We start from the raw sequence: 47,548 nt of genomic DNA on the forward strand, positions 1-47,548 counted from the left end.
TGCCCGTGGCGACCGGCGCCGAGCCCGGCGCCGTCGACGCCCGCCCGCGGCCGCTGCCCGCCCTGGCGGAGGTCGTGCGCACGGTCGCCGTGCTCCGCGGGCCGGGCGGCTGCCCGTGGGACGGCGAGCAGACCCACGCCTCGCTCGTGCGCTACCTCGTCGAGGAGTGCTTCGAGCTCGTCGAGGCGATCGAGTCGGGCGACCCCGAGGCGATGCTCGAGGAGCTCGGCGACGTGCTCTACCAGGTGCTCTTCCACGCCGACCTCGCCTCGGCGACGCCGGGCGCGGGCTTCGACGTCGACGACGTCGCCCGGCGCCTGAACGCCAAGCTCGTCTCGCGGCATCCGCACGTGTTCGGCGACCGCGAGGCGTCCAGTGCCGAGGAGGTCGTCGCGTTCTGGGACGACCTGAAGGCGGCAGAGAAGCCGCACCGCACGAGCATCCTCGACGGCGTGCCGATGGGGATGCCCGCGCTCGCGCTCGCCGACAAAGTGCTCGGCAAGGCGGCGAAGGCCGACGTGCACGTCGAGCCCGCCGCCGTGCCGGCGACCGAGGAGGCGCTCGGCGCCGAGCTCCTCGCGCTCGTCTCGGGCGCCCGCGAGGCCGGGCTCGACCCCGAGCGCGCGCTCCGCGCCGCGATCCGCGGCGTGACGGAGGCCGTGCGCGCCGCCGAGGGGGCGACACCGCCGGTCGAGTGACCGCTCCGTCGGTCGAGTAGCGCCGAAGGAGGTTGGTCGAGTAGCGACGAAGGAGCGTCTCGAGACCCGCCGCGCAGACCCTCCCGGGATCCGCGGCGGAGATCGCCCGGTCTCGAGACGCTCCGCTCCTCGACCGACGGACGCGGAGCAGCGCCCGCGGCCTGGAAGAATGGGGCGCATGCCCACCGTGACGCCCCCGCGCGGCATGCGCGACTTCCTCCCGGCCGAGAAGGCCCGCCGCGAGCACGCCCTCGGCCTCATCCGGGGCGTCTACCGCGCCCACGGGTTCGACGAGATCGAGACACCCGTGATGGAGGATGCGTCCCGGCTGCACGCCGGCCTCGGCGGCGACAACGAGAAGCTCGCGTTCGCGGTCATGAAGCGCGGGCTCGGCGAGGCCGACCTCGCCGCCGCCGCGGCCTCCGGCGACGCCCTCTCGCTCGCCGACCTCGGGCTGCGCTACGACCTCACGGTGCCGCTCGCCCGGTTCTACGCGAGCCACCAGGCCGCGCTCCCGCCGGTGTTCCGATCGATCCAGATCGCGCCGGTCTGGCGTGCCGAGCGCCCCCAGAAGGGCCGCTACCGCCAGTTCGTGCAGTGCGACATCGACATCATCGGCGAGGCCGGCCCCGTCGCCGAGCTCGAGCTCATGACGGCGACCCTCGACGTGCTCGCGGCCCTCGGCCTCGAGCGCACGGTCATCCGCCTGAACGACCGCCGCATCCTCGCGGGCATCCTCGGCTCGTGGGGCGTGCCCGAGGAGCTGCGCGAGCGCGCCCTCATCACGATCGACAAGCTCGACAAGATCGGGCCCGACGGCGTCGCGGCCGAGCTCGCCGAGCTCGGCGTGACGAAGGAGGGCGTGGCCGACGAGATCGTCGAGCTGCAGCGCGCCCACTGGGAGCTCGACCGCGGCATCGTGCCGCCCCCCGCCTGGCTCGACGGCGAGGCGTTCGCCGACCTCAAGGCCCTGCGCGACGCCCTGCCCGGCGGCACCGTCGAGTTCGACCCGACGCTCGTGCGCGGCATGGGCTACTACACGGGCACGATCTTCGAGATCGCCCACCCCGACTTCGGCTACTCGCTCGGCGGCGGCGGCCGCTACGACGGCATGATCGGCCGGTTCCTCGGCCGGGAGGTGCCCGCGTGCGGCTTCTCGATCGGCTTCGAGCGCATCGTCGACCTCATCGCCGCCGACGACGCGAGCGCCGGGCGCTCCGTCGTGCTCGTGCACGAGAAGGATGCCTCGCCCGAGCACGTCCTCGGGCTCAAGCGCGAACTCGTCGCCCAGGGCGTCCGCGTGCGCCTCGAGCACCGGGTCAAGAACTTCAAGGCGCTCCTCGAGCGCATCGAGGCCGACGGCTTCGACGAGTTCGCCAACGTGCGCGCCGATTCGACGCTCGAGACCCTCGAGTTCCGCCCGCTCGGCGGCGCCTGAGCCCCGCAGCCGGAGGCGATCCGGCCGAGGTTCGGAAGGATCCGGACGCATCCCGCCCGACGGCGGACGTTCACCGGCTCGCACCCGCATCGGCCCGGGCGGCGTCACTAGACTGACGAAAGGGCCCTTGGGGGGCGCCCGATCAATCGCCATCGCAGAGGAGATCACTGTGGCATCCATCGAAGCTGTCGGCGCACGCGAGATTCTGGACTCTCGCGGCAATCCCACGGTCGAGGTCGAGGTGCTCCTCGATGACGGCTCGCTCGCCCGTGCGGCCGTGCCCTCGGGAGCCTCCACCGGCGCCTTCGAGGCGTACGAGCTCCGTGACGGCGACGCGAAGCGCTACGGCGGCAAGGGCGTGCTCAAGGCCGTCGAGTCCGTCATCGACGACCTCGGCCCCGCGGTCGAAGACCTCGAGGCGAGCGACCAGCGCGTCGTCGACGCCGCCCTCATCGAGGCCGACGGCACCGAGAACAAGTCGCGCCTCGGCGCGAACGCCATCCTCGGCGTCTCGCTCGCGACGGCGAAGGCCGCGGCCGACTCGGCCGACCTGCCGCTGTTCCGCTACCTCGGCGGCCCGAACGCCCACACGCTGCCCGTGCCGATGATGAACATCATCAACGGCGGCGCGCACGCCGACACCGGCGTCGACATCCAGGAGTTCATGATCCTCCCGGTCGGCGCCGAGTCGTTCTCGGAGGCCCTCCAGTGGGGTGCCGAGACCTACCACGCGCTCAAGTCGCTGCTCAAGAAGAAGGGCCTCGCGACCGGCCTCGGCGACGAGGGCGGCTTCGCCCCCGAGTTCGCGCACAACCGCGCCGCGCTCGACTTCATCTCGGAGGCCGTCGAGTCCGCCGGCTTCAAGCTCGGCGTCGACTTCGGCCTCGGCCTCGACGTCGCCTCGACCGAGTTCTTCGCCGACGACGTCTACACGTTCGAGGGCAAGGCCCGCTCGGCGGCCGACATGATCGCCTACTACGAGGAGCTCGTCGCCGCGTACCCCCTCATCACCATCGAGGACCCGCTGGCCGAGGACGACTGGGAGAACTGGTCCGCCCTCACCGCCGCCATCGGCGACAAGGTGCAGCTCGTCGGCGACGACCTCTTCGTCACCAACCCGAAGCGCCTCGCCAAGGGTATCGAGACCAAGGCCGCGAACTCGATCCTCGTGAAGGTCAACCAGATCGGCACGCTCACCGAGACGCTCGACGCCGTGCGCGACGCGCACCGCGCCGGCTTCACCGCCGTGCTCTCGCACCGTTCGGGCGAGACCGAGGACACGACGATCGCCGACCTCGCCGTCGCGACCGACTGCGGTCAGATCAAGACGGGCGCGCCCGCCCGGAGCGACCGCGTCGCCAAGTACAATCAGCTGCTGAGGATCGAAGAGGAGCTCGGCGAGGCCGCGGTGTACGCGGGCCGCTCGGCGTTCCCCCGTTTCGGAGCCTGATTCCAGGACTCGGATGATGGGGGCGTGCCGGATGGCACGCCCCCATCGCCGTCTCGGGGGGACGAGACCGAACGGAGGAGGGTCCGATGGCAGCGCGCACGCGACCCGAACGACCGAACGGGCGAGGACCGGCGATGCTCGCGGGGTGGCTCGGCGGCATCCGCTTCTCGGGGTTCTCGCTCATCATGCTGCTGATCGCCGTGCTCGCGGTGACGGTCATCGCGCCGTCGGTGACCTCCCTCGTCTCGCAGCGCAGCCAGATCTCCGAGCTCCGCAGCGAGGTCGCCGACCAGCGCGCCGACGTCGCGGAGGTCGAGGCGCAGCAGGAGCGCTGGAGCGACGAGACCTTCGTGCGTGCCCAGGCCCGCGAACGCCTCTTCTACGTCATGCCCGGCGAGACGAGCTTCCTCGTCATCGACGACCGGCCCGGCGCCGGCGCCGCGGACACGACCGCACCGGTCTCGACCGAGATCCAGCGCGACCAGACCGATTGGATGGGCTCCCTCCTCGCCTCGCTCGTCGCGGCCGGCAACGAGCCCGCCCCTGCTTCCGACCCCGCACCCGCACCCTGAGGAACGACACCGTGACCCGACCGCCCTTCCCGCCCGTCGCCGAGCGCGATCTCGAGATCGTCGCCAAGCAGCTCGGTCGCCCGGTTCGCGACGTCGTCGGCATCGCCGCACGCTGCGTCTGCGGCAACCCGACCGTCATCTCCACGAAGCCGCGGCTGGCGGACGGCACGCCGTTCCCGACCTTCTACTACCTGACGCATCCGGCTGCGACGGCCGCGATGTCGTTCCTCGAGGCCTCCCAGCTCATGGTCGAGTGCAACGAGCGGCTCGCGATCGACCCGGAGGTCGCCGCGCAGTACCTCGCGGCACACGAGCAGTTCCTCGCCGACCGGGAGCAGTTCGGGCACGTCGACGAGATCGACGGCATCTCGGCCGGCGGGATGCCGACGCGCGTGAAGTGCCTGCACGCCGTCTCGGCGCACGCGCTGGCGGCCGGACCGGGCGTGAACCCCTTCGGCGACCTCGCGCTGGAGCGCTCCACGTGGAGCCCGGACGTGTGCCAGTGCGCCGACTACGGCATCGACGGGGAGCCGGGCGGCGCATGACCCGCGGGCGCTCGGATGCTCCGCGCGGCGCGCGTGCGCGCTCGCGGGGATCGGAGCGCCGACTGCGACGCGGTGCCGGCTTCGTCGCGGCGCTCGCCGCGGTCGCCGGCGTGCTCACCGGCGCCGCGCCAGCGCATGCCGACACGGTGCGCGACGCGCAGTACTGGTTGGACGGCTACGGCTACACGACCGCGTGGAACACCTCGCGCGGCAAGGGCGTGACGGTCGCGGTGATCGACACGGGCGTCGACGGGTCGGTCGCCGAGCTCGAGGGCGTCGTCGTCGGCGGCTCGGACCCCTCGGGCGTCGGAGCGCCCGACGGCCAGACGCCTGTCGGCTCCGCGGACGACAAGGGCCACGGCACCATGGTGGCCTCGCTCCTCGCAGGTCGCGGGACGGGCCCGGATTCCGGAGTGCTCGGCGTCGCGCCCGAGGCGGAGCTGCTCTCGATCTCGGTCGCCTTCGGCGCCGACACCGGATCGACGGTCTCCAACGACGACCAGATCGCCGAGGCCGTGCGCTGGGCGGTCGACCAGGGCGCCGACGTCATCAACATGTCGCTCACCCGCAACACCCTGAGCTGGCCGGAGAGCTGGGACGACGCGTTCATGTACGCGTTCGAGCACGACGTCGTCGTGGTGGCGGCGGCCGGCAACCGCGCCGGCGGCACGACCGAGGTCGGCGCACCCGCGACGATCCCCGGCGTCCTCACGGTCGGCGGCGTCGACCGCGACCAGAACGCGAGCTTCGACGCGAGCTCGCAGGGCATCACGATCTCCGTCGCGGCGCCCTCCGAAGACCTGGTGGGCGTCGCCCCCGGCGGCGGGTACTACATCTGGGACGGCACGAGCGCGGCGACGCCGCTGGTCTCCGGGCTCGTGGCCCTCGTGCGCGCCGCGCACCCCGAACTCGACGCGGGCAACGTCATCAACCGCATCACCGAGACGGCCGACCCCAAGGGCGAGCAGGTGCCGAGCCCGCTCTACGGGTACGGACTCATCGACCCGGCCGAGGCGGTGAACGCCGTCGTCCCGCTCGTCGACACCGATCCCGCGGCGCAGCTCGCGGAGTGGATCCGCATCAACCGCCGTGCGGACTCGCCGGACTCGGGCACCCCGGAGTCGGAGGAGGCGATCGTGCCGGCCCCCGATCCGCCGCTCCCGCAGGCCGACGCGGGGCCCAGCATCCTGCCGACGCCGTGGACGCTCGCCTACATCACCCTGCCGCTCGCGCTCGTCGCGGTCTTCGGGTCGCTCGCGGTCCTCATCGGCGTCGGGGCGACGCGCGATCTCCGCCGCCGATCGCAGCCGCCCCCGCCCTGACGGGTGCGCTGCCGGGCGCCCGGGCCGGGGACTCCCAGGGGTTTGGTAGACTGAGGGTTGCTGTTGGGCATAGGCGCCATGCGGCAGCTGGCACGGGCGGTCTTCCCATCCGCCCGTCTTCGCTTCGAACCCTCGAAGGAGTTATCTCAACGTGCCCAAGATCCTGATCGTCGGCGGCGGCTATGCGGGCTTTTACACCGCGTGGAAGCTCGAGAAGTGGCTGCGCTCCGGCGAAGCCGAGGTGACGGTCGTCGACCCGCTGCCGTACCTGACCTACCAGCCCTTCCTCCCCGAGGTCGCGGCAGGCTCCATCGAGGCGCGCCACACCGTCGTGTCCCAGCGACGCCACCTCAAGAAGTCCACCGTGCTGCAGGCGAAGGTCACCGGCATCGACCACGCGTCGAAGACCGCGACCATCACGCCGCCCGTGGGCGAGCCGTACCAGTTCGAGTACGACCAGATCGTCGTCACCGGCGGCGCCGTCTCGCGCACGTTCCCGATCCCGGGCATCGCCGAGAACGCCTACGGACTGAAGACCGTCGAAGAGGCCGTGGCGATCCGCGACCGCCTCCTCACGAACTTCGACAAGGCGTCGCAGCTCCCGGCCGGTCCCGAGCGCGACCGCCTCCTCACCGTCACGGTCGTCGGCGGCGGCTTCGCCGGCATCGAGGTCTTCGCCGAGCTGCGCTCCTACGCGAGCTCGCTGCTGAAGTACTACCCGACGCTGACGTTCGACGACACGCACTTCCACCTCATCGAGGCGATGGGCCGCATCATGCCCGAGGTGTCGCTCGAGACGAGCCACTGGGTCATCAAGCACCTCGCCCAGCGCGGCGGCGAGATCCACCTCGACACGCAGCTCAAGAGCGCGCTCGACGGCAAGATCGAGCTCTCGACGGGCGAGACCTTCGAGTCCGACCTCATCGTCTGGACCGCGGGCGTCATGGCCAACCCGGCCGTCGTGCGCGGCAGCGACCTGCCGGTCGAGGAGCGCGGCCGCATCAAGACCCGCGCCGACCTCCGCGTCGGCGACGAGGACGAGATCGTCGAGGGCGCTTGGGCGGCCGGCGACATCTCGGCCGTCCCCGACCTCTCGGGCGGCGGCGTCGGCGGCTACTGCGTGCCGAACGCGCAGCACGCCGTGCGCCAGGGCAAGCTCCTCGCGAAGAACATCGTCGCGGTCCTCCGCGGCGAGGAGCCGAAGCAGTACCTGCACAAGAACATGGGTGCGGTCGCCGGCCTCGGCGTCGGTTCCGGCGTGTTCCAGTCGGGCAAGCTCTCGCTCAAGGGCTTCGTCGCCTGGGTCGCCCACCGCGGCTACCACGGCCTCGCGATCCCCACGTGGGAGCGCAAGTGGCGCGTGTTCTGGGGCTGGTGGAACAACTTCGCTCTCGACCGCGACATCGTCTCGGTGCAGGCCGTCCAGCACCCGCGCGCGGCGTTCGAGGAGTTCGCCTCGCGTCCGAAGCCCCCGGCCCCCGCGGCCGAGCCGGCTGCGGCTCCGGCCGTGTCGGCCGCCGCGCCCGCCGAGGCTGCGGCCAAGTAAGACCGGCACTAGCCTTTCCCGCGGCGCCGTCCTCCTCGGAGGGCGGCGCCGCGCTCCCGTAGCCCAATCGGCAGAGGCAGGCGGCTTAAACCCGCCAGAGTCTGGGTTCGAATCCCAGCGGGAGCACCGACGCACGGGGCCCGGGGTTCATCAGGTAGCGCGTCAGGAAGAACGTCACGCCGAGCAGGGCGAAGCGTTCGCGGATGCGGTGCTCGCGCTCGCGCAGCAGCTCGAGCGCCGCGGTCGAGCGGCCCGCGAGGTCGCGGAGCTGACGGGCAACGAGATCACCGTCATCCGCGAGGGGCACCGCCGACCCGGTTCGACCGCGACGCAACTGGCCGAGGCCGGGCGGGTCGAGGCTGGTCGAACATCGGAGGGCACGTGCCCGCGTGAAGCCCCGGTCGCGGCCGAATGGGCGCTCGGACTAGGGTGACCGCATGGGGGACGTGCGGGGGACACGGCCGGTCAGCACGCTGTTCGTCATCGGGACGCGGCCGGAAGCGATCAAGGTGCTGCCCGTGATCCTGGAGCTCGTGCGGCGGCGACGCTACGACGTGCGCATCGTCTCCACCGGCCAGCATCCGGAACTCGTCGCCGAGGTGCTCGCGCTCGGCGGGCTGAAACCCGACTTCACGCTGCCGAGCTCCGGACCGAACCGCACGCTCAGCCGGCTCTTCGCCGACGTGATGCTCGGCCTCACCGATGTCCTGGGCTCGTTCGGCCCGCCGACGCCGACGGTGCACGGCACCCCGCCGCCGGGGACGCCCGCCTCGGTGTTCGTGCACGGCGACACGACGAGCGCGGCGGCGGCCGCACTGGCCGCGTTCCACTACGCCGTGCCCGTCGTGCACATCGAGGCGGGCCTGCGCACGTCCAACACCCTCTCGCCCTTCCCGGAGGAGCTGAATCGGCAGCTGATCTCCCGGATCGCCGCGCTGCACTTCGCGCCGACGTTCCGGAACAAGGAGAACCTGACCCGCGAGGGCATCGAGGGCGGCCGCGTGTTCGTCTCGGGCAACACGGCGATCGACGCCCTCCTCTTCGCGAGCTCGCTCGACGTGCCGTACGAGGATCCGCAACTCGCGGACCTCGACGACGATCCTCGCCGCGTCGTGGTCGTGACCGCGCATCGTCGGGAGAACTGGGGGGAGCCGATCGAGCGCATCGCCGAGAGCATCGCCGAGCTGGCCAAGGCACGTCCGCTGGTGCGATTCGTCGTGGCGATGCATCCCAATCCGGCGGTGCAGCAGGTGATCCGGGGGAAGCTCGACCACCTCGACAACGTCTCGGTCGTCGGGCCGATGGGCTACGTGAGCTTCGCGCGCCTGCTGCGCCGGTCGTGGTTGGTGATGACCGACTCCGGGGGCATCCAGGAGGAGGCGCCGGCGCTCGGCAAGCCGGTGATCCTCCTCCGTGAGACCACCGAACGCCAGGAGGGCGTCGACGCCGGCACCGTGCTGCTCGTCGGCAGCGACTCGGCGAAGATCCTCCAGACGACGCGGGAGCTGCTCGACGATCCGCGGGAGTACGCCCGCCGTGCCGCGCTCGTCGACCCGTACGGCGACGGGCAGGCGGCGCGGCGCATCATCGACGCCTGCGAGCACGTGCTCTTCGACACCCCGGAGCCGGCGCAGTTCGGCGGCGCGCTCGACCGACTCGCGGTGCTGCGCGCGGGCGGGTACACCGAGGACCCGAAGGACTTCCGCGATCCGGACACCTCGTGGGACGTCGCGACCGGCACGGTCGAGGTCCAGGATCCCTTCATCCATTCGTCGAATGGGTGAGCCTGCCGGCGACTGGGGCGATCTCTACGCCGGCGTCCCGCTCGGGTTCCAGATCCTCTTCTGGATCCTGCTCGTCGTCGCGGTGAGCTCCTTCGTCTCGATCATCACGCTCGCCGTCGCGGGGCGGCGATACCGGCGACCCGTCTCGGGACGGCACGCCGCGCCCCCCGATCCCGAGCAGCCCGGGGAGGACGACTACCTCTGGGTCTTCCTCGTGCCCGCGTTGAACGAGGAGGTCACGATCGCCGACAGCGTCTCGCGTCTGGCGGCGACGCGGGCGACGCACCGGCGGATCCTCGTGATCGACGACGGCTCGGAAGACCGGACTCCGGAGATCCTCGCGGGGCTCGACGAACCGGGGCTGCGCGTGCTCACGCGGCGCGCGCCCGAGGCTCGGGTCGGCAAGGGCGCGGCGTTGAACGACGCCTACCGTCAGGTCGAACGGATGCTGGCGGAGCCCGAGTACGCGGGCTGGTCGTCGGAACGGGTCGTCGTCGGGATCGTCGACGCCGACGGCCGGCTCGACCCCGACGCGCCCGCGGCGGTCGCCCGGCGCCTCGCCGATCCCTCGGTCGGCGGAGTGCAACTCCTCGTGCGCATCTACAACCGGCACGGCTTCCTCACTTGGGCGCAGGACGTCGAGTTCGGCTCGTTCGGGCTCGTCTACCAGGCGGGTCGAGCGGCGTGGGGAACGGCCAACATGGGCGGAAACGGCCAGTTCAACCGCCTCAGCGCCCTCGAGGCGATCGACGTCGACGGGGGACCGTGGCGCGACCGGCTGACCGAGGACCAGGACCTCGGCGTTCGCATGGTGCAGTCGGGCTGGCGCGGCTCGCACTCCAACGAAGCGTCGATCCACCAGCAGGGCGTGCCGGGCCTGCGCCGGCTCTACCGGCAGCGCACCCGCTGGGCGCAGGGCGGCTGGCAGTCGATCGCGCTCCTCGCCGGAGTCGGCCGCACCGGCGGTCCGCTCGTCGGCCGCATCGACGCCGTGTACTACCTCCTGACGCCCGTGCTGCAGCTCGCCGCGGGGCTCGGATTCGCCGCGGCGATCGTGCTCGCGGTGTGGGGCGAGGTGCCGATCGTTCCGGCGAGCACGCTCCTCGTGCTCTGCTTCCTCGTGCTCGGGTTCGGCCCGGGGCTCATCACGCTGGTGCTGCGCGGCCGCGGTCCGGGCGGCAAGCTGTCGGCCGTCGTCGCGGTCGTGCCGTACACCGTCTACAGCTGGCTCGTCTTCCCGGTGGTCCTGATCTCGCTGGGCCGGCAGGTCGTGGGTCGCACGAGCTGGCGCAAGACCGATCGCGTGGCGATCGAGACCCATCAGGATGCCGACCCGCCGTCGGGCGGGCCGGGTTCGCAGGAACCGGGCCGAGCCGGCCCCGGGGGTTCCGCCGGGTCGTGACGCTCGCGACGTCCCTGCCCGACCTGCCGGTCTGCATCGCGTCGCCGGCGACCGTGCGCGGGCGGCCGGACCTCCGGTCGAGGAGCATGGAACGTCGACGTGTTCCGCCCAGGCGACAGTTCGGCCGGGGGTCTTCCGTTCGCGGGCGCGGACGTGCATACTGTCCGAACTGGGACGACCGTCCCAGTCTCGCCTCACCCGTCCCCAGAGGTTCCCGTGTCACGAATGCCCGTCGCCGAGCGCCGAGCGGCGCTCATCGCGGCGGCCGAACGCGTCATCGTGCAGAGCGGCGTCGGCGAGGCCTCCGTGCGACGCATCGTCGCCGAGGCCGGCATGTCGCTCGCGAGCTTCCACTACGCGTTCGAGTCGCGCGAGGCCCTCTTCGAGGAGCTCATCGGCGGCGTCGTCGCCGGGGAGCAGGAGGCCCTGCTGGCCGAGTTCGTCGTCGGCGACGGCGACCTGCGGGCGACCGTCGACGCGGGCTTCGCGCGCTACCTCGAACACCTCCGGGGCAAGCCCGAGCGCGAGCTCGCGATGCTCGAGCTCACCTGGTACGCACTGCGCACCCCCGAGCACGCCGACCTCGCCCGACGTCAGTACGCCCGGTACACGGCGCTCGCCGCCGCCCTGCTGGAGCGCACCGCGGCCGGCCTCGGCGTGCGCTGGGCCGAACCCGCCGAGCAGATCGCGAAGCTGCTCGTCGTCTTCACCGACGGGATCACCGTCGGCTGGCTCGTGCACCGCGACGACGAGGCGGCGGCCTTCGCCGCACGCGCCGCGGCCGACACCATCTCGAGAATGGCGGAACCCCGATGAGCGCACCCGACGCCCCGACCGCGCTGCCGAGCACCGCGTCCGTCCACGCCTTCGCCGAACCGACCGAGCGAGTCCGGGCCAGCTGGGTCGGCGCGTTCGCGACGGCCTGGCTCGGCATCTGGATGGCCCAGCTCACGCCCGTTCAGCTCCTGCTGCCCGCGCAGATCGACGCGACGCTCCACCCGACCGACTGGGTCGACTCGGTCGTCTCGTTCGGCATCATCTCGGGCATCTCCGCGGTGTTCGTGATCATCGTCTACCCGCTCACGGGGGCGCTCAGCGATCGCACCGACTCGCGCTTCGGCCGCCGTCGCCCCTGGATCGCCGGCGGCTCCCTGCTGTTCGCCGCCTCGCTCATCGCCCTCGGCAACGCGAGCGACATCATCGCGATCGGCGCGTTCTGGTCGCTCGCGATGATCGGCTTCTGCGTCATGACCGCGGCGCTCACCGCGACGATCTCCGACCGCGTGCCCGTCGGCCAGCGCGGGTTCGTCTCCGGGTGGATGTCCGCGCCGCAGGCCGTGGGCATCATCGTCGGGCTCCTGCTCGTGACCGAGGTCTTCACCGACCGCGCGGTCGGCTACCTCGTCGTCGCGATCGGCGTCGTGGTGCTCGCCGTGCCCTTCCTGCTGCAGCCCGAGGAGCGGCTCGGCGCCGCCGGGCACGCGAAGCTCAGTGCACGGGGCATCCTCGGCACGCTCTGGATCTCGCCGCGCCGGCATCCCGATTTCGCGTGGACCCTGACCGGTCGCATCCTCGTCTCGGTCGGCAACGCACTCGGCACGAGCCTGCTGCTCTACTTCCTGATGTTCGGGCTGAACGACCCGAATGCCGAGGACGACCTCGTGCTGCTCTCGCTCGTCTACATGGTGTTCGTCATCATCGCCTCGCTCGTCGGCGGCCGCTTGAGCGACCGGCTCGGGCGCCGCAAGGCGTTCGTGTTCGTGGCCTCGGCCATCCAGACCGTCGCGGCCCTGCTGCTGGCGCTCTTCCCCGACTTCACCGTCGCCCTCGTCGCGGCCGGCCTCCTCGGGCTCGGCTACGGCTGCTTCCTCTCCGTCGACCAGGCGCTCGCCACGCAGGTGCTGCCCGACCCCGCCTCGCGCGGCAAGGATCTCGGCATCATGAACATCGCCTCGGCCGTGCCGCAGGCCCTCGGCCCGCTGCTCGGCGCCGCGTTCGTGTTCCTCGTCGACGGATTCACCCTGTTGTTCATCGCCTCGGCCGTGTTCGCGTTCCTCGGCGCACTGGCCGTCTCCCGAGTCCGGAGCGTCCGTTGACCCTGAAGACCCTCGACCTCTCCACCCCGGCGGATGCCTCCCGCGCCGAGCCGTGGCTCGATGCGGAGCGCTACTGGTCCGGGCTCGACGCCGCGACCCGCCATCTCGACGCGCCCGTCGGCGCGCTCCACCTCGGCGCGCTCCGCCACAACGCCGCCGACATGCTCCGGCGCGCGGGCGGCAAGCCGATCCGCGTGGCCTCCAAGTCGATCCGGGTCCGTGCGGCGATCGACGCCCTGCTCGCCCTCGACGGCTACGCGGGCGTGCTCGCCTACACGCTGACCGAGGCGATCCACCTCGTCCGGCACGGGGTCGAGGATGCCGTGGTCGGCTACCCGAGCGTCGACCGCGGCGCCCTGCGCACGCTCGCGACCGACCCCGAGCTCGCCCGCAAGATCACCCTCATGGTCGACTCGCCCGAGCAGCTCGACGTCGTCGACGCCGTCCTCGCGCCCGGCTCCCGCGAGGAGATCCGCGTCTGCCTCGAACTGGACGCCTCCTGGAAGGCGCCCGTGCTCGGCCACCTCGGCGTCTGGCGCTCGCCGCTGCACGAGGCCGACGAGGCCGCCGTCTTCGCGCAGTACGTCGAACGCCGTCCCGGGTTCCGTCTCGTCGGCGTCATGTCCTACGAGGCCCAGATCGCGGGCCTCACCAACCGGCCGAAGGGCAAGCCGATCGACGGCGTCGTCAACCGCTGGATGCAGTCGCAGTCGATGCCCGAGCTCGTCGAGCGGCGCGGCCGCGCCGTCGAGGCGATCCGTCGCGTCGTCGATCTCGAGTTCGTCAACGGTGGCGGCACGGGCTCGCTCGAGGCCACGAGCGCCGACCCGAGCGTCACCGAGATCGCCGCGGGCTCCGGCCTCTTCGGCGGCCACCTCTTCGACGGCTACGCCCACTTCACGCCCGCGCCCGCGGCGGCGTTCGCCCTCGACGTCGTGCGCAAGCCCGCGCCCGACCGCGCGACCATCCTCGGCGGCGGCTGGATCGCCTCCGGCCCGCCCGCGCCCGACCGGCTCCCGATGCCGGTCTGGCCCGCCGGACTGTCGTACGTCGGCCGCGAGGCCGCCGGCGAGGTGCAGTCGCCGATGACGGGTCGGGCGGCCGTGCGGCTCGGCGCGGGCGACCGCGTCTGGTTCCGGCACACCAAGTCGGGCGAGCTCTCCGAACACCTCAACGCCTTCGCCGTCGTCGACGACGGTGCGGTCGTCGACGAAGTCCCCACCTACCGGGGAGAAGGACAGGTCTTCCTGTGACCCAGACCGCACCCCGCACCGCCTCGCCGTCCGGCCCGCATCGTCCGGGCGTGTGGCGCAACTGGAGCCGGCTCGAGCGCGTCGAGTCGCTCCGGCTCGAGCGTCCCCGCGACGCCGACGAGGTGCAGGCCGTCGTCGCCCGCGCCCTCGAGGAGGGCCGCCGGGTCAAGGCCGTCGGCGCGGGCCACTCGTTCACGGGCGCGGCCGTCGCGCCCGACATCCGCGTCGAGGTCGACGCCCTCTCGGGCATCCTCGCCGTCGACGAGGCCGCAGGCCGGGTCGCGTTCGGCGCGGGCACGCACCTCTACGACCTGCCCGCCCTCCTCGAGCCGACCGGCCTCGCCCTGCAGAACATGGGCGACATCGATCAGCAGACGATCGCGGGCGCGACCTCGACCGGCACGCACGGCACCGGCATCGGCTTCGGCGGCATCGGCACGCAGATCGTCGCCGCGAAGCTCGTCACCGGCACGGGCGACGTGCTGAGCGTCAGCGAGACCGAGCGGCCCGAACTGCTGCCCGCCGTGCGCCTCGGCGTCGGCGCGCTCGGCATCCTGACCGAGGTGACGCTGCAGCTCGTGCCGCGGTACCTGCTGCAGGCCGTCGAGCGGCCCGAGCCCCTCGGCGCCGTCCTCGACGGCTGGGACGAGCGCGTCCGCGCCGCCGACCACTTCGAGTTCTACTGGCATCCGCACACCGACACGGCGATGACGAAGACGAACACCCGGCTCCCGTGGGACGCCGAGCGCGCCCCGCTCGGCCGATTCGGCCGCTGGCTCGACGACGAGCTGCTCGCGAACGGCGTCTTCCGCGCCGCGTGCGCGACCGGCAAGGTCGTGCCCGGGATCATCCCGGGGTTCAACCGGCTCGTCGAGAAGGTCTCGGGTCACCGCGACTTCACGGATGCCTCCCCGAAGGTGTTCACGACGAACCGCACCGTGCGGTTCCGCGAGATGGAGTACGCGATCCCGTTCGCCGAGGTCCCGATGGCGCTGCGCGAGATCCAGGCGCTCATCGAGCGCAAGCGCTGGCGCGTCTCGTTCCCGATCGAGGTGCGCGCGGCCGCCGCCGACGAGAACTGGCTCTCGACCGCCCACGGGCGCGAGACGGGCTACCTCGCGGTGCACCGCTACTTCCGCGAGGACCACCGCGAGTACTTCGCGGCCGTCGAATCGATCCTGCGCGGCCACGACGGCCGCCCGCACTGGGGCAAGCTGCACACGCGCACCGCCGACGATCTGCGTCCGACGTATGCGCACTTCGACGACTTCCTCGCCGTGCGCGACGAACTCGACCCGGCCCGCGTGTTCGCCAACCCCTACACCGAGCGCGTCTTCGGACGCTGACGTCCCGCCTCCGCGCTCATCAGGGCGAATATCGACCCGTGGACGGCGCCGTGTCACGGACCCGCGCGCAACGCGCCCGGCGCCGCCCGGGGGCGCCTCGAGGGCTCCGCCGGATCGGCCGCGTTCGCCGTGATCCCGGCCTTCCAGGATGCTCCGAGTCTCATGGGAAGCGGTCGGGCGAGGCGCGGCCGGTGCGTAGGATAAGGGCACCCCGCGCATACCCCTGAAGGAGTTCCGGCCGATGGAATGGCTCATTCCCGTCATCGTCGTCGTCGCACTGATCGCGATCGTCGGCATCTACCTCTGGGCGACCTACAACTCGCTCGTGACGCTCAACGTGCGGGTCGATGAGGCGTGGAGCGACATCACGGTGCAGCTCAAGCGTCGTGCCGACCTCATCCCGAACCTCATCGAGACGGTCAAGGGCTACGCGGCGCACGAGCGCTCCGTGTTCCAGAACGTCACCGAGGCGCGCGCGGAGACGCTCGCGGCGACCGGTCCCGTCGAGGCCGGTGCCGCCGAGAACCACATGCAGCAGGCCCTCAAGTCGATCTTCGCGGTCGCCGAGGCCTACCCCCAGCTGCAGGCCAGCCAGAACTTCCTCCAGCTCCAGTCGGAGATCGTCGACACCGAAGACAAGGTGCAGGCGGCCCGCCGCTTCTACAACGGCGGCGTCCGCGAGCTCAACACGAAGATCAAGGTGTTCCCCAACACGCTCTTCGTGCGCGGCCTCGGCTTCTCCGAGCGCGAGTTCTTCGAGGTGACCGAGCCGGCGTCGATCGCCGAGCCGCCTCGCGTGCAGTTCTGATCGCCTCCCGCTGAACACCGATCGGCGAGCCACCCCGGGCGGGGTCGCTCGCCGCTTCGCTCTCCCCGATACCGCCCGACCATCGAGGCACCCGGCCTCGGGAAACGGTCCCCCTCATGTATCGCGCGATCGCCAAGAACAAGCGCAACACGGCGTTCACGATCCTGTTCTTCCTGCTCATCGTCGGCGGCCTCGGCTGGCTCGCGGGAGCGATCTACCGGAGCTGGACGATCACGATCTTCGTCGTGCTGTTCTCCGCCGGGTACGCGCTGCTCCAGTACTTCACCGCCGACAAGCAGGCCATCGCGATGTCCGGCGCGATCGAGCTGCGCTCGAAGGCCGACCACCCGCGGCTCTGGCGCATCGTCGAGAACCTCGCGATCACGACCGGCACGCCGATGCCGAAGGTCTACCTCGTGAACGACCCGGCGCCGAACGCGTTCGCGACCGGGCGCGACCCGCAGCACGCCTCGGTCGCCGCGACGACGGGCCTGCTCGAGATCATGGACGACGCCGAGCTCGAGGGCGTCATGGCCCACGAGCTCGGGCACGTGCGCAACTACGACATCCGGCTCTCGATGATCGTGTTCGGCCTCGTCGTGGCCGTCGGCTTCATCGCCGACATCTTCGTGCGCATGGCGTTCTTCGGCGGCAACCGCAACAACCAGAACCCGGTGCTGCTCGTCGTCGGCCTCGTCGCGATGCTCATCGCGCCCCTCGTCGCGACGCTCGTGCAGCTCGCGGTGTCGCGGCAGCGCGAGTACCTCGCGGACGCGACGGGCGCCCTCACGACCCGGCATCCCGAGGCGCTCGCCCGCGCGCTGCTCAAGCTCGAGCAGTACGGCCGCCCGATGCAGAAGCAGAACTCGTCGATGGCGCACCTCTGGATCGCCGACCCGCTGAAGCCCGGCGTCATCGACCGCCTCTTCGCGACCCACCCGCCGATCCCGCAGCGCGTCGAGCGTCTGCACGAGATGGGCGGCTCCTTCTAGGCGCTACGCCGCGGCCGTGGCGGCCAGTGCCGGTGCGAGGTCGCCGCGCGGACGCACCACGACCTCGTCGAGCCCCTGCCAGGCGGCGGCGCGTTCGAGCTCGGGCCGGAGCCGCTCGGCGAGGTCGGCCGGGGCGCCCGGCTCGCTCCACGCCGACTGCACGAGGAGCCGTCGTTCGCGCCGGTCGGACTTCAGGTCGACGCGGCCCACGACCCGATCGTCGAGCAGGATCGGCAGCGTGTAGTAGCCGAAGACGCGCTGGGGCTCGGGCGTGTAGATCTCGATGCGGTAGTGGAAGTCGAAGAGCCGCTCGGTGCGCGGCCGGAACCAGACGAGCGGATCGAACGGCGAGAGCAGCGCCGCGCCGTCGATGCGACGCGGCCGACGCGCGTCGCGATGCAGGTACGCCGTGCCGGCCCGCCCGCCCTGCCCCCACCCGGGCACCTCGACGGGGAGGAGCTCGCCCTCGTCGACGAGGGCGCGGATCGCCGGGCGGATGTCGTCGCGCTTCGTGCGCCAGTAGTCGGCGAGGTCGGCCTCGGTCGCGATGCCGAGCGTGCGGGCGGCACGGGCGACGAGCACCCGGAGGCCCTCGTCGCGGGAGAGCGCCGCGTCGACGTGCTCGGACGCGAGCGCCTGCTCGGGCAGCGCGTAGACGCGCTCGAAGCGATCGCGCTCGACCACGACGACCTCGCCCGTGCGCCACATCGTCTCGAGGGCGCGCTTCGCATCGGACCAGCCCCACCAGCCGCCCGCGCCCTTCGCGGAATCGTGCTCGAGGGCGCCCGCGCGCATCGGCCCGCGGTCGGCCAGCTCGTCGCGGAGGAAGCGCCGGAGCCCGTCGTGCTCGGCGAGCCAGCCGCCGGGCGTGTCGTACAGCTCGCGATGCGCGGCCCGCCGGAACTCGAACGCGCCCCAGAGCGAACGCGGGATGAACGCGGCCTGGTGGGCCCAGTACTCGATGCCCCGGCCGCGGCGGCCCGAGACGAGGCGGTCGAAGTCGCCACGCGCGTAGGCTCCCGTGCGGCTGAAGGCGGGCAGGTAGTGGGCCCGCTCGAAGACGTTGACCGAGTCGATCTGGAACAGCCCCAGACGCTCGAAGGAACCGCCGAGATGCCGCAGCCCGGGCGCGGCCGGGAGCGCCGTGCCGAATCCCTGGGCGGCGAGTGCGATGCGGCGGGCGAGCGCGGGAGAGACGGTGTCGACCATGGTGACCCGACGCTAGCACCGGCCACTGACGCACCCGCGGGGCGGACGCCCGGCGCGGAATGGGCGCGCGCCTAGACTGGCGGAATGACGGACTCCGAGGGGCGGGAGGGCTCCGGCTCGGGCCGGCGCGACGCGCGTGGGGCGCGCCGGACGCCGCCGCGCTCGGACGGACGGGGCGAGCGGCGGCAGAACGTCGCGGGGATGCGCGGCGCCCACACGGGCGAGGACCGCGTGCTCGAATCCATCCCGTTCGGGGTGCGGCTCGCGGGCGCCTGGTCGTGGCGGCTGCTGCTCATCGGCGCCGTCGTCGCCGTGCTCGTCTACGTCGTCATCCAGGTGCGCCTCATCGTCGTACCGGTGCTCATCGCGGTGCTGCTGGCGGCGCTCCTCGTGCCGTTCTCGAACTGGCTGCGGCGCCACCGCTGGCCGAAGTGGGCGGCGGTGACCGCCGCGATGCTGAGCGCGCTCGTCGCCGTCGGCGGGCTGCTCACCCTCGGGATCTGGCAGATCGTGCGCGGATCCGACGAACTGGCCGACCAATCGGTGGTCGCGTGGGACGGCTTCCGCGACTGGCTGGAATCGGGGCCCCTCGGCCTCGGGCAGGTGCAGATCACCGACTGGGCGGAGCAGCTCTTCACCTCGATCCGGGACGATGGCAACCTCCTGGTCTCCGGCGCGCTCTCGGTCGGCACGACCCTCGGGCACGTCCTCACGGGCAGCCTCCTCGCGCTCTTCGCCACGCTCTTCTTCGTGATCGACGGCGCCGGCATCTGGCGCTGGCTCGTGAGCGTCTTCCCCCGTCGCGCCCGCGTCGCGGTCGACTCCGCCGGACGGGCGGGCTGGAACACCCTCCGCAACTTCGTGCGCGTGCAGATCCTCGTGGCGACGATCGACGCGGTCGGCATCGGTGTCGGCGCCTTCGCCCTGGGGCTGCCGCTCGCCGTGCCGATCGGCATCCTCGTGTTCCTCGGCTCGTTCATCCCCATCGTCGGTGCCGTGGCGACCGGTGCGCTCGCCGTGTTCGTCGCGCTCGTCTACAACGGCCTGTGGTCGGCGGTCGCGATGCTGGCGATCGTGCTGCTCGTGCAGCAGCTCGAGGGGCACGTCCTGCAGCCGCTCATCATGGGCACCGCGGTCAAGGTGCATCCGCTCGGCGTCGTGCTCGCCGTCGCGACCGGGTCGCTCATCGCGGGCATCCCCGGCGCCCTCTTCGCCGTGCCGTTCGTCGCCGTCGTCAACGTCATGATCGCCGACATCGCCGCCGGCCGATGGCGGGGCGTGTCCCCGCCGAGAGCCGTCAGGTCGCCCGTCTGGCAGACCGTGCCCAGCCGCCCCCGCTACCTCCGAACGAGACGATCCGAATGAACGAACAGACCCAGGATGCCGCTCCCGCCGGTGCCCGCACCGTGCCCGGCCCGACCCTCGAGGAGTTCGAGGCCGCCGTGCCGGTGGTCGGCCGCGTCGCACGACGCACCCCGATGGAGACGAGCCGGTTCCTCGGCCGCATGGTCGGCGCGCCCGTGCACCTGAAGGCCGAGAACCTGCAGCGAACGGGCTCGTACAAGCTCCGCGGCGCGTACTTCCGCCTGACCCGGTTGAGCGAGGAGGAGCGCGCCCGCGGCGTCGTCGCGGCGTCGGCGGGCAACCACGCGCAGGGCGTCGCCTACGCGGCGCGGGAGCTCGGCATCCGGGCGACGATCTTCATGCCGGTCGGCGTCGCGCTGCCGAAGCTCGAGGCGACGCGCAACTACGGCGCGGACGTGCGGCTGACGGGCGCCAACTTCGGCGAGTCCCTCGAGTCTGCGATCCGCTTCGCCGAGGAGTCCGGCGCGGTGTTCATCCCGCCGTACGACCACGCCGACGTCGTGACCGGCCAGGGCACGCTCGGCCTGGAGGTCTACGACCAGGTGCCCGACCTCGCGAACGTCCTCGTGCCGATCGGCGGCGGCGGGCTCATCGCGGGCGTCGCGAGCGCGATCAAGCAGCGCGCGGCCCGCGACGGCCGCACGGTGCGCGTCATCGGCGTGCAGGCGGAGAACGCGTCCCCGTACGTGGAGTCCCTGGCCGCCGGCGAACTGCGCAGCGTGCCCGTCGTGCCGACCATCGCGGACGGCATCGCGGTGTACCGCCCGGGCGAGCTGAACTTCGAGATCGCGCGCGAGGTCGTCGACGAGGTCGTGACGGTGAGCGATGACGACATCGCCCGCGCGCTCGTGCTGCTCTTCGAGCGCGCCAAGCTCGTCGTCGAGCCCGCGGGCGCCGTCTCGGTCGCCGCGCTCCAGTCGGGCGCCGTCGAGGTCGAGGGACCGACCGTGGCGATCCTCTCCGGCGGCAACATCGACCCGCTGCTCATGCAACGCGTCATCTCGCACGGCCTCGTCGCCTCCGGTCGCTACCTGACGCTGCGCATCCCGCTGCCCGACCGCCCGGGTCAGCTCGCCGCGGTCTCCGCGATCCTCGCGCAGGTCAAGGCCAACGTCATCGAGGTGCTGCACACGCGCCACGGGCACGGCCTGCAGATCAGCCAGGTCGAGCTCGAGATCGCGGTCGAGACGCGCGGCCGCGAGCACGGCGACGAGGTGCTGAACGCCCTGCGCGCCGGCGGCTACGAGCCCGAGGTCGTCCCGGAGTAGTCCGCGCCCCGCACGAGGATGCGCGAAGGCCCCCGCGAGCCGAAGCTCGCGGAGGCCTTCGCCGTCGACCGGTGCGGCTTACTGGCCGCCCCAGGTCTCGACGGCCGTGATCTCGACGGCGATCGAGCGGCCGTTGGGAGCCGTGTAACTCGTCGAGTCGCCGACCTTCAGGCCGATGATCGCCTGGCCGAGCGGGCTCGACTCGCTGTAGACGGAGAGCTCGGAGTCGCCCGCGATCTCGCGCGAACCGATGAGGAAGGTCGTGGGGTCGCCCGCGATCGTCGCGGTGATGACCGTGCCGGGCTCGACGACGCCGGAGGCGGCGGGGGCCTCGCCGACGTGGGCGCTCTTCAGCAGCCCGTCGAGCTGGCGGATGCGGGCCTCCATCTTGCCCTGCTCGTCCTTCGCGGCGTGGTAGCCGCCGTTCTCCTTCAGGTCGCCTTCTTCACGGGCGGCCTCGATGCGCTTGGCGATCTCCTCGCGGCCGTTGGTCGAGAGCTCCGTGAGCTCGGCGGCGAGACGGTCGTACGCCTCCTGGGTGAGCCAGGAAACGGTGGGGTCGGAAGCCATGTCGACTCCTCGGGTAGATAGACGTGACGCCCCGACGGTCGTCGAGGCGATCCAGACAGCCTAGGCCACCCAGCAGCCTGCGACCACACCGGTGACAGCCGTCCGGGCCGTGCGCACCGTTTCGGTGAAGGCCCGGATGTCGCGGTCGCCGGCCGGGATCGGCACGACCTTCCAGCCGACGACGGTGAAGTCCTCGTCGAGCGCCTGCACGGCGCACTCGGTCGCGGTGCCCGCGGGCACGGAGAGCGACCACGTGACCTCGACGGCCCGCTCGTCGGGCAGCAGCGTGTGGCTGAGGTCCTTCGCCTCGAGCGCAGGGCCGTCGTCGGAACCGCCGAGCCCGGCCCAGCCGAGCCAGGCCGCGAGCACCACGACGAGGAACACGGCGCCGCCGATGAGCCACCCCCGTTCCTTGCGTCGCACGCCCGGCTTGCGGCCGTAGCGGTCGCCGACCGCGGTGCCCTCGAGGTGCTCGAGGTGCGCGGGGTTGACGGCCGGGGCGACGGAGGCGGCGGGGACGTCGGTGCGGTCGAGCTCGGCGTCTTCGGCGGCCGCGTCGTCGCCGGCGGCGGAGGCGGAGCGGCGGTCGGCCACGGCGGGCTCCTCAGGGGGCTTGGGTTACGCTGGAGGCCCGGTTTCCCGGGCTGCCGCCCAGCCTAATCGTCGCCGGATCCGCTTCCTGAAAGGGCTCCCATGAGCGCCGTCCTCCCCCTGCTGCACGAGGGGGCCTCGGCCCTCGCCCGAATCGCGGTCCTCGCCGCCGACGGCGTGCCCGACGAGGAGGACATCACGCCGGGCGTCGTCGGCTTCGTCGCGACGCTCTTCGTCGCGGTCATCGTCGTGCTGCTCGCCGTCGACATGGTGCGGCGCGTGCGTCGCGTGAACTACCGCGCCGAGATCCAGGAGCGCCTCGCGGCCGAGCAGGCCGCCGCCGACGAAGCCGCGGCGGCCGGTCCCGGCGAAGCCGACGCGGAGTCGGTCGACGCCGCCGACACCGAGACCGAGACCGAGGAGGAAGCGGGCACCGGCCCCGCCGACGACGCGGGCGAAGGCCGCGGCCGCCCGTAGCATCCTCGCCGTCGGGCGAACGCACGAAGGCCGGAGCACCCGCGAGGGGCTCCGGCCTTCGTCGTCGGCCGTCGGCTCAGCCGGCGTGGTAGGCGGGGGCGAGCGCGATGAGCAGCGTCGCCGTCCAATGGCACATGAACGCGAGCACCGTGCAGGTGTGGAAGATCTCGTGGAAGCCGAAGACGCCCGGGATCGGGTTCGGCTTCTTGAAGCCGTAGACGATCGCGCCGGCCGTGTAGAGCAGCCCGCCGACCAGCACGAGCACCATCATCGCGACGCTCGCCTCGAGGAGGTCGCCGAGGTACATGACCGCGGCCCAGCCGAGCAGCAGGTAGATCGGCACGTACAGCCAGCGCGGCGCGGAGATCCAGAACACGCGGAACGCGATGCCGAGCAGCGCGCCGCCCCAGACGAAGCCGAGCAGCAGCCACCCCTTCTCCGGCGGCAGCGCGAGGATCGCGAGCGGCGTGTAAGTGCCGGCGATGAGCAGGAAGATGTTCGCGTGGTCGATCCGCTTCAGGATGACCTTGACCTTCGGCGACCAATTGAAGCGGTGGTAGAGCGCCGAGTTGCCGAAGAGCAGCAGCGACGTCGTCATGAAGACCGCCGACGCCCACTTGGCGGGCGCGCCCTGCGCGAGGCAGATGAGCACGATGCCCGCGGCGATCGCGAGCGGGAACGTGCCGGCGTGGATCCAGCCCCGCCAGGTGGGCTTGATCTCGATGTTCGCGTCGGCCTCCGCCGCGTCGAGCAGCGGGATGTTGGGCAGGTCGCCCGTGCCGTCCCCGAGCGGCTGCTCGAGCCGTTCGATGACGGCTTCGGCGGGAGGCGGCTTCCTGGTCATGCACCAAGGGTACGGGGGAGTGCATTCCATCGCGCTGTGAGTCCGGCAGCCCTCGGGGCGGTAACGTACCTGCGTGCGATCGAAGGACTCGCGCGCCGGTTCGGGCGTGCTCTACCGCCTCTACGAGGCGCGCCTCGGGCGCGACCTCGACGCGGCGGCGCTCCCGCACCACGTGGCCATGATCATCGACGGCAACCGCCGATGGGCGAAGCAGCTCGGCTTCGACACGCCCGCGCACGGGCACCGGGCGGGCGCGCGCAAGATGCTCGAGTTCCTCGAGTGGTGCGACGACGCGGGCATCCGGGTGGTCACGCTCTACCTGCTCTCGGCCGACAACCTCGGCAACCGCGAGAGCACCGAGCTCGACGACCTCACCGAGATCATCGCGCGCCTCGCGGAGGAGATCGCGGCGCACCGCGACTGGCGCGTGCAGCACGTCGGGTCGGATGCCGGGCTGCCCGGCTCGCTCGTCGCGGCCCTCGACGGTGCGGAGGAGACGACGAAGGCCCACACGGGCATGCACGTCAACCTCGCCGTCGGCTACGGCGGGCGCAAGGAGATCACCGACGCGATGCGCTCGATCGTCGCGTCGCACCACGCCGAAGGGCGTTCGCTCGACGACCTCGCCGAGCGGCTCACGCCCGAGCTCATCGGCGAGCACCTCTACACGAGCGGCCAGCCCGACCCGGACCTCGTGATCCGCACCTCGGGGGAGCAGCGCCTCAGCGACTTCATGCTCTGGCAGGCGGCGCACTCCGAGTTCTACTTCGTCGAAGCGCTCGGACCGGACCTGCGGCGCGTCGACTTCCTGCGTGCGCTCCGCGACTACGCGCAACGACACCGCCGCTTCGGCGGCTGAGGGCGCCGGCGGCCGACCCCCGAGGATGCGGCCGCTCCGGGAAGGCACCCCCCGGGTGGGCGGCTTGCCGCCCATGTGCGCGTCCTCCACGATGAACGATGGAGAAAGGGGAACGTCCGTGACGATCGAGGAGTTCAACGCCGGATTCACCGAGGAACCCGGCTATCTCGACTACGGCCGCATCGGCCCGATCTCGGTCGCCGCGCTCGAGGAGTCGCTCGCGCTCTCGCACACCCTGCAGCGGGCCCGGCACGGGAGCCTCGACGTGTTCGCCGAGCAGGACGAGCGGGTGCGCCGCGCCGCCGGTGCCCTGCTGCGGCTGCCGGCCGACCACGTGGTCTTCCAGCCGAACACGAGCCAGGGGCTCATGCACGCCCTCTTCGGCGTCACCGGCGAGGTGCTGCTCTCCGCAGGAGAGTTCCCGAGCCTGCCGATCGCCGCCGTGCGCGCCGAGGAGGCGCTCCACGTCGCCCGGCCGCGCTGGCTCGAGACCGACCACGGCCGCGTCACGCCCGGCGCGGTTCGCGAGCAGCTCGGCGACGCCGTCGCCGTCGCGGTGAGTCTCGTCGACTCCCGTACCGGCTTCGTCGCCGACCTCGAGGGCATCCGTCAGGTCATCGGCGACCGTCTGCTCATCGTCGACGCCATCCAGGGCGTCGGCGTCGTCGACGCCGCGTTCGAGGCGGCCGACGTCGTCGCGTTCGGCGGTCAGAAGTGGCTGCGCTCCGGCTGGGGCACGGGCGTCCTCGGACTCAGCGATCGCGCCCTGGAGGCGCTCACACCGGTCTTCTCGGGCTTCACCGGCACCGTCGACGACGAGGTGTGGGGCGAGGTGCCGCCGCCCGCGCCGTCGGCGCGCGCGTTCCGCGTCTCCAACCCCGATCCCATCGCGGAGGGCCGGCTCGCCGCGGGGATCGAGGAGGTCTCGGCGACCGGCATCGGCGCGATCGCGGCCGCCGTCGCGGAGCGCGTGAGCGAGGTCGTCGACCTCGCCGACGAGTTCGCCGTGCCCGTCGTCTCCTCGCGCGACGAGCGCGAACGGGCCGGCATCGTGGTGCTGGAACCCGCCGACGACCAGACGACGGCGCTCACCGCGTCGCTGCACAACCACGGCGTGACGGCCTCCACCCGGCAGGGGCGGGTGCGCCTCAGCATCCACTCGGCGACGAGTTCGGAGACCGTCGAGATGCTGCGCGGCGCGTTCGTGTCCTTCTCCTCCGCTGCCGTGTATTGAGCGTCGCACGGCCCCTCCGCGGGACGAATGTGAACAGCGCGAGACGATTCCGCGTGTTGCTTGCACGTCCGTGCCGGCCCGACGTAAGTTGACCGGCATCAGGCAGAGCGCCTGATCGGGCCGGCTTCGTTCAGCTCGATCGAGAGGATGTCACCGGCTCGCAGAACCGGGCTTCACGCCCGGGGCGGGGAGTGGTTGTGACTGCACTCGAATCACCGAAGTCGACCGGCCGGGCGCAGGGCGTCCGGCCGGATGCGCGTTCGGCCGAGACTCCCGGATCAGCGGACGAGATCCGCACCGGCGAGCGGACGTTCGTGCTCGACACTTCGGTGCTCCTGAGCGACCCGAAAGCGCTCTTCAATTTCGCCGAGCACGCCGTCGTGCTGCCGGTGGTCGTCATCACCGAACTGGAGGCCAAGCGCAACGATCCCGAGATCGGGTACTTCGCCCGGCAGAGCCTGCGCATCCTCGACGAGCTGCGCATCGAGCACGAGCGGCTCGACTTCCCGATCCCGGTGGGCGAGGGCGGTTCGCTCCGCGTCGAGCTGAACCACTCGAACCCGGCGGTGCTGCCGAGCGGCATGCGGCTGGGCGACAACGACTCGCGCATCCTCGCGTGCGCGATGAACCTCGCGAACGACGGGCTCGACGTCTGCGTCGTCTCGAAGGACCTGCCCCTGCGCGTCAAGGCCGCCTCCATCGGCCTCGACGCCGAGGAGTACCGCCACGAGCTCGCGATCGACTCGGGCTGGACGGGCATGGCGATGGTCGCCGTGTCCGCCGAGCGGATGAGCGATCTCTACGAGCACGAGGCCCTCGACCTCGCCGAGGCCGCCGGGCACCCGGTCAACACGGGCCTCGTCGTGCAGTCGGAGCGCGGCTCGGCGCTCGCGCGGGTCACCGAGCCGGGGCACGTGCGGCTCGTGCGCGGCGACCGCGACGTCTTCGGCCTCCACGGCCGCTCGGCCGAGCAGCGCCTCGCGATCGACCTCCTGCTCGACCCGGAGATCGGCATCCTCTCGCTCGGCGGCCGCGCCGGCACCGGCAAGTCGGCGCTCGCGCTTTGCGCGGGCCTCGAGGCCGTGCTGGAGCGCCAGCAGCACAAGAAGATCATGGTGTTCCGTCCGCTCTACGCGGTCGGCGGGCAGGAGCTCGGCTATCTCCCCGGCGACCAGGTCGAGAAGATGAACCCGTGGGCGCAGGCCGTGTTCGACACGCTCGGCTCGGTCGTCAGCGACAACGTGCTCGACGAGGTCGTCGAGCGGGGCATCCTCGAGGTGCTGCCGCTCACGCACATCCGGGGCCGGTCGCTGCACGACGCGTTCGTGATCGTCGACGAGGCGCAGTCGCTCGAGCGCAACGTGCTGCTCACGGTGCTCAGCCGCATCGGGCAGAATTCGCGCGTCGTCCTCACCCACGACGTCGCCCAGCGGGACAACCTGCGGGTCGGTCGGCACGACGGCGTCGCGAGCGTCATCGAGACGCTGAAGGGCCACCCGCTCTTCGCGCACATCACCCTCACGCGCAGCGAGCGTTCGGCGATCGCGGCGCTCGTGAGCGAGATGCTCGACGGGCTCGAACTGGCCTGATCGGTCGGTCCAGGCGAGCGGCCGGCCCCGAGGATGCCTCGGGCGCCGGCCGTTCCGCTGCCCGCGCTCGAACTCGGGGGCGGATGCCGCTGGCGCTCGCTATCTCGATATAGATAGGGTTTCGCGCATGGAGGCGCTCAAACGGATGACCGAAGCCACAGCCGATGTGCTGCGGGTGCTGCTCGCCGCCGACGACGTGGTGTGGGGACTCGCGATCATCAAGGACGCCGGGCGGCCCGCCGGCACCGTCTACCCGGTGCTCGAACGGCTCGAGCGCGCCGGGTGGATCACGGGGGAGTGGGAGACCGACGACGCCCGGTCGGGGCCGAGGCGACGCTACTACCGGCTCACCCGCGACGGGGCGGCCGCAGCGGGCGCGGCAGTCGAGCGACGGGCGTCGGCTCGACCGGCCGGAGCCGCGAGTCGGGCCGCCGCGGTCCGCGGCGAGCGGTCCGTCGCGATCGGCGGCATCGCGTGAGCGGCCGCGCCTGGGCCGAGCGCGTCGTCGACCTCGCAGCCTCGACCCTGCCCGCCGCGATCCGCGCGGAGCGCCGCGAGGCGTGGCGCGCCGACCTCCGGGACGCCGAATCGCTCGGGCTCGGCCGCAGCGGGATCGCGGTCGGCGCTGTACGGGCGGCGCTCGCGACGCCGCGCGACGCCCGCGCCTGGGGCATCGCCCCCGGTCGGCTCGCGGTGCGACGCGGGCGCTGGGCGATCGCGCTCTTCGTCGTCGCCGTCATCCTCGTCGTCGCGGGCTGGCTCGCGCCGCCGCTGCCGGGCGCGATCGTCGGCACCGGCCTGCTGCTCGGCGCCGCGTTCCTCGGTGCCGTCGGTCTCGTGCTGGCCGGAGCCGCCCTGCACGCCCTGCTGGCCGGGCAGCCGGCCGGCGCGCGCTGGACGATCGTGCTGCTGGCGCCGATCGCCGCGATCCCCGTCCTCGCCGTGGTGCTCCTGCTCGGCGGCATGCCTGCGGTCGTCGCGGGCACCCTGCTCGGCGGGCTCGGCATCGCGGCCGCGACCTGGTGGTGGCCGCGCGACCCCGATCCGAGGCGACGCCGCTCCCGTCCCGGCATCCCGGAGCGGTTCGGCGCCCGGGCGAGCGCGTTCGCGGGGGCCGTCGCGATCTCCGGCGCGCTCGCGGTCGTCGTGCTGAACATCTTCGTGTGGGAGCCGATGGCCAAGGTGCCCGGCCTCCGGCTCGACGAGCTGTACGCCCGGATGTCGGCTGCGGGGGAGTCGCCGACCTCGTCCGTCCCGTTCGTCGTGGTCTGGGTCGTCTCCTGGCTGCCGCTCGTCGTCGGGCTGCTGCTGGTCGCCGTCGTCGGCCCGCGCGGCCGGCTCGCCCGGCTTGACGCACGCCGCCTCGCCCGCGCCGCACTGGTCGCGGTCGCCGCGATCGGATTCGGGCAGTGGTTCGCCGGGTTCGGCATGGGGATGAGCGTGGCCGACGCCTTCGGCACGACCGGCGGCGGCGCAGGCTGGGTCACCGCCGCGATCTCCGCGACGTCGCTCCTCTGCGGCATCGCCGCGGCCCTGCGCGTGCTCCCGCCGCCGGACCTGCCGGACCCGCCGTCGGCGTCGATCGACCCGGTCGCCGCGGCACCGGCCTGAGCACGGGCCCGAGCGCAGCACCCGGCCGCGCCGGGCGTAGCGTGGAGGACATGGACTTCGGCGGGACCCAGATCACGACGCGCGACGAGCTCGAATCGATCGTCGGCACCCCGAACGCCGCGGCGCGCGACAAGGAGCGCGACCGGCTGCACGAGCTCGACCGGGCCTGGCTCGCCGCGTCCCCGCTCTACTTCGTCGCCACGGGCGACGCCCGCGGGCTCGACGTCTCGCCGAAGGGCGACCCCGCCGGTTCGGTGCTCGTGCTCGACGACCGCACGATCGCCCTGCCGGAACGCCCGGGCAACCGCCGGGCCGACGGCTTCCACAACCTCTTGACCGACCCGCGTATCGGGCTGATCTTCGTCATCCCCGGTCGCGGCGACACCCTCCGCGTGAACGGGCGCGCCCGCATCCTGCGCGACGCCCCCTATGCCGAGCGGATGCTCGTGCGCGGCCACACGCCGACCCTCGTCGTCGAGGTCGCGGTCGAGGAGGTCTTCCACCACTGCTCGAAGGCGTTCCTCCGCTCCAAGGCGTGGGATCCGGCGACGTGGGCGCCCGAGGCGCTCGTGCCGCGCCGTGCCGTCGTCGCGAAGTCCCTCGACCGCCGGGGCGACGCGCTCGAGGACCTCGACGCCTACTACGGGCCGTCGTACGAGGCATCCATCTACGGCTGAGCATGGCGGCCGAGGGACGACCCCGCTCGGTTCGGCCCTGCCCGGAACGACGGATGCCCCGCGCCGCAGCGTGCGGCACGGGGCATCCGGGGCGTTCGGCGGGTCAGGCCTGCGGCGGGCGCGTCATCGAGAGCAGGTCGAGGGCCGAGTCGAGCTGCGCCTCGGTGAGCTCGCCGCGCTCGACGTAGCCGAGGTCGATCACGGCCTCGCGCACGGTGATGCCCTGCTTGACCGAGTGCTTGGCGATCTTCGCCGCGGCCTCGTAGCCGATGAGCTTGTTGAGCGGCGTCACGATCGAGGGCGACATGCCGGCCAGCGCGGTCGCGCGCTCGGTGTTCGGCTCGAGGCCGTCGACGGTCTTGTCGGCGAGCACGCGGACCGCGTTCGAGAGCAGTCGGATCGACTCGAGCAGCGCCGTGCCCATGACGGGGATCTGCACGTTGAGCTCGAACGAGCCCGACGCGCCGGCCCACGCGATGGTCGCGTCGTTGCCGATGACGCGCGCGGCGACCATGAGGGTCGCCTCCGGCACGACGGGGTTGACCTTGCCCGGCATGATCGACGAACCCGGCTGGAGGTCGGGGATGTGGATCTCGGCGAGACCGGTGTTGGGGCCCGAGCCCATCCAGCGGAGGTCGTTGTTGATCTTCGTGAGGCTCACGGCGATCGTGCGCAGCGCGCCCGAGGCGTCCACGAGCCCGTCGCGGTTCGCCTGCGCCTCGAAGTGGTCGGCCGCCTCGGTGATGGGCAGCTCGGTGTCGCGCACGAGGATGCCGATGACGCGCTGCGGGAAGCCCGCGGGCGTGTTGATGCCGGTGCCGACGGCGGTGCCGCCGAGGGGGACCTCCGCGACGCGCGGCAGCGCCGTGCGCACGCGCTCGATGCCGAGGCGGATCTGACGGGCGTAGCCGCCGAACTCCTGGCCGAGCGTCACCGGGGTCGCGTCCATGAGGTGGGTGCGGCCCGACTTGACGATGCCCGCCCAGTCTTCGGCCTTGCGCTCGAGGGAGACCGCGAGGTGGTCGAGCGAGGGGATGAGCTCGTCGATGAGCGCGGCCGTCACGGCGATGTGCACGGACGTCGGGAACACGTCGTTGGAGGACTGCGACGCGTTGACGTGGTCGTTGGGGTGCACGGGCGAGCCGAGCTTGCCCGTCGCGAGCGTCGCGAGGACCTCGTTCATGTTCATGTTCGACGACGTGCCGGAGCCGGTCTGGTACACGTCGACCGGGAACTGCGCGGCGAGGTCGACGCCGCCCTCGATGACCTCGTCGGCCGCCGCGACGATCGCGTCCGCGATCGACTGGTCGAGCACGCCGAGCTCGGCGTTGGCCTGGGCCGCCGCGCGCTTGATGCGGGCGAGGGAGACGATCTGGGCGGCCTCGAGGCCCTTGCCGGAGATCGGGAAGTTCTCGACGGCCCGCTGGGTCTGCGCGCGGTAGAGCGCCGAGACCGGCACGCGGACCTCGCCCATCGTGTCGTGCTCGATGCGGTATTCGGTGTTGTCGTCCACCACGATGGGGAGTCTCCGTTTCAGGTCGTGCGTCGCCCGTGGCCGTCAGGCGTGCTGGGGGGCGCGGGGCTGGAGGTCGATCTCGCCCACGGCGAGCTCGGGTTCGATGCGCCCCTCGACGAGTCGGTAGGTCGCGCCGACGACAGCCAGCGTACCCGCCGCGACCGCCTCGGAGACGATCTCGGAGGCCGCCAGGAGCTCGGACACTGTGTCGCGCAGGTGGGCGCGGCCGACCTCGTGGGCGTCGATCTCCGACGTGTCGATCCGGACGCCCCGCTCGACGCCCGCGACGCGGCGCACCGCTGGGACGATGTTCGAGATCAGCTGCGAGATGTGCACGGGCAGGAGCGGGGCGTGCTCGCCCTGCGAGTCGATGGCGGCGCGCACGGCGCCGCAGTGCTCGTGGGCCACGACGACGACCAGCGGCGTCTTCAGCACCTCGACGGCGTACTCGAGCGAGCCGACGACGGAGGACGAGACGATCTGACCGGCGTTGCGCACGACGAACGCGTCGCCCAGGCCGACGTCGAAGACGAGCTCGGCCGGAACGCGGGAGTCGGAGCAGCTGAAGAGCGCGGTGAAGGGCGCCTGGCCGGTCTCGAGCGACGCGCGGTGCGCCGGGTCCTGGCGCGGGTGCGCGGAGGTGCCGGCCGCGTAGCGGTCGTTGCCCGCGGCGAGGGCGTCCCAGGCGGCCTGGGGCGTGGTCGGACGGGATTCGGCTTCGGCGCTCACGGGCGTTCCTTCCGGTGGGTTCGGATGCTGCGTCGGGGCCCGGCCGGGCCCGGGTTCATTCGGCGGGCGTCGCGGCGACGGCGGGGCCGATGGCCTCCGCGAACTCGGCGAACTCCGCGGGTTCGGCGGTGCCGAAGAGCACGAACGTCGACTCGCCCTCGCCGGTCACCATCGCGTACTCGATGTTGCCGACGTCCTCCGCGGAGGCGCGGTTGTCGTAGACCGTCCACTCGACGCCGTCGACGGTCGCGGTCGTCGTCGACAGCGGGTCGCCGATGATGCCGTCGACCCACTCGTCGGTCGCGTCGAAGCCCTGGTGCATGCCGAGGAACTGCCCGCCGGGCGTCACGAAGCCGAGGTACCAGCTCTCGACCTCGGTGTCGGCGTCGGTGCGCAACTCGGCGGCGTTGGACTTCCAGCCGGAGTCGAGGTTGGGGACGGCGATCGTGCGCCCCGGCTCACCGGACTGCACTTCGGCCGCGGCCGCCCGGTAGTCGACCGGGTTGTCGAGCGTCGTCGACGAGCCGCGGGGCACGCCGAGGATGATGACGACGAGCACGAGCAACGAGCCCACGAGGGCCCAGATGAGGTTGCGGGTCGTGCGGGCGCCGCCGTGGATGCGGGAGGCCTTGGCCTTGCGGGCGGCCGTCTCCTCGGGCGTCTCGGGCCGGCCGAGCTCGGCGACGATTCCGGGCTTGCGCGCCATCAGCGATCGCCCTCCTCGGCGTCGGCCTCGATGCCCGCGCGCGCGGCGTCGAGCCGGGCCTTCGCGCCGATGAGCCACTCCTCGCAGCGGCGGGCGAGGGCCTCGCCCCGCTCCCACAGCGCGAGCGAGCGCTCGAGGGTCGCGTTGCCCTGCTCGAGCTCGCCCACGACGCGGATGAGCTCGTCGCGGGACTCCTCGTAGGAGAGCGTGGCGATGTCGGCCTCTGGCATGGGGGTCATCCTATTCAGCGGAGTCTGACGATTCGGCGGGCGCGGGCCGGTCGGCGCGCTCGAGGGGTCCGACCGAGCGGGCCGCGAGGGCGCCGCCGGCGAGCGTGATCGTGAGGATGCCCGCATCGGGGGCGTCGGCCGGCTCGCGGAGGACGTGCCCGTCCGGTCCCTGCACGATCGCGTAGCCGCGGTCGAGGGTCGCCTGCGGGGAGAGCGCCCGGAGGTGGCCGCGCAGCTCCGCGACGCGCTGCTCGCCGCGCTCGACGACGCGGCCCGCGAGCTCGGCGCCGCGGGCGACCCAGCGGGTGACCTCCTCGGCGCGCTGGTCGACGAGGGTCTCGGGCCGGGCGAGCGCGGGCCGGGCGCGCAGATGGCCGATGACGTCGGCCTCGTGGGCCAGACGGCCCGTGAGGCGCGCGGACATGCGGGCGCGGGCCTGGTCGAGGCGGGCGAGCTCCTCGGCGACGTCGGGCACGACCCGCTTGGCGGCGTCGGTGGGGGTGGAAGCCCGCAGGTCGGCGACCTCGTCGAGCAGCGGCCGGTCGGCCTCGTGGCCGATCGCGGAGATGAGCGGCGTCGTGGCGTCGGCCGCGGCGCGCACCACGAGCTCGTCGCTGAACGGCAGCAGGTTCTGGAAGTCGCCGCCGCCGCGGGCGACGATGATGACGTCGACCCGGGGGTCGGCGTCGAGCGTGCGGATCGCCGCCGCGACCTCGCGGGCGGAGCGATCGCCCTGCACGGCGGCGTGCACGGTGCGGAACTCGACGCCCGGCCAGCGCAGCCGGGCGTTGCGGAGCACGTCCTGCTCGGCGTCGCTGTCCTTGCCGGTGACGAGTCCGATGCAGCCCGGGAGGAAGGGGAGCCGGCGCTTGCGGTCGAGATCGAACAGGCCCTCCTCGGCGAGCTGACGGCGCAGCCGCTCGAGGCGCTCGAGCAGCTCGCCGAGCCCGACGTGGTGCAGGGCGAACACCTGCATCGTGAGCGAGCCGCCCTTGACCCACCAGTTCGGCTTGACGCTCATCACGACGCGGTCGCCGGCCTTGAACTCCTCGTCGAGGCGCGCCCGCACGGAGCTCCAGACGTTGAAGGAGACGGTCGCGTCGGCGCCCAGATCCTTGAGCTTGCCGTAGACGTTGCCCGCCGAGACCGACCACTGCGTGATCTCGCCCTCGACCCAGACGGTGCCGAGCCGATCGATCCACTCCTTGACCTTCGTCGAGAGCAGTGCGACGGGCCAGGGCTCCTCGCGCGTCGTCACGCCGTGCGCCATGCGGCCTCCTGCATCGTCGGGCCCGTACTCGCGGTCGGGGGAAGGGGTCAGGTCTGCCGGGTAGAATCGCCTTCGTGACCAGCACGACGGAAGCCCCGCGAATCGGCCTCGGCATGCCTCGGATCCCGAGCGTGCGCGGCCGGCTCAAGGATACCCCTGCCCCCGCGGCGAAGAAGGTGCTGCTGGCCTCCCCCCGCGGGTACTGCGCGGGCGTCGACCGAGCGGTCATCGCCGTCGAGAAGGCGCTCGAGCACTACGGCGCCCCCGTCTACGTGCGCAAGCAGATCGTCCACAACATCCACGTCGTGACCGAGCTCGAGGCGCAGGGCGCCGTGTTCGTCGACGAGGTCGACGAGGTGCCCGAGGGCGCCCACCTGGTCTTCAGCGCCCACGGCGTCTCGCCGGCGGTCGTCAACGCCGCCGCCGACCGCGGTCTCCACGCGATCGACGCCACGTGCCCGCTCGTGACGAAGGTGCACCGCGAGGCGGTGCGTTTCGCGCGCGACGACTTCGAGATCCTGCTCATCGGCCACGAGGGCCACGAGGAGGTCGAGGGCACCGCGGGCGAGGCGCCCGACCACGTGACCATCGTCAACAGCCCCGACGACGTCGCGAACATCGAGGTGCGCGACCCCGACAAGGTCGTGTGGCTCTCGCAGACCACGCTCTCGGTCGACGAGACGATGGAGACGGTCAAGCGTCTCCGCGAACGCTTCCCGAACCTCGCCGACCCGCCGAGCGACGACATCTGCTACGCGACGCAGAACCGCCAGGTCGCGATCAAGAAGGTCGCCGCCCAGGCCGAGCTCGTCATCGTCGTGGGCTCCGCGAACTCCTCGAACAGCGTCCGCCTCGTCGAGGTGGCGCTCGAGTACGGCGCGAAAGCCGCCTACCGGGTCGACTTCTCGACCGAGATCAAGCAGGAGTGGCTCGACGGCGTCTCGACGATCGGCGTCACGAGCGGTGCCTCGGTGCCCGAGGGGCTCGTGCAGGAAGTGCTGCTCGATCTCGCCGACGCCGGCTTCGGCTCGGTCGAGGAGATCAAGACGGCGGAAGAGGACCTGATGTTCTCCCTGCCGAAGGAGCTGCGCAAGGATCTCGCCGGCAACAACGACGCCCGCGCGATCGGCGGCCGCACGCGCTGATCCCGGGCCGTTCGTCCAATGAGTGAGTGAGCGCTCACTCGCAGGTGTAGCATCGCGGCATGCCCGTGTCCGAACGACCCCGCCGCGCCGCACCCATGTCGCCCGACGATCGCCGCATCGCGATCGCCCGCGCCGCGGTGCCGCTGCTCGTCGAGCACGGCCGTGACGTCACGACGAAGCAGCTCGCCGAGGCCGCGGGCGTCGCGGAAGGCACCCTCTTCCGCGTCTTCGACGACAAGGATGCGATCATCGACGCCGCCGTCGTCGAGTTCCTCGACCCCGCGCCGTTCCGCGACCAGCTCCGCGGCATCGACCCGGAGGACCCGCTCGAGACGAAGATCGAGATGTTCCTCGGCATGTTCCAGCAGCGCATGAGCGGCATCTTCGGCGTCGTCGCCGCCGTCGGCATGCGCGAGCGCCCGCCGTTCACGCCCGACTTCGCCGAGATGCACCGACTCTTCGAGACGATGCTCGAGCCCGAACTGCAACGACTCCGGGTGCCGCCGGCGACCGTCTTCGCCTACGCCCGGCTCGTGGCGTTCGCGACCGCACTGCCCCAGTTCGCCGAGACCACCGGGCTCGACACCGCCGAGCTCGCCCGGCTCATCGTCCACGGCATCGCCGCGGACGAGGGGCATCCGACCTCCGACGCCCGGCAGGATGCCTCGGGCGACGGCCCCGCTCCACCGGCATCCGGCACCGAACCGGCTCCGATCACCTCGTCCGCCCGCACCGAAAGCGAGTCCAGCTGATGCTCTGGAAACTGCTCGTGCAGTATTCGAAACCGTACCGAGGGCTCCTCCTCGCGGTCGTCCTGTTCCAACTCATCCAGTCGGTCGCGTCGCTCTACCTGCCGAGCCTCAACGCCGACATCATCGACGACGGCGTCGCCAAGGGCGACACCGGCTTCATCCTCAGCACCGGCGGTCTCATGCTCGCGATCACGCTCGTGCAGGTCGCCGCGTCGATCACCGCCGTCTACTTCGGCGCGCGCCTCGCGATGAGCATCGGCCGCGACCTCCGGCGTGCGGTCTTCCGCCGCGTCGGCGACTTCTCCGAGCAGGAGGTGCAGCGCTTCGGCGCCCCGAGCCTCATCACCCGCTCCACGAACGACGTGCAGCAGGTGCAGATGCTCGTGCTCATGTCGTGCACGATGCTCGTCTCCGCGCCCATCCTCGCGATCGGCGGCATCGTCTTCGCGCTCCGGGAAGACCTCGTGCTCTCGTGGATCATGGTCGTCGCGGTGCCGGTGATGCTCGGCGCCGTCGGGCTCATCGTCGTGCGCATGGTGCCGCTGTTCCGCTCGATGCAGACCCGCATCGACCAGGTCAACCGGGTCATGCGCGAGCAGCTCACGGGCATCCGCGTCATCCGCGCCTTCGTGCGCGAGCCCGTCGAGCAGGCCCGCTTCGACGACGCCAACGCCGCGCTCACGAAGACGGCGCTTGACGCGGGCCGGCTCTTCGCGCTCGTGTTCCCGATCGTCATGCTCGTGCTCAACGTGTCCTCGGTCGCCGTGCTCTGGTTCGGGGCCTTCCGCGTCGACTCGGGGGAGATGCAGATCGGCGCGCTGACCGCGTTCCTCAGCTACCTGCTCCAGATCCTCATGGCGATCATGATGGCGACGTTCATGGCGATCATGATCCCGCGCGCCGCGGTCTCGGGCGTGCGCATCAAGGAGGTGCTCGACACCGACTCGAGCGTCGTGCTGCCCGAGGAGGCGGTCGACCGGCTCGCCGAGCCCGGCGCGATCGAGTTCGACCGCGTGACCTTCAGCTACCCCGGCGCCGAGTCGCCGGTGCTGCACGAGATCAGCTTCGTCGCCGAGCCCGGCAGGACCACGGCGATCATCGGCGCCACCGGTGCGGGCAAGACCACGATCATCGGCCTCGCGGCCCGGCTGTTCGACGCGAGCGAGGGCACCGTCAAGATCGGCGGTACGGACGTCCGCGACCTCGGCGAGGCCGCGCTCTACGACCAGCTCGCGCTCGTGCCGCAGAAGCCGTATCTGTTCGCCGGCACGGTGGCCTCGACGCTGCGGTACGGCAACCCCGAGGCATCCGACGCCCAGCTGCGCACCGCGCTCGAGATCGCCCAGGCGATCGACTTCGTCGACGCCATGCCGGGCGGCCTCGAATCGCCGATCGCGCAGGGCGGCACCAACGTCTCGGGCGGTCAGCGCCAGCGGCTCTCCATCGCCCGGGCGCTCGTCAAGGATCCGCCGATCCTGCTCTTCGACGACTCGTTCTCGGCGCTCGACACCGCGACCGACGCCCGGCTCCGCGACGCCCTCCAGACCCGCGTGCCCGGCGTGACGAAACTCATCGTCGCCCAGCGCGTCGCGACGATCATCGACGCCGACCAGATCCTGGTGGTCGAGAACGGCCGCATCACGGGCCGCGGCACCCATGACGAACTCCTCGAGACGAGCGAGGCCTACGCCGAGATCGTCGCGAGCCAGCTGAGCGCCGAGGAGGCCGCATGAGCGAGACGACCCCCGCCGACGAGCGCGGCGACGAGTCCGAGACCGCCACGATCGTCCGCAACCAGAAGCGCCGCGGCGGGCCCGGCGGGGGCGGCCCGATGGGCGGCGCCGGCATGCCGGCCGAGAAGTCGAAGAACTTCGGCCCCTCCGCCAAGCGCCTGGTCGGGCGGCTGAAACCGGAGATGTGGCCGGTGCTCTTCGTCGTGCTGCTCGGCACCGTGAGCGTCGTGTTCGCGGTGCTCGGCCCCAAGATTCTCGGCCAGGCGACGAACCTCATCTTCGAGGGGTACATCTCCAAGGGACTGCCCGCCGGCACGACGCAGGAGCAGGTCGTCGAAGGCCTGCGTGCGCAGGGGCAGACCCAGCAGGCCGACATGGTCTCCACGATGCAGCTGCACCCGGGTTCCGGCATCGACTTCAGCGCCCTCGCCAACGTGCTCGTGCTCGTGCTGCTGCTCTACGTGGCGTCGTCGATCTTCGGATGGGCGCAGGCCTACATCCTCAACGGCGTCACCCAGCGCACCGTGCTGCGGCTGCGGACCGACGTCGAGGAGAAGCTGCACCGGCTGCCGCTCTCGTACTACGACAAGATGCAGCGCGGCGAGCTGCTGAGCCGCGTCACCAACGACATCGACAACGTCTCCCAGACCCTCCAGCAGACGATGAGCCAGTTGCTCACCTCGCTGCTGACGGTCATCGGCGTCGTCGTCATGATGTTCATCATCTCGCCGCTGCTCGCCGCGATCGCGCTCGTGACGATCCCGTTGACGGTGCTCATCACCGCGATCATCGCCAAGCGCTCGCAGAAGCTCTTCATCGCCCAGTGGACGACGACGGGCCAGCTCAACGCCCAGATCGAGGAGGCCTACTCGGGACACGCGCTCGTGCGCGTCTTCGGCCGCCGCCGCGAGGTGCAGGAGACGTTCGACGGCAAGAACGACGAGCTGTTCGGCTCGAGCTTCGGCGCGCAGTTCGTCTCGGGCATCATCATGCCCGCGATGATGTTCGTCGGGAACCTCGTCTACGTCGCCATCGCGGTCGTGGGCGGGCTCATGGTCACGGCCGGTTCGCTGAGTCTCGGCGACGTGCAGGCGTTCATCCAGTACTCGCGCCAGTTCACCCAGCCGCTCAGCCAGCTCGGCTCGATGGCGAATCTGCTGCAGTCGGGCGTCGCGAGCGCCGAGCGGGTCTTCGAACTGCTCGACGCCGACGAGCAGCGCCCCGACCCGGAGCACCCGGAGGAGCCGACGAAGACGACCGGCCGGCTCGTCTTCGAGGACGTCTCGTTCAGCTACGCCCCGGACAAGCCGCTCATCGAGCATCTCTCGCTGACTGCGGAGCCCGGGCAGTCGATCGCGATCGTCGGCCCGACCGGGGCCGGCAAGACGACGCTCGTGAACCTCATCATGCGCTTCTACGAGATCGACTCCGGCCGCATCACCCTCGACGGGGTCGACACCGCCCGGATGACGCGGGACGCGCTGCGCGGCCGCATGGGCATGGTGCTGCAGGACACGTGGCTGTTCTCCGGCACCATCGGCGAGAACCTCCGGTACGGCCGCCCCGACGCGACCGACGCCGAGGTGCTCGCCGCGGCGGAGGCGAGCTACGTCGACCGCTTCGTGCGGCACCTGCCGGATGGCTACGAGACCGTGCTCGACGACGAGGCGTCGAGCCTCTCCGCGGGCGAGAAGCAGCTGCTCACGATCGCGCGGGCCATGCTCGCCGACCCGACGGTGCTCATCCTCGACGAGGCGACGAGCTCGGTCGACACCCGCACCGAGCTGCTGCTCCAGCACGCCATGGCCGCGCTGCGCGCCGACCGGACGTCGTTCATCATCGCCCACCGGCTCTCCACGATCCGCGACGCCGACCTCATCCTCGTGATGGAGCACGGCTCGATCGTCGAGCAGGGCACGCACGCCGAGCTCCTCGAGGCCGACGGCGCCTACGCCCGGCTCTACCAGGCGCAGTTCGCCGGCAACGTGGATGCCGACGAGGATCCGTCGCTGACGGCATCCTGAGCCCGGATGCCGTGCCGGATCGCGGCACCACGACGACGGCCCCGGCTCGCGTTCGCGAGCCGGGGCCGTCGTCGACGCAGTATGCGGATCAGGGGGTCGGGGCGGGAACGCCGTTCTCGAAGAACTCGATGAGCGCCGCGTCGCCCGCCGTGACCTGCGAGACCACGATGAAGAGGATGAGCGTCGACACCACCGCGCCGACGATCGGCAGCCACCACGAGCCGCGCCCCGCGCGGATGCGCAGCACCGAGCTGATCACGACCGCGACATAGAGCAGGACCTGCAGGATCGCGCCGATCGTCGTGACCGTGCCGATGTCGTCGCCCGGCTCGTACGCGGCGAGCCCGTACTGGGCGTGCAGCATCGCCATCGACTCGGGCAGCACCAGGATCGTGCCCGCCGCGAAGGCGACGCCGAAGAGCCCGAGGATGAGGAGCACGATCGTCACCGGCAGGTCGCGCGGCCGAGCCGGCTTGCCCGGGTCGGCCGACTCCGAGGCGCCCGGTGCGACCGGCCCGGCGTGCGGTACGGCCGGTGCGGGCCAGGACCCCGGTGCGGGCGTCGGCGGCGTGGCCGGCCGGGCCGGCTCGGGCGGCGTCCACGTCCAGCCCTCGGGCGCGTACTCGCCGTACTTCGGCTTCGGACGCGGATCGACCGGGGGATTCCCGGCGCCGTTGCTGCTGCCGTCGGTGCCCGGGACGCCCGGTCGATCCGCGTCGCTCATGCCTGGTGGTGTTCCGTTCCTGCGCTGCCGCTTACGCGGAGATGGAGTTGCCGTACGAGCCGAGCTGACGGGTCGACTGGATGACGCGCTGCGCCATCGCCGACTCCGCGACCTTGCCCCAGGCGCGGGGGTCGTAGAGCTTCTTGTTGCCGACCTCGCCGTCGACCTTGATCACGCCGTCGTAGTTCTTCAGCATGTAGTCGGCGATCGCACGCGTGAAGGCGTACTGGGTGTCGGTGTCGATGTTCATCTTCACGACGCCGTTGGCGACGGCCTCGGCGATCTCGGCGTCGGTCGAGCCGGAGCCGCCGTGGAAGACGAGGTCGAGGGGCTTCGGGCCGGTGCCGAACTGCTCGGCGATGCCCGCCTGGATCTCGCCGAGGAGCTCGGGGCGCAGCTTGACGTTGCCGGGCGCGTAGACGCCGTGCACGTTGCCGAAGGTGAGGGCGGCGATCCACTTGCCCTGCTCGCCGAGGCCGAGGGCCTCGACGGCCTTCGAGACGTCGGCGGTCGTCGTGTAGAGGGCGTCGTTGGAGCCCTCGTGCTTCACGCCGTCCTCTTCGCCGCCGACGACGCCGATCTCGACCTCGAGGATGGCGTCGATGTTCTTGATGCGCGGCAGCAGCTGCTTCGCGATCTCGATGTTCTCGTCGAGCGGCACGGCCGAGCCGTCCCACATGTGCGACTGGAAGATCGGCTCGCGGCCGGCCTTGACCTCGTCCTCGGAGGCGGCGATCAGCGGGAGGACGAAGTCCTCGAGCGCCGGCTTCGGGCAGTGGTCGGTGTGGAGGGCGACCGTCACGGGGTAGGACTTGGCGACCTCGTGGGCGAACTTCGCGAACGCGAGCGCACCGGTCGCGCGGGCCTTGACGGTGTGGCCGGCGAAGTAGTCGGCGCCGCCCGTCGTGACCTGGATGATGCCGTCCGCGCCGGCCTCCGTGAGGCCCTGGAGCACGGCGTTGAGGGTCTGCGTGCTCGAGACGTTGAACGCGGGGAAGGCGAAGCCCTTCGCCTTCGCGCCGGCGAGCATCTCGGCGTACTGGTCGGGAGTGGCGATGGGCATGGTGCTCCTCACAGGAAGATTCGCTGATTCGGCACGAGTCTAGCGACGGGCCTCCCGCGCGGCCCGGGGATTCCGCCGGGCGCGGGCCGCCTGGCCGGATGCTCGGGCGAATTGGCCGGATGCCCGCGCGCGGCCCCGCACCGGCCCGCCCGCGCACCGTTCCCCGTCCGTTAAGAACCGCAGAACTTTCACACTCGAATGCAGTGAAAGTGACGGGGCCCGCCCATACGCTGGAGCACACGGAGATCCGACCCGAGACTCCCGAGAACGACCGGCACGCCGCCGAACCGGCGGGGCCGTGGAAGGACCGCAAGACGCCATGGGCGAAGAAGCCGAGCTCTTCCACCACCCCGACCGCAACCTCGCCCTCGAGATGGTCCGAGCGACCGAGGCCGCCGCGATCCGGGCCGTGCCGTGGATCGGCAAGGGCGACAAGAACGCCGCCGACAAGGCCGCCGTCGATGCCATGCGGGTCTTCCTCTCCACCGTCGACTTCGACGGCGTCATCGTCATCGGCGAGGGCGAGAAGGACGAAGCGCCGATGCTCTTCAACGGCGAGCACGTCGGCAGCGGCAAGGGCCCCAAGTGCGACATCGCGGTCGACCCGATCGACGGCACGAGCCTCACGGCCGCCGGCCGCTCGCACGCGCTCTCCGTGCTCGCCGTCGCCGACCGCGGCACGATGCTCGACGCCTCCTCCGTCTTCTACATGGACAAGATCGTCACCGGTCCCGAGGGCCGCGGGGTCGTCGACCTCCGCAAGCCCGTCGGCGAGAACCTTCGCGGCCTCGCCGCCGCGCTCGGCAAGGACATCGCCGAGCTCCGCGTCGCCGTGCTCGACCGGCCCCGCCACGAGCAGCTCATCCGCGAGATCCGCGAGGCCGGCGCGGGCACGCGCCTCATCCTCGACGGCGACGTCGCCGGCGGCATCATCGCCGCGCAGCGCGGCACGCGCATCGACGCGTGCATCGGCATCGGCGGCAGCCCCGAGGGCATCACGACGGCCTGCGCCGTCAAGGCGCTCGGCGGCTACATGCAGGGACGCCTCGCCCCCAAGGACGACGCCGAGCGAGCACGCGGCGAAGCCGCCGGGCTCGACATCGACAAGGTGATGGAACTCGACGACATGGTCGCCGGCGACAACACCTTCTTCATCGCCACCGGCGTCACCGACGGAGCGCTCGTCAAGGGCGTCAAGCGCGAGGGCCCGATCATCCGCACCGAGTCGATCGTGCTGCGCGGCCGCTCCGGCACGCTGCGTCGCATCGAGGCGGAGCACCTCGTCGAGAAGTGGCTCGACGAAGCAGACCGATAACAGACGTGGATGCCCGGGTGCGGGCCCGAGGCATCCCGAGATCGCGCCGTGGCCGGCGTGGTCCCCCTTCCCGGGGCGGCGGATGTGGCCGTTCTCCGCCCCGGGACCCCCTCCGTGATCGACCGGTCCCGTCTTCACGGGTTAGCAGTCAGGGGTCGACGCCGAGGCGTCACCCTGCAAGGCTCGGACCGACGACGGTCGTCGAACCGAGGAGGGGTCATGGTCGACATCGAGGATGCGTTTCCGGGATTCGGGGTGGGCGAGATCGCCCCAGCCGTGGCCTTCTACCGCGAAGCGCTCGGACTGCCCGTCGACGAGGATGCGATGCCCGGTTCCTTCACGTTGACGCTGCCGTCGGGGCAGCAGGTGTTCGCGTACGAGCGACCCGGCCACGTGCCGGCGGAGTTCACGATCCTCAACTTCGTCGTCGCCGACATCGACGCGGCCGTCGACGCCCTCAATGCGGCGGGCGTCACGACGAAGCTCTACTCGGGCGACGAGGACTTCGGCACGGACGAGCGCGGCATCGCCCGATCGGACGACCCGTCCGGCGGACCGGCCGGCATCGCCTGGTTCCGGGACCCGTCGGGCAACGTGCTCTCCGTCATCCAGCAGTAGTCGGCGCGCGGCGCGCTACAGGTTGCGGATCTCGGGGTCGAGGTCGGCGCCGTCGAGTCCCGTCCCGTCGAATCCGGCGTCGTCGAACGGGGGGTCGTCGAATGCGGCACCGCCGAGCCCTGCCGGGAAACCCGCGTCGGCGAGACGCACCGACTCGGCGGCATCGGCCGCGGCGCCGGCATCGAGCACGGGTGCGTCGAACTCGCCGGCGGTGAGCCGCCGCGGCTGATCGTGCACGTGCGGCGGTGCGGCGACCGTGTCGAGTTTGGACTCGTCGATGCCTGGGAACTGGCGCGCGGTGACCAGCACGCGCGACTCGAGCGAGCTGGCGAACTTGTTGTAGGAGTCGACGGTGCGCTCGATCGCCTTGCGCAGGCCGTCGGCATGGCCGACGAGGGTGCCGATGCGCGAGTAGAGCAGCGTGCCGAGATCGAAGAGCTTCTTCGCCTCGTCGGACACCGCCTGCTGCTGCCAGGCGTAGTCGATGGTCTTCAGGACGGCGAAGAGGTTGACGGGCGAGGCGAGCGCCACCCGGCGCTCGAAGGCGTGCGTGAGGAGCACCGGATCCGCCTCGAGCGCGGCGGAGAGCAGCGACTCGCTCGGCACGAACGCGATGACGAACTCGGGGGAGTCGAGGCCGTTCCAGTAGCCCTTCTTCGCCAGGGCGTCAATGTGCCCGCGCATCGCCTTCACGTGCTGCCCGAGCAGCGCCTTCCGGCGTGCGCCCTCTTCGCCGACCGCGGTCTCGGGGATCGCGGAGGCCTCGAGGTAGTGCTCGAGCGGCACCTTCGAGTCGAGCGGGATGTACTTGCCCCCGGGCAGGTTGATGACCATGTCGGGCCGTCCGCGGCCGGCATCCGTCGTGATCTGCAACTGCTCGTCGAAGTCGACGTGCTTGATGAGCCCCGCCGCCTCGACGACGCGACGCAGCTGCGTCTCGCCCCAGACGCCGCGCGTGCCGTTCGAGCGCAGCGCGCTCGCGAGCGACTCGGTCGTGGTGCGCAGCCGCTCGTCGGCGATCTGGGCCTGCTTGAGCTGCTCGGCGAGCGAGCCGTACTGGTTCGCGCGCTGCTGCTCGATCTCCGCAACCTTCGACTGCATCTGCGCCAGCGTCTCGCGCACGGGGGAGAGCGCCTGCAGCACCTGCGACTCGCGCTGCTCGCGCGCCTGGCGCTCGGCCTGGTCGAGCCGCTGCTGCTGCGCGGCCTCGCGCTGCTGCGACTGGAGCGCGCCGAGCTGCTCGCGGAGCCCGTCGGCGGCGGCGTCGGCCGCGGCGAGCTGCGCCGTGAGCTCGGACTGGACGGCGCGCTCGGCGGCGAGCAGCGAGGCTCGGTCGGCATCGGCCGCGGCGCGTGCTTCGAGGAGGGTGCGCTCGTGTCGGGCTGCCGCCACCTCGGCCGACTCGGCGGCCGACGCACCCCCGCGGCCGACGAGGCGCGCGACGACGAAGCCCAGCAGGGCGCCGACGACGAGTCCGATGATGAGCAGCACGATCTCCATGGGAACGATGCTCGCAGCCACCGGGGACAACGCCACGGCCCGCGCCGCGCCGCCCGGATCGGCGGACGCACGGCCCGGCGGGCCCGGACGGTCCGCGTCTGGACCGGATCGCCGCTCGCTCCGTCCGGCATCACCGCCGAGTGGCTCGCCCCGCTCGGCTGCGGCTCGACCCGCGGCATCCCGTCGGCCTAGGCTCGCCCGCATGGGCCCGATCGCGACGCTGCTGCTCGACCTCGACGACACCCTGCTCGACCACTCCGGTCGCGCGGGCGTGCTGGTGGCGACGGGCGAGGAGCTGGCCGCGAGGCATCCGGAGATCGAACCCGCCTCGCTCGTCGCGGCCAACCGGTCGGCGTTCCCGGGCTTCTGGGCAGAGGTCGAGGACGACTGGTGCGCGGGGCGCCTCGACGCCGACGAGATGCAGCGCGGGCTCTGGGCCGCGATGCTCGCGTCGCTCTCGCTCGACGTCGGGATCGCCGACGACGCGGCGGCGACCTACCGCCGGCTCGAGGGAGCGTCGACCCGGCTCTACGACGACGCGATCCCGCTGCTGCGACGGGCACGCGAGCGCGGCGTGCGGGTGGCGGTGCTGACGAACGGGCCCGGCGTCTCGCAGCGCGCGAAGGCGGAGCACGCCGGCCTGCTCGAGTACGTCGACGCCGTCGTCGTGTCGGGCGACGTCGGTTCGGCCAAGCCCGACCCCGGATGCTACGCGGCGGCGCTGCGCATCCTCGGCGCGGAGCCTGCCGGCGCGGCGCACGTGGGCGACCTGCTCTCGGTCGACGTCGCGGGCGCACTCGCCGCGGGGATCGGCGCCGTCTGGCTCAACCGCGCGGGCGCGCCGGGGGACGGCGCGATCCGACCGGATCTCGAAGTGCGCTCGCTCCGCGAGGTCGAGGCGCTGCTGGCGGGGTGAGCCGGCGCGGCGTCAGTTCAGGGCCATCGGCCCGTGCAGGTTGCGCTGCTCGCGCACGGCGACGGGGCCGATCGCGCCGACGCGCACCTGGGTGATCTTCGCGAGGCGCTCAAGGTCGCCCGCCTCGTGGCGCGCGGCCGCGTGCACCACGATCGCCGCGCACGCCTGGGCGTCGTCGAGGGCGTTGTGGTGCGAGAAGTCCTCGAAGCCGGCCGCCATCGCCGCGACGGGGAGCCGGTAGGAGTCGAGGTGGTAGGTCTTGCGGGCGACCTGCAGGCTGCAGAGGTAGCGGTGGTCGGGCACGGGCAGGCCGACCGTCGAGGTGATCGACTTCAGCACGCCCATGTCGAACCCGGCGTTGTGGGCGACGAACCAGTCGTCGCCGGCGAACTCCCGGAGTTCGGCGAACACGGCGGGCCACTCGTCGGCGCCGGCGACCATCGCGGGCGTGATGCCGTGGATGCGCACGTTCCACTCGTTGAACTCGTCGTGGCCGAACGGCGGCTTGATGAGCCGGTAGAGCGTGTCGACGACCTTGCCGTCGACGACCTTGACGAGCCCGACCGAGCACGCCGAAGAACTGGAGGCGTTGGCGGTCTCGAAGTCGATCGCGGTGAAGTCCACTGGCACGGCCCACATCCTCGCACGGGCCGCCGACACCGCGGCCCAGGCTGCCCGCCGACGGGCATCCGTGCGCCGATCGTTCAGACGGATGCCCGCACGGCCCGAGCGATCTCCGCGAGCGCCGCCGCGAGGCGGAGGTCGGTCGGGGCTGCGTAGCCGAAGATGATGCCCGCCGCGGCGGTCTCCACGCGGTAGTCGCGGAGGCGTGCGACGCGCACGCCGGCGTCGGCGAGTCGGTCGAGCACGGCGTCCTCGACGACCGCGGAGGGTAGTTCGAGCACCCCGTGCAGTCCGCCGTCGAGGCCGCGCAGCCGGACGCCGGGCAGGTCGAGGTCGCCGAGCGCGTCGAGCACGAGGCCGCGCCGGTGCGCGTACTCGCGCCGCACGGCGGCGATGTGCCGTCGGAGGGCGCCCGACTCCAGCAGCCTTGCCGCCGCATCCTGCGCCACGACGCTCATCGGGGCGTCGAGGTCGGCCCGGACGGCGTCGATCGCGGCGCGGAGCACCGGGTCGCGCACGAGAAGCCAGCCCAGTCGCAGCGACGGCGTCAGCACCTTCGAGAGGGAGCCGAGCAGCACGACGCGGCCCGCACCGCGATCGAGGGAGGCGAGGGCCGGCAGGGGTGCGCCGGTGTGGCGGAACTCGCTGTCGTAGTCGTCCTCGACGAGCACGCCGCCGGTGCGCGCGGCCCAGTCCACGAGGGCGAGGCGGCGCGGGAGCGGCAGGCGCCCGCCGAGCGGGTAGTGGTGACTGGGGGTCAGCAGGACCGCGTCGGGCCGTTCCGGCAGCCCGTCGAGCAGGTCGGCGTCGAAGCCGTCGTCGTCGACGGCCACCGGGGTCAGGCGGGCGCCCTGCCGGGCGAGGATGCGCCGGGCGGTCGGATAGCCCGGATCCTCGACGGCGATCGCGGGGGAACGGCCGAGGAGGTCGCCGAGGGCCTGCGCGAGCACCGCGAGGGCCTCCGACGTGCCGGCGGCGACCCGGATCTCGTCGGGGTGCGCGTCGACGCCGCGCGCGACGCGGAGGTGCTCGGCGATCTCGGCGCGCAGGCGCGGTTCGCCGCGTCGGTCGCCCCAGCCCGGGGTGACCGGGCGGGCAGCCGCCGCGCGCCAGGCCGCGCGCCAGGCCCGCTCGTCG

45 protein-coding genes and 1 tRNA gene are annotated in these 47,548 nt (G+C 72.1%); 32 read left to right on the top strand and 14 right to left on the bottom strand.

Features of this window, described 5'->3' with window-relative positions; genetic code table 11:
• The first annotated feature begins 5 nt into the window (after nt 1–5).
• The 16 genes from GB864_RS07145 (at nt 6) to GB864_RS07220 (ending at nt 17,252) form a co-directional block, all read left to right on the top strand.
• Nucleotides 6–698, top strand: coding sequence for a nucleoside triphosphate pyrophosphohydrolase (locus GB864_RS07145; RefSeq protein ID WP_160423700.1), 693 nt, complete (start codon nt 6–8; stop codon nt 696–698).
• A gap of 178 nt (nt 699–876) precedes the next feature.
• Nucleotides 877–2,136, top strand: a complete 1,260-nt coding sequence (hisS, locus tag GB864_RS07150; protein WP_160423661.1) for a histidine--tRNA ligase — start codon at nt 877–879, stop codon at nt 2,134–2,136.
• 169 nt (nt 2,137–2,305) lie between these two features.
• Complete coding sequence (gene eno, locus GB864_RS07155) at nt 2,306–3,586, top strand: phosphopyruvate hydratase (RefSeq protein WP_160423662.1); 1,281 nt, start codon at nt 2,306–2,308, stop codon at nt 3,584–3,586.
• Between the two features lie 86 nt (nt 3,587–3,672).
• Nucleotides 3,673–4,158, top strand: coding sequence for an FtsB family cell division protein (locus GB864_RS07160; RefSeq protein WP_160423663.1), 486 nt, complete (start codon nt 3,673–3,675; stop codon nt 4,156–4,158).
• Nucleotides 4,159–4,169: 11 nt separating this feature from the next.
• Nucleotides 4,170–4,703 carry a DUF501 domain-containing protein gene (locus GB864_RS07165; protein ID WP_160423664.1) on the top strand — a complete coding sequence of 178 codons (534 nt, stop codon included), beginning with the start codon at nt 4,170–4,172 and terminating at the stop codon, nt 4,701–4,703.
• Entirely contained in the window at nt 4,700–6,025 is a 1,326-nt protein-coding gene (locus GB864_RS07170; protein WP_160423665.1) for a S8 family serine peptidase, read from the top strand. Before GB864_RS07165 ends, GB864_RS07170 begins: the two co-directional genes overlap by 4 nt.
• A gap of 151 nt (nt 6,026–6,176) precedes the next feature.
• Nucleotides 6,177–7,571, top strand: a complete 1,395-nt coding sequence (locus GB864_RS07175; protein WP_160423666.1) for an FAD-dependent oxidoreductase — start codon at nt 6,177–6,179, stop codon at nt 7,569–7,571.
• A gap of 52 nt (nt 7,572–7,623) precedes the next feature.
• A tRNA-Leu gene (locus GB864_RS07180) sits at nt 7,624–7,697 on the top strand.
• Between the two features lie 311 nt (nt 7,698–8,008).
• Nucleotides 8,009–9,355 (top strand): non-hydrolyzing UDP-N-acetylglucosamine 2-epimerase, encoded by a 1,347-nt coding sequence (gene wecB, locus GB864_RS07185; protein ID WP_160423667.1) that lies wholly within the window; start codon nt 8,009–8,011, stop codon nt 9,353–9,355.
• Nucleotides 9,348–10,757 (top strand): glycosyltransferase family 2 protein, encoded by a 1,410-nt coding sequence (locus GB864_RS07190; RefSeq protein ID WP_160423668.1) that lies wholly within the window; start codon nt 9,348–9,350, stop codon nt 10,755–10,757. The genes wecB and GB864_RS07190 overlap by 8 nt, the downstream gene beginning before the upstream one ends.
• Before the next feature lie 225 nt (nt 10,758–10,982).
• Nucleotides 10,983–11,573 (top strand): TetR/AcrR family transcriptional regulator, encoded by a 591-nt coding sequence (locus GB864_RS07195; protein WP_236778955.1) that lies wholly within the window; start codon nt 10,983–10,985, stop codon nt 11,571–11,573.
• Entirely contained in the window at nt 11,570–12,853 is a 1,284-nt protein-coding gene (locus GB864_RS07200; protein ID WP_160423670.1) for an MFS transporter, read from the top strand. The genes GB864_RS07195 and GB864_RS07200 overlap by 4 nt, the downstream gene beginning before the upstream one ends.
• A gap of 2 nt (nt 12,854–12,855) precedes the next feature.
• A complete protein-coding gene (locus GB864_RS18430; protein ID WP_160423702.1) occupies nt 12,856–14,106 on the top strand; it encodes an amino acid deaminase/aldolase in 1,251 nt (416 codons plus the stop codon).
• On the top strand, nt 14,103–15,452 hold the full coding sequence (locus GB864_RS07210; protein ID WP_336603907.1) for a D-arabinono-1,4-lactone oxidase: 1,350 nt from the start codon (nt 14,103–14,105) through the stop codon (nt 15,450–15,452). The genes GB864_RS18430 and GB864_RS07210 overlap by 4 nt, the downstream gene beginning before the upstream one ends.
• Before the next feature lie 241 nt (nt 15,453–15,693).
• Nucleotides 15,694–16,260, top strand: a complete 567-nt coding sequence (locus GB864_RS07215) for a LemA family protein (protein ID WP_160423671.1) — start codon at nt 15,694–15,696, stop codon at nt 16,258–16,260.
• A gap of 116 nt (nt 16,261–16,376) precedes the next feature.
• Nucleotides 16,377–17,252 (top strand): M48 family metalloprotease, encoded by an 876-nt coding sequence (locus GB864_RS07220; RefSeq protein WP_160423672.1) that lies wholly within the window; start codon nt 16,377–16,379, stop codon nt 17,250–17,252.
• Between the two features lie 3 nt (nt 17,253–17,255).
• On the opposite strand, the gene GB864_RS07225 is transcribed toward GB864_RS07220, so the two are convergent.
• Nucleotides 17,256–18,461: a winged helix-turn-helix domain-containing protein gene (locus tag GB864_RS07225; protein ID WP_160423673.1), complete on the bottom strand. Its 1,206-nt coding sequence runs from the start codon at nt 18,459–18,461 to the stop codon at nt 17,256–17,258.
• An 84-nt stretch (nt 18,462–18,545) separates the two neighbouring features.
• On the opposite strand from GB864_RS07225, the gene GB864_RS07230 reads away from it, so the two are divergent.
• Together GB864_RS07230 and ilvA are read left to right on the top strand one after the other, a co-directional pair.
• Nucleotides 18,546–19,826, top strand: coding sequence for an AI-2E family transporter (locus tag GB864_RS07230; RefSeq protein ID WP_236778953.1), 1,281 nt, complete (start codon nt 18,546–18,548; stop codon nt 19,824–19,826).
• A complete protein-coding gene (ilvA, locus tag GB864_RS07235) occupies nt 19,823–21,094 on the top strand; it encodes a threonine ammonia-lyase (RefSeq protein ID WP_160423674.1) in 1,272 nt (423 codons plus the stop codon). Before GB864_RS07230 ends, ilvA begins: the two co-directional genes overlap by 4 nt.
• Before the next feature lie 78 nt (nt 21,095–21,172).
• Here ilvA and greA read toward each other — a convergent pair whose 3' ends face one another.
• Together greA and GB864_RS18935 are read right to left on the bottom strand one after the other, a co-directional pair.
• Entirely contained in the window at nt 21,173–21,664 is a 492-nt protein-coding gene (gene greA, locus GB864_RS07240) for a transcription elongation factor GreA (RefSeq protein ID WP_160423675.1), read from the bottom strand.
• A gap of 60 nt (nt 21,665–21,724) precedes the next feature.
• Nucleotides 21,725–22,258 (bottom strand): DUF4307 domain-containing protein, encoded by a 534-nt coding sequence (locus GB864_RS18935; protein ID WP_160423676.1) that lies wholly within the window; start codon nt 22,256–22,258, stop codon nt 21,725–21,727.
• A 99-nt stretch (nt 22,259–22,357) separates the two neighbouring features.
• On the opposite strand from GB864_RS18935, the gene GB864_RS07250 reads away from it, so the two are divergent.
• A complete protein-coding gene (locus tag GB864_RS07250; RefSeq protein WP_160423677.1) occupies nt 22,358–22,732 on the top strand; it encodes a hypothetical protein in 375 nt (124 codons plus the stop codon).
• 76 nt (nt 22,733–22,808) lie between these two features.
• On the opposite strand, the gene trhA is transcribed toward GB864_RS07250, so the two are convergent.
• On the bottom strand, nt 22,809–23,501 hold the full coding sequence (gene trhA, locus GB864_RS07255) for a PAQR family membrane homeostasis protein TrhA (RefSeq protein ID WP_236778956.1): 693 nt from the start codon (nt 23,499–23,501) through the stop codon (nt 22,809–22,811).
• Between the two features lie 148 nt (nt 23,502–23,649).
• On the opposite strand from trhA, the gene GB864_RS07260 reads away from it, so the two are divergent.
• From GB864_RS07260 to GB864_RS07285, 6 genes are all read left to right on the top strand, one after another.
• Complete coding sequence (locus GB864_RS07260; protein ID WP_160423679.1) at nt 23,650–24,435, top strand: isoprenyl transferase; 786 nt, start codon at nt 23,650–23,652, stop codon at nt 24,433–24,435.
• Nucleotides 24,436–24,553: 118 nt separating this feature from the next.
• Nucleotides 24,554–25,669: an aminotransferase class V-fold PLP-dependent enzyme gene (locus GB864_RS07265; protein WP_336603908.1), complete on the top strand. Its 1,116-nt coding sequence runs from the start codon at nt 24,554–24,556 to the stop codon at nt 25,667–25,669.
• Between the two features lie 290 nt (nt 25,670–25,959).
• On the top strand, nt 25,960–27,258 hold the full coding sequence (locus tag GB864_RS07270) for a PhoH family protein (RefSeq protein ID WP_336603909.1): 1,299 nt from the start codon (nt 25,960–25,962) through the stop codon (nt 27,256–27,258).
• A gap of 127 nt (nt 27,259–27,385) precedes the next feature.
• Nucleotides 27,386–27,736 (top strand): PadR family transcriptional regulator, encoded by a 351-nt coding sequence (locus GB864_RS07275; protein WP_160423682.1) that lies wholly within the window; start codon nt 27,386–27,388, stop codon nt 27,734–27,736.
• A complete protein-coding gene (locus GB864_RS07280) occupies nt 27,733–28,869 on the top strand; it encodes a hypothetical protein (protein WP_160423683.1) in 1,137 nt (378 codons plus the stop codon). The genes GB864_RS07275 and GB864_RS07280 overlap by 4 nt, the downstream gene beginning before the upstream one ends.
• Nucleotides 28,870–28,919: 50 nt before the next feature.
• A complete protein-coding gene (locus GB864_RS07285) occupies nt 28,920–29,546 on the top strand; it encodes an MSMEG_1061 family FMN-dependent PPOX-type flavoprotein (RefSeq protein ID WP_160423684.1) in 627 nt (208 codons plus the stop codon).
• 103 nt (nt 29,547–29,649) lie between these two features.
• Here the strand turns inward: GB864_RS07285 and GB864_RS07290 are convergent, their stop codons facing one another.
• The 5 genes from GB864_RS07290 to xseA are packed head-to-tail and all read right to left on the bottom strand — an operon-like array spanning nt 29,650 to nt 33,997.
• Nucleotides 29,650–31,059: an aspartate ammonia-lyase gene (locus GB864_RS07290; protein ID WP_160423685.1), complete on the bottom strand. Its 1,410-nt coding sequence runs from the start codon at nt 31,057–31,059 to the stop codon at nt 29,650–29,652.
• Between the two features lie 45 nt (nt 31,060–31,104).
• Complete coding sequence (locus GB864_RS07295; protein WP_160423686.1) at nt 31,105–31,791, bottom strand: carbonic anhydrase; 687 nt, start codon at nt 31,789–31,791, stop codon at nt 31,105–31,107.
• 55 nt (nt 31,792–31,846) lie between these two features.
• Nucleotides 31,847–32,497 carry a DUF4245 family protein gene (locus GB864_RS07300; protein ID WP_160423687.1) on the bottom strand — a complete coding sequence of 217 codons (651 nt, stop codon included), beginning with the start codon at nt 32,495–32,497 and terminating at the stop codon, nt 31,847–31,849.
• Nucleotides 32,497–32,736 (bottom strand): exodeoxyribonuclease VII small subunit, encoded by a 240-nt coding sequence (locus GB864_RS07305; protein ID WP_160423688.1) that lies wholly within the window; start codon nt 32,734–32,736, stop codon nt 32,497–32,499. Before GB864_RS07305 ends, GB864_RS07300 begins: the two co-directional genes overlap by 1 nt.
• Before the next feature lies 1 nt (nt 32,737).
• Nucleotides 32,738–33,997 (bottom strand): exodeoxyribonuclease VII large subunit, encoded by a 1,260-nt coding sequence (gene xseA / locus GB864_RS07310; protein WP_160423689.1) that lies wholly within the window; start codon nt 33,995–33,997, stop codon nt 32,738–32,740.
• A gap of 113 nt (nt 33,998–34,110) precedes the next feature.
• Here xseA and GB864_RS07315 point away from each other — a divergent pair, with 113 nt between their 5' ends.
• The 4 genes from GB864_RS07315 (at nt 34,111) to GB864_RS07330 (ending at nt 39,651) form a co-directional block, all read left to right on the top strand.
• A complete protein-coding gene (locus GB864_RS07315) occupies nt 34,111–35,142 on the top strand; it encodes a 4-hydroxy-3-methylbut-2-enyl diphosphate reductase (RefSeq protein WP_160423704.1) in 1,032 nt (343 codons plus the stop codon).
• A gap of 59 nt (nt 35,143–35,201) precedes the next feature.
• A complete protein-coding gene (locus GB864_RS18150; RefSeq protein WP_202107040.1) occupies nt 35,202–35,894 on the top strand; it encodes a TetR/AcrR family transcriptional regulator in 693 nt (230 codons plus the stop codon).
• A complete protein-coding gene (locus GB864_RS07325; protein ID WP_160423690.1) occupies nt 35,894–37,627 on the top strand; it encodes an ABC transporter ATP-binding protein in 1,734 nt (577 codons plus the stop codon). The genes GB864_RS18150 and GB864_RS07325 overlap by 1 nt, the downstream gene beginning before the upstream one ends.
• A 98-nt stretch (nt 37,628–37,725) precedes the next feature.
• Nucleotides 37,726–39,651 (top strand): ABC transporter ATP-binding protein, encoded by a 1,926-nt coding sequence (locus tag GB864_RS07330; protein ID WP_202107049.1) that lies wholly within the window; start codon nt 37,726–37,728, stop codon nt 39,649–39,651.
• A gap of 88 nt (nt 39,652–39,739) precedes the next feature.
• Here the strand turns inward: GB864_RS07330 and GB864_RS07335 are convergent, their stop codons facing one another.
• Together GB864_RS07335 and fbaA are read right to left on the bottom strand one after the other, a co-directional pair.
• Nucleotides 39,740–40,375 (bottom strand): DUF6264 family protein, encoded by a 636-nt coding sequence (locus GB864_RS07335; protein WP_160423692.1) that lies wholly within the window; start codon nt 40,373–40,375, stop codon nt 39,740–39,742.
• Between the two features lie 31 nt (nt 40,376–40,406).
• A complete protein-coding gene (fbaA, locus tag GB864_RS07340) occupies nt 40,407–41,438 on the bottom strand; it encodes a class II fructose-bisphosphate aldolase (RefSeq protein WP_160423693.1) in 1,032 nt (343 codons plus the stop codon).
• A 319-nt stretch (nt 41,439–41,757) separates the two neighbouring features.
• Here fbaA and glpX point away from each other — a divergent pair, with 319 nt between their 5' ends.
• A complete protein-coding gene (gene glpX, locus GB864_RS07345) occupies nt 41,758–42,753 on the top strand; it encodes a class II fructose-bisphosphatase (protein ID WP_160423694.1) in 996 nt (331 codons plus the stop codon).
• Nucleotides 42,754–42,972: 219 nt separating this feature from the next.
• Entirely contained in the window at nt 42,973–43,371 is a 399-nt protein-coding gene (locus tag GB864_RS07350; RefSeq protein ID WP_160423695.1) for a VOC family protein, read from the top strand.
• A 15-nt stretch (nt 43,372–43,386) separates the two neighbouring features.
• On the opposite strand, the gene GB864_RS07355 is transcribed toward GB864_RS07350, so the two are convergent.
• Entirely contained in the window at nt 43,387–44,871 is a 1,485-nt protein-coding gene (locus GB864_RS07355; protein ID WP_160423696.1) for a DNA recombination protein RmuC, read from the bottom strand.
• A gap of 202 nt (nt 44,872–45,073) precedes the next feature.
• Between GB864_RS07355 and GB864_RS07360 the strand changes: the two genes are divergently transcribed.
• Nucleotides 45,074–45,787: an HAD family hydrolase gene (locus GB864_RS07360; RefSeq protein WP_160423697.1), complete on the top strand. Its 714-nt coding sequence runs from the start codon at nt 45,074–45,076 to the stop codon at nt 45,785–45,787.
• Between the two features lie 12 nt (nt 45,788–45,799).
• On the opposite strand, the gene GB864_RS07365 is transcribed toward GB864_RS07360, so the two are convergent.
• Both GB864_RS07365 and GB864_RS07370 read right to left on the bottom strand, forming a co-directional pair.
• The gene (locus GB864_RS07365) at nt 45,800–46,417 is read right to left on the bottom strand and encodes an exonuclease domain-containing protein (RefSeq protein ID WP_160423698.1); all 618 of its coding nucleotides are present in this window, start codon (nt 46,415–46,417) and stop codon (nt 45,800–45,802) included.
• 74 nt (nt 46,418–46,491) lie between these two features.
• Nucleotides 46,492–47,548, bottom strand: a 1,057-nt coding sequence (locus GB864_RS07370; RefSeq protein WP_160423699.1) for an aminotransferase-like domain-containing protein, incomplete at its 5' end; no start/stop codon positions are given.

The organism is Agromyces seonyuensis (assembly GCF_009789225.1).
Classification (GTDB): Bacteria; Actinomycetota; Actinomycetes; order Actinomycetales; family Microbacteriaceae; genus Agromyces; species Agromyces seonyuensis.

What these genes read in the sequence shown, in the direction of transcription:
- GB864_RS07200 (WP_160423670.1), top strand. Translation starts at nt 11,570, where the DNA reads ATGAGCGCACCCGACGCCCCGACCGCGCTGCCGAGCACCGCGTCCGTC.
- GB864_RS07360 (WP_160423697.1), top strand. Translation starts at nt 45,074, where the DNA reads ATGGGCCCGATCGCGACGCTGCTGCTCGACCTCGACGACACCCTGCTC.
- GB864_RS07220 (WP_160423672.1), top strand. Translation starts at nt 16,377, where the DNA reads ATGTATCGCGCGATCGCCAAGAACAAGCGCAACACGGCGTTCACGATC.
- glpX (WP_160423694.1), top strand. Translation starts at nt 41,758, where the DNA reads ATGGGCGAAGAAGCCGAGCTCTTCCACCACCCCGACCGCAACCTCGCC.
- GB864_RS07355 (WP_160423696.1), bottom strand. Translation starts at nt 44,871, where the DNA reads ATGGAGATCGTGCTGCTCATCATCGGACTCGTCGTCGGCGCCCTGCTG.
- fbaA (WP_160423693.1), bottom strand. Translation starts at nt 41,438, where the DNA reads ATGCCCATCGCCACTCCCGACCAGTACGCCGAGATGCTCGCCGGCGCG.
- GB864_RS07330 (WP_202107049.1), top strand. Translation starts at nt 37,726, where the DNA reads ATGGGCGGCGCCGGCATGCCGGCCGAGAAGTCGAAGAACTTCGGCCCC.
- GB864_RS07350 (WP_160423695.1), top strand. Translation starts at nt 42,973, where the DNA reads ATGGTCGACATCGAGGATGCGTTTCCGGGATTCGGGGTGGGCGAGATC.
- GB864_RS07170 (WP_160423665.1), top strand. Translation starts at nt 4,700, where the DNA reads ATGACCCGCGGGCGCTCGGATGCTCCGCGCGGCGCGCGTGCGCGCTCG.
- GB864_RS07285 (WP_160423684.1), top strand. Translation starts at nt 28,920, where the DNA reads ATGGACTTCGGCGGGACCCAGATCACGACGCGCGACGAGCTCGAATCG.
- greA (WP_160423675.1), bottom strand. Translation starts at nt 21,664, where the DNA reads ATGGCTTCCGACCCCACCGTTTCCTGGCTCACCCAGGAGGCGTACGAC.
- GB864_RS07275 (WP_160423682.1), top strand. Translation starts at nt 27,386, where the DNA reads ATGGAGGCGCTCAAACGGATGACCGAAGCCACAGCCGATGTGCTGCGG.
- GB864_RS18150 (WP_202107040.1), top strand. Translation starts at nt 35,202, where the DNA reads ATGCCCGTGTCCGAACGACCCCGCCGCGCCGCACCCATGTCGCCCGAC.
- GB864_RS07215 (WP_160423671.1), top strand. Translation starts at nt 15,694, where the DNA reads ATGGAATGGCTCATTCCCGTCATCGTCGTCGTCGCACTGATCGCGATC.
- GB864_RS07190 (WP_160423668.1), top strand. Translation starts at nt 9,348, where the DNA reads ATGGGTGAGCCTGCCGGCGACTGGGGCGATCTCTACGCCGGCGTCCCG.
- ilvA (WP_160423674.1), top strand. Translation starts at nt 19,823, where the DNA reads ATGAACGAACAGACCCAGGATGCCGCTCCCGCCGGTGCCCGCACCGTG.
- GB864_RS07230 (WP_236778953.1), top strand. Translation starts at nt 18,546, where the DNA reads ATGACGGACTCCGAGGGGCGGGAGGGCTCCGGCTCGGGCCGGCGCGAC.
- GB864_RS07160 (WP_160423663.1), top strand. Translation starts at nt 3,673, where the DNA reads ATGGCAGCGCGCACGCGACCCGAACGACCGAACGGGCGAGGACCGGCG.
- GB864_RS07195 (WP_236778955.1), top strand. Translation starts at nt 10,983, where the DNA reads ATGCCCGTCGCCGAGCGCCGAGCGGCGCTCATCGCGGCGGCCGAACGC.
- xseA (WP_160423689.1), bottom strand. Translation starts at nt 33,997, where the DNA reads ATGGCGCACGGCGTGACGACGCGCGAGGAGCCCTGGCCCGTCGCACTG.
- GB864_RS07300 (WP_160423687.1), bottom strand. Translation starts at nt 32,497, where the DNA reads ATGGCGCGCAAGCCCGGAATCGTCGCCGAGCTCGGCCGGCCCGAGACG.
- GB864_RS07315 (WP_160423704.1), top strand. Translation starts at nt 34,111, where the DNA reads ATGCCTCGGATCCCGAGCGTGCGCGGCCGGCTCAAGGATACCCCTGCC.
- GB864_RS07250 (WP_160423677.1), top strand. Translation starts at nt 22,358, where the DNA reads ATGAGCGCCGTCCTCCCCCTGCTGCACGAGGGGGCCTCGGCCCTCGCC.
- hisS (WP_160423661.1), top strand. Translation starts at nt 877, where the DNA reads ATGCCCACCGTGACGCCCCCGCGCGGCATGCGCGACTTCCTCCCGGCC.
- wecB (WP_160423667.1), top strand. Translation starts at nt 8,009, where the DNA reads ATGGGGGACGTGCGGGGGACACGGCCGGTCAGCACGCTGTTCGTCATC.
- GB864_RS07305 (WP_160423688.1), bottom strand. Translation starts at nt 32,736, where the DNA reads ATGACCCCCATGCCAGAGGCCGACATCGCCACGCTCTCCTACGAGGAG.
- GB864_RS07335 (WP_160423692.1), bottom strand. Translation starts at nt 40,375, where the DNA reads ATGAGCGACGCGGATCGACCGGGCGTCCCGGGCACCGACGGCAGCAGC.
- GB864_RS07325 (WP_160423690.1), top strand. Translation starts at nt 35,894, where the DNA reads ATGCTCTGGAAACTGCTCGTGCAGTATTCGAAACCGTACCGAGGGCTC.
- GB864_RS07225 (WP_160423673.1), bottom strand. Translation starts at nt 18,461, where the DNA reads ATGGTCGACACCGTCTCTCCCGCGCTCGCCCGCCGCATCGCACTCGCC.